The sequence below is a fragment of the Mucilaginibacter sp. P4_D1 genome (assembly GCF_056401935.1).
Genome location: NZ_JBFUIJ010000046.1, coordinates 1 through 51,197 on the forward strand (window position 1 = coordinate 1; position 51,197 = coordinate 51,197).

Annotated in this window: 47 protein-coding genes and 1 pseudogene; 31 read left to right on the forward strand and 17 right to left on the reverse strand. The window is 42.3% G+C overall.

Annotated features, from left to right (window positions below):
• Nucleotides 1–359: 359 nt before the first annotated feature.
• The 3 genes from rho (at nucleotide 360) to purS (ending at nucleotide 3,040) form a co-directional block, all read left to right on the forward strand.
• Complete coding sequence (gene rho, locus AC1DV1_RS26025) at nucleotides 360–1,991, forward strand: transcription termination factor Rho (RefSeq protein WP_477365803.1); 1,632 nt, start codon at nucleotides 360–362, stop codon at nucleotides 1,989–1,991.
• Nucleotides 1,992–2,082: 91 nt separating this feature from the next.
• On the forward strand, nucleotides 2,083–2,805 hold the full coding sequence (locus AC1DV1_RS26030; RefSeq protein WP_477365807.1) for a CDP-alcohol phosphatidyltransferase family protein: 723 nt from the start codon (nucleotides 2,083–2,085) through the stop codon (nucleotides 2,803–2,805).
• Complete coding sequence (gene purS, locus AC1DV1_RS26035) at nucleotides 2,786–3,040, forward strand: phosphoribosylformylglycinamidine synthase subunit PurS (RefSeq protein WP_090646069.1); 255 nt, start codon at nucleotides 2,786–2,788, stop codon at nucleotides 3,038–3,040. Before AC1DV1_RS26030 ends, purS begins: the two co-directional genes overlap by 20 nt.
• Nucleotides 3,041–3,206: 166 nt before the next feature.
• Here purS and AC1DV1_RS26040 read toward each other — a convergent pair whose 3' ends face one another.
• Complete coding sequence (locus AC1DV1_RS26040; protein ID WP_477365810.1) at nucleotides 3,207–3,584, reverse strand: Hpt domain-containing protein; 378 nt, start codon at nucleotides 3,582–3,584, stop codon at nucleotides 3,207–3,209.
• A 24-nt stretch (nucleotides 3,585–3,608) separates the two neighbouring features.
• Nucleotides 3,609–4,088: a 2-amino-4-hydroxy-6-hydroxymethyldihydropteridine diphosphokinase gene (gene folK / locus AC1DV1_RS26045; RefSeq protein WP_477365813.1), complete on the reverse strand. Its 480-nt coding sequence runs from the start codon at nucleotides 4,086–4,088 to the stop codon at nucleotides 3,609–3,611.
• An 87-nt stretch (nucleotides 4,089–4,175) separates the two neighbouring features.
• On the opposite strand from folK, the gene sppA reads away from it, so the two are divergent.
• On the forward strand, nucleotides 4,176–5,948 hold the full coding sequence (gene sppA, locus AC1DV1_RS26050; RefSeq protein WP_477365816.1) for a signal peptide peptidase SppA: 1,773 nt from the start codon (nucleotides 4,176–4,178) through the stop codon (nucleotides 5,946–5,948).
• Nucleotides 5,949–6,023: 75 nt separating this feature from the next.
• Nucleotides 6,024–6,482 carry a hypothetical protein gene (locus AC1DV1_RS26055; protein WP_477365819.1) on the forward strand — a complete coding sequence of 153 codons (459 nt, stop codon included), beginning with the start codon at nucleotides 6,024–6,026 and terminating at the stop codon, nucleotides 6,480–6,482.
• A gap of 133 nt (nucleotides 6,483–6,615) precedes the next feature.
• On the opposite strand, the gene AC1DV1_RS26060 is transcribed toward AC1DV1_RS26055, so the two are convergent.
• The 4 genes from AC1DV1_RS26060 to AC1DV1_RS26075 all read right to left on the reverse strand — a co-directional run bounded on the left by AC1DV1_RS26060 (nucleotide 6,616) and on the right by AC1DV1_RS26075 (nucleotide 10,011).
• A complete protein-coding gene (locus tag AC1DV1_RS26060) occupies nucleotides 6,616–7,548 on the reverse strand; it encodes a hypothetical protein (RefSeq protein WP_477365822.1) in 933 nt (310 codons plus the stop codon).
• A 259-nt stretch (nucleotides 7,549–7,807) separates the two neighbouring features.
• A complete protein-coding gene (locus AC1DV1_RS26065; RefSeq protein WP_477365825.1) occupies nucleotides 7,808–8,596 on the reverse strand; it encodes a carbon-nitrogen hydrolase family protein in 789 nt (262 codons plus the stop codon).
• A gap of 64 nt (nucleotides 8,597–8,660) precedes the next feature.
• A complete protein-coding gene (locus AC1DV1_RS26070; RefSeq protein ID WP_477365828.1) occupies nucleotides 8,661–9,410 on the reverse strand; it encodes an ankyrin repeat domain-containing protein in 750 nt (249 codons plus the stop codon).
• Nucleotides 9,411–9,429: 19 nt separating this feature from the next.
• Nucleotides 9,430–10,011: a hypothetical protein gene (locus AC1DV1_RS26075; RefSeq protein ID WP_477365831.1), complete on the reverse strand. Its 582-nt coding sequence runs from the start codon at nucleotides 10,009–10,011 to the stop codon at nucleotides 9,430–9,432.
• A gap of 245 nt (nucleotides 10,012–10,256) precedes the next feature.
• Between AC1DV1_RS26075 and AC1DV1_RS26080 the strand changes: the two genes are divergently transcribed.
• From AC1DV1_RS26080 to AC1DV1_RS26110, 7 genes are all read left to right on the forward strand, one after another.
• Entirely contained in the window at nucleotides 10,257–11,939 is a 1,683-nt protein-coding gene (locus tag AC1DV1_RS26080) for a helix-hairpin-helix domain-containing protein (RefSeq protein ID WP_477365834.1), read from the forward strand.
• Nucleotides 11,940–12,035: 96 nt separating this feature from the next.
• Nucleotides 12,036–13,055 (forward strand): D-glycero-beta-D-manno-heptose-7-phosphate kinase, encoded by a 1,020-nt coding sequence (gene rfaE1, locus AC1DV1_RS26085; RefSeq protein WP_477365837.1) that lies wholly within the window; start codon nucleotides 12,036–12,038, stop codon nucleotides 13,053–13,055.
• Between the two features lie 99 nt (nucleotides 13,056–13,154).
• The gene (locus AC1DV1_RS26090; RefSeq protein WP_477365840.1) at nucleotides 13,155–13,712 is read left to right on the forward strand and encodes a D-sedoheptulose 7-phosphate isomerase; all 558 of its coding nucleotides are present in this window, start codon (nucleotides 13,155–13,157) and stop codon (nucleotides 13,710–13,712) included.
• 91 nt (nucleotides 13,713–13,803) lie between these two features.
• Complete coding sequence (gene rfaE2 / locus AC1DV1_RS26095) at nucleotides 13,804–14,307, forward strand: D-glycero-beta-D-manno-heptose 1-phosphate adenylyltransferase (RefSeq protein ID WP_477365843.1); 504 nt, start codon at nucleotides 13,804–13,806, stop codon at nucleotides 14,305–14,307.
• Nucleotides 14,308–14,319: 12 nt separating this feature from the next.
• The gene (locus tag AC1DV1_RS26100; RefSeq protein ID WP_477365845.1) at nucleotides 14,320–15,285 is read left to right on the forward strand and encodes a glycosyltransferase family 9 protein; all 966 of its coding nucleotides are present in this window, start codon (nucleotides 14,320–14,322) and stop codon (nucleotides 15,283–15,285) included.
• Nucleotides 15,286–15,430: 145 nt separating this feature from the next.
• The gene (locus tag AC1DV1_RS26105; protein WP_477365847.1) at nucleotides 15,431–16,120 is read left to right on the forward strand and encodes a porin family protein; all 690 of its coding nucleotides are present in this window, start codon (nucleotides 15,431–15,433) and stop codon (nucleotides 16,118–16,120) included.
• A gap of 82 nt (nucleotides 16,121–16,202) precedes the next feature.
• A complete protein-coding gene (locus tag AC1DV1_RS26110; RefSeq protein WP_477365849.1) occupies nucleotides 16,203–16,679 on the forward strand; it encodes a SixA phosphatase family protein in 477 nt (158 codons plus the stop codon).
• Nucleotides 16,680–16,710: 31 nt separating this feature from the next.
• Here the strand turns inward: AC1DV1_RS26110 and AC1DV1_RS26115 are convergent, their stop codons facing one another.
• Together AC1DV1_RS26115 and dprA are read right to left on the reverse strand one after the other, a co-directional pair.
• Nucleotides 16,711–17,076 (reverse strand): DUF2200 domain-containing protein, encoded by a 366-nt coding sequence (locus tag AC1DV1_RS26115; protein ID WP_477365852.1) that lies wholly within the window; start codon nucleotides 17,074–17,076, stop codon nucleotides 16,711–16,713.
• Between the two features lie 169 nt (nucleotides 17,077–17,245).
• Nucleotides 17,246–18,343 (reverse strand): DNA-processing protein DprA, encoded by a 1,098-nt coding sequence (dprA, locus tag AC1DV1_RS26120; RefSeq protein ID WP_477365855.1) that lies wholly within the window; start codon nucleotides 18,341–18,343, stop codon nucleotides 17,246–17,248.
• Nucleotides 18,344–18,705: 362 nt separating this feature from the next.
• Between dprA and AC1DV1_RS26125 the strand changes: the two genes are divergently transcribed.
• The 4 genes from AC1DV1_RS26125 (at nucleotide 18,706) to AC1DV1_RS26140 (ending at nucleotide 23,211) form a co-directional block, all read left to right on the forward strand.
• A complete protein-coding gene (locus AC1DV1_RS26125; RefSeq protein ID WP_477365857.1) occupies nucleotides 18,706–19,086 on the forward strand; it encodes a BlaI/MecI/CopY family transcriptional regulator in 381 nt (126 codons plus the stop codon).
• Nucleotides 19,083–20,978, forward strand: coding sequence for a M56 family metallopeptidase (locus AC1DV1_RS26130; protein WP_477365860.1), 1,896 nt, complete (start codon nucleotides 19,083–19,085; stop codon nucleotides 20,976–20,978). The genes AC1DV1_RS26125 and AC1DV1_RS26130 overlap by 4 nt, the downstream gene beginning before the upstream one ends.
• A gap of 7 nt (nucleotides 20,979–20,985) precedes the next feature.
• Nucleotides 20,986–22,659, forward strand: a complete 1,674-nt coding sequence (locus tag AC1DV1_RS26135) for a M56 family metallopeptidase (protein WP_477365862.1) — start codon at nucleotides 20,986–20,988, stop codon at nucleotides 22,657–22,659.
• 309 nt (nucleotides 22,660–22,968) lie between these two features.
• Nucleotides 22,969–23,211, forward strand: coding sequence for a hypothetical protein (locus tag AC1DV1_RS26140; protein WP_477365866.1), 243 nt, complete (start codon nucleotides 22,969–22,971; stop codon nucleotides 23,209–23,211).
• A gap of 219 nt (nucleotides 23,212–23,430) precedes the next feature.
• Here the strand turns inward: AC1DV1_RS26140 and rsmG are convergent, their stop codons facing one another.
• The 3 genes from rsmG to AC1DV1_RS26155 are packed head-to-tail and all read right to left on the reverse strand — an operon-like array spanning nucleotide 23,431 to nucleotide 25,767.
• Complete coding sequence (gene rsmG, locus AC1DV1_RS26145) at nucleotides 23,431–24,063, reverse strand: 16S rRNA (guanine(527)-N(7))-methyltransferase RsmG (protein ID WP_477365869.1); 633 nt, start codon at nucleotides 24,061–24,063, stop codon at nucleotides 23,431–23,433.
• Nucleotides 24,053–24,658, reverse strand: a complete 606-nt coding sequence (locus AC1DV1_RS26150; protein ID WP_295713138.1) for an RNA polymerase sigma factor — start codon at nucleotides 24,656–24,658, stop codon at nucleotides 24,053–24,055. The genes rsmG and AC1DV1_RS26150 overlap by 11 nt, the downstream gene beginning before the upstream one ends.
• A complete protein-coding gene (locus tag AC1DV1_RS26155) occupies nucleotides 24,649–25,767 on the reverse strand; it encodes a glycosyltransferase (protein ID WP_477365872.1) in 1,119 nt (372 codons plus the stop codon). The genes AC1DV1_RS26150 and AC1DV1_RS26155 overlap by 10 nt, the downstream gene beginning before the upstream one ends.
• 243 nt (nucleotides 25,768–26,010) lie before the next feature.
• On the opposite strand from AC1DV1_RS26155, the pseudogene AC1DV1_RS26160 reads away from it, so the two are divergent.
• The 13 genes and pseudogenes from AC1DV1_RS26160 to AC1DV1_RS26220 all read left to right on the forward strand — a co-directional run bounded on the left by AC1DV1_RS26160 (nucleotide 26,011) and on the right by AC1DV1_RS26220 (nucleotide 41,373).
• Nucleotides 26,011–26,882: pseudogene (locus AC1DV1_RS26160) on the forward strand (Rpn family recombination-promoting nuclease/putative transposase).
• Between the two features lie 930 nt (nucleotides 26,883–27,812).
• Nucleotides 27,813–28,976: an alpha-xenorhabdolysin family binary toxin subunit A gene (locus AC1DV1_RS26165; protein ID WP_477365875.1), complete on the forward strand. Its 1,164-nt coding sequence runs from the start codon at nucleotides 27,813–27,815 to the stop codon at nucleotides 28,974–28,976.
• A gap of 88 nt (nucleotides 28,977–29,064) precedes the next feature.
• On the forward strand, nucleotides 29,065–31,425 hold the full coding sequence (locus AC1DV1_RS26170; protein WP_477365878.1) for a hypothetical protein: 2,361 nt from the start codon (nucleotides 29,065–29,067) through the stop codon (nucleotides 31,423–31,425).
• A gap of 4 nt (nucleotides 31,426–31,429) precedes the next feature.
• Nucleotides 31,430–32,119 (forward strand): hypothetical protein, encoded by a 690-nt coding sequence (locus AC1DV1_RS26175; protein WP_477365881.1) that lies wholly within the window; start codon nucleotides 31,430–31,432, stop codon nucleotides 32,117–32,119.
• A gap of 103 nt (nucleotides 32,120–32,222) precedes the next feature.
• Nucleotides 32,223–32,945 (forward strand): hypothetical protein, encoded by a 723-nt coding sequence (locus tag AC1DV1_RS26180; RefSeq protein WP_477365884.1) that lies wholly within the window; start codon nucleotides 32,223–32,225, stop codon nucleotides 32,943–32,945.
• Nucleotides 32,946–33,276: 331 nt separating this feature from the next.
• On the forward strand, nucleotides 33,277–34,164 hold the full coding sequence (locus AC1DV1_RS26185) for an Rpn family recombination-promoting nuclease/putative transposase (protein ID WP_477365887.1): 888 nt from the start codon (nucleotides 33,277–33,279) through the stop codon (nucleotides 34,162–34,164).
• A gap of 190 nt (nucleotides 34,165–34,354) precedes the next feature.
• Nucleotides 34,355–34,558, forward strand: a complete 204-nt coding sequence (locus AC1DV1_RS26190; protein ID WP_477365890.1) for a hypothetical protein — start codon at nucleotides 34,355–34,357, stop codon at nucleotides 34,556–34,558.
• Nucleotides 34,559–34,796: 238 nt separating this feature from the next.
• A complete protein-coding gene (gene tgt / locus AC1DV1_RS26195; protein ID WP_477365893.1) occupies nucleotides 34,797–35,927 on the forward strand; it encodes a tRNA guanosine(34) transglycosylase Tgt in 1,131 nt (376 codons plus the stop codon).
• A gap of 83 nt (nucleotides 35,928–36,010) precedes the next feature.
• Nucleotides 36,011–37,114 carry an LptF/LptG family permease gene (locus AC1DV1_RS26200; protein WP_477365896.1) on the forward strand — a complete coding sequence of 368 codons (1,104 nt, stop codon included), beginning with the start codon at nucleotides 36,011–36,013 and terminating at the stop codon, nucleotides 37,112–37,114.
• Nucleotides 37,115–37,177: 63 nt separating this feature from the next.
• Nucleotides 37,178–38,080, forward strand: a complete 903-nt coding sequence (locus tag AC1DV1_RS26205; RefSeq protein WP_477365899.1) for a DMT family transporter — start codon at nucleotides 37,178–37,180, stop codon at nucleotides 38,078–38,080.
• Nucleotides 38,081–39,143: 1,063 nt separating this feature from the next.
• Complete coding sequence (locus AC1DV1_RS26210) at nucleotides 39,144–39,422, forward strand: LapA family protein (RefSeq protein ID WP_477365902.1); 279 nt, start codon at nucleotides 39,144–39,146, stop codon at nucleotides 39,420–39,422.
• 4 nt (nucleotides 39,423–39,426) lie between these two features.
• The gene (locus AC1DV1_RS26215; protein ID WP_477365905.1) at nucleotides 39,427–40,314 is read left to right on the forward strand and encodes an NAD(P)-dependent oxidoreductase; all 888 of its coding nucleotides are present in this window, start codon (nucleotides 39,427–39,429) and stop codon (nucleotides 40,312–40,314) included.
• A 174-nt stretch (nucleotides 40,315–40,488) separates the two neighbouring features.
• Nucleotides 40,489–41,373 carry a polysaccharide deacetylase family protein gene (locus AC1DV1_RS26220; protein ID WP_477365908.1) on the forward strand — a complete coding sequence of 295 codons (885 nt, stop codon included), beginning with the start codon at nucleotides 40,489–40,491 and terminating at the stop codon, nucleotides 41,371–41,373.
• 267 nt (nucleotides 41,374–41,640) lie between these two features.
• On the opposite strand, the gene AC1DV1_RS26225 is transcribed toward AC1DV1_RS26220, so the two are convergent.
• The 4 genes from AC1DV1_RS26225 to AC1DV1_RS26240 form a co-directional block, all read right to left on the reverse strand.
• On the reverse strand, nucleotides 41,641–43,527 hold the full coding sequence (locus AC1DV1_RS26225) for a S9 family peptidase (RefSeq protein ID WP_477365911.1): 1,887 nt from the start codon (nucleotides 43,525–43,527) through the stop codon (nucleotides 41,641–41,643).
• A 361-nt stretch (nucleotides 43,528–43,888) separates the two neighbouring features.
• Entirely contained in the window at nucleotides 43,889–44,386 is a 498-nt protein-coding gene (locus AC1DV1_RS26230; protein WP_477365914.1) for an FKBP-type peptidyl-prolyl cis-trans isomerase, read from the reverse strand.
• A 25-nt stretch (nucleotides 44,387–44,411) separates the two neighbouring features.
• Complete coding sequence (locus AC1DV1_RS26235) at nucleotides 44,412–46,421, reverse strand: thioredoxin domain-containing protein (protein ID WP_477365917.1); 2,010 nt, start codon at nucleotides 46,419–46,421, stop codon at nucleotides 44,412–44,414.
• A 66-nt stretch (nucleotides 46,422–46,487) separates the two neighbouring features.
• Complete coding sequence (locus AC1DV1_RS26240; RefSeq protein WP_477365920.1) at nucleotides 46,488–47,471, reverse strand: DUF6438 domain-containing protein; 984 nt, start codon at nucleotides 47,469–47,471, stop codon at nucleotides 46,488–46,490.
• A 195-nt stretch (nucleotides 47,472–47,666) separates the two neighbouring features.
• On the opposite strand from AC1DV1_RS26240, the gene AC1DV1_RS26245 reads away from it, so the two are divergent.
• Both AC1DV1_RS26245 and AC1DV1_RS26250 read left to right on the forward strand, forming a co-directional pair.
• Nucleotides 47,667–49,628 (forward strand): M1 family metallopeptidase, encoded by a 1,962-nt coding sequence (locus tag AC1DV1_RS26245; protein WP_477365923.1) that lies wholly within the window; start codon nucleotides 47,667–47,669, stop codon nucleotides 49,626–49,628.
• A 210-nt stretch (nucleotides 49,629–49,838) separates the two neighbouring features.
• Nucleotides 49,839–50,249 (forward strand): response regulator, encoded by a 411-nt coding sequence (locus AC1DV1_RS26250; protein ID WP_477365926.1) that lies wholly within the window; start codon nucleotides 49,839–49,841, stop codon nucleotides 50,247–50,249.
• Between the two features lie 11 nt (nucleotides 50,250–50,260).
• Here the strand turns inward: AC1DV1_RS26250 and AC1DV1_RS26255 are convergent, their stop codons facing one another.
• Together AC1DV1_RS26255 and AC1DV1_RS26260 are read right to left on the reverse strand one after the other, a co-directional pair.
• Nucleotides 50,261–50,689 (reverse strand): DUF4348 domain-containing protein, encoded by a 429-nt coding sequence (locus AC1DV1_RS26255; protein WP_477365929.1) that lies wholly within the window; start codon nucleotides 50,687–50,689, stop codon nucleotides 50,261–50,263.
• Nucleotides 50,690–50,704: 15 nt separating this feature from the next.
• A partial coding sequence (locus AC1DV1_RS26260; RefSeq protein WP_477365932.1) for a T6SS immunity protein Tdi1 domain-containing protein occupies nucleotides 50,705–51,197 on the reverse strand: 493 nt, incomplete at its 5' end.

Sequence of the window (51,197 nt, forward strand, 5' to 3'; positions counted from 1 at the left end):
CGATATCATAGGGAGGGGTTAAATATTCGGATGGCAAAAAAACTAAAAATTTAGCTTAAACGTTATAACAGTGCAGATATTTATTTAATTAATTTGTTATTAAGAAATAATTGTTTAGAATTGCATCGTTTTCCTTTAAATTTTTTCTTGCACCAAAGAAACAATTTAAAACCCCACGATTTTTATTAACTAATGTTTTGAGTGGGTTTGGATGTTTATTTAATCAATGCTTCAAGATCAATTTCTTACTATAACGCCCCGTGTGTAACAACGTATAAGCCAAAATGCACATGGAAGTTTTATAACCGTTTGAAAACTATTTACGATATTAAAAATCCCTTTGAACTATAATTCATATCATGTCTGATAAAATCGAATTGAACGACAAACTCGTTTCAGAGTTGCGCGATATTGCAAAAAATTTAGGTATTGCTGAGGCCGACGAACTACGTAAAGCACAGCTAATTGCACGTATTATTGAACAACAACAATTAATTGAGGCCGCAAGGGTACAACAGAACATTGTTGAACAAAATTATGCACCGATTACAGCCGAGCCTGTAGCCGAAGAAGCCGGTGAAAAAACACGTAAGCGTACCCGCGTGTTAAAACCAAAAACTCAGCCCCGCGTTGAAGTACCCTTGGATGATACCAACAATTTTGAAGAGGAAGAGGACGACCAGAACAATGCCAGTCTTGTAAATGATACTACAACAACAGCGCCTGTAAGCGGCGAAATACCAGACAATCAACCTGGTGAATCGGCCCCAAAAGCAGAAGTACCATCTGCTGAGGTACGTCCGCAAAAATTTGACAGGCGCGCCAATGGCAACCCTAACCAGCAAAAAGCACAGGAGCCTGCTATTAACCTTGACTTTGATAATGTTATTGTTAACGAAGGAGTATTGGAGATTATGCCCGATGGTTACGGTTTCCTGCGATCATCTGATTACAACTACCTTACATCTCCCGATGATATTTACGTATCACAATCGCAAATAAAACTTTTTGGCTTAAAAACAGGTGATACCGTTCGCGGCAGCATCCGCCCGCCAAAAGAAGGCGAAAAATATTTCCCTTTGGTACGTGTGGAAGCCATTAATGGCCGTATCCCTGCCGAAGTTCGTGACCGCGTTCCGTTTGATCACTTAACCCCACTTTTCCCGTCTGAGAAACTGAGCTTGTTCACTGATGCAGGTAACTATTCAACCCGCATTATGGATTTGTTCTCGCCTATTGGTAAAGGTCAGCGTGGATTAATTGTGGCCCAGCCTAAAACAGGTAAAACTATGTTATTAAAGGATGTGGCTAATGCCATTGCAAAAAACCATCCTGAAGTGTACCTTATTATATTGCTGATTGACGAACGCCCTGAAGAGGTAACCGATATGGCCCGCAGCGTACGCGCCGAAGTGGTATCATCAACATTTGATGAGCCTGCTGAGCGCCACGTAAAAATAGCCAATATTGTTTTGGAGAAAGCAAAACGTATGGTAGAGTGCGGCCATGACGTGGTGATCCTTTTGGATTCAATTACCCGCCTGGCCCGTGCTTATAATACAGTTGCACCAGCATCCGGTAAAATACTATCGGGTGGTGTTGATGCCAACGCATTACACAAACCTAAACGCTTTTTTGGCGCGGCCCGTAACATCGAAGATGGCGGTTCATTAACCATCATCGCTACCGCCCTTACAGAAACCGGCTCAAAAATGGACGAGGTTATTTTTGAAGAGTTTAAAGGTACCGGTAACATGGAGTTACAGCTGGATCGTAAACTTTCAAACAAACGTATTTTCCCTGCTATTGATATCACTGCATCAAGTACCCGCCGCGACGATCTGTTGCTTGACCGCGAAACGCTGCAACGCATCTGGATATTGCGTAACCACCTGGCCGACATGAACTCGCAAGAATCAATGGAGTTTTTACAGGCCCAAATAAGGGGTACCAAAACCAACGAAGAGTTCCTGATTTCGATGAATTCTTAATATTTTAGTGGTAATGAAGTTATATTTAATGTAAATATTATTTGTAACTTCATTATTACTTAATAAAATCCTGATAACTTCGTAACACAAAATGAAGAGACGAGTTAGAAAACACCTGCCCAATACCATAACTTGCGCCAACCTGTTTAGCGGCTGTATAGGCATCGTGTTTGCCTTTCAGGGTAATTTATTAATCGCATCGTACGCCATTTTTCTGGCTGCCATTTTTGATTTTTTTGATGGCTTTGCATCCAGGGTACTCAACTCCTACTCGTTTATAGGCAAAGACCTTGATTCGCTGGCAGACATGGTAAGCTTTGGTTTTTTACCATCGGCTATATTATATGAACTGTTTTTAAAGGCCCCGCAAATTGCGCACATCAGCGAGTATTTGTGCTACCTGGCTTTTTTAATAACCGTATTTTCGGCTTTACGCCTGGCCAAATTCAATAATGATACCCGGCAGTCAGATAGCTTCATTGGCCTGCCAACACCTGCCAATGCTATATTTATAGCATCGCTGCCATTGATTATCGAACAGTACGAAGTTTTGGCCCGGTTTATCCTAAATCCGTATACATTAACGATACTTATAGTTATCATGTGTACCCTGCTGGTATCCGAATTGCCGCTGATGTCGCTTAAATTCAAGAACCGCGACTTCAATAAAAACATTTTCCGTTATTTACTGCTCATGTTTTCGGCAATACTGATTCTATTTTTTAAATTTGTGGCAGTTCCGGTGGTTATATTTATGTACATCACCTTATCTTTAATTCAAACAAGACTCACAAATGACAAAATTCCAGGCTGAAATTGACGTAATGCCCAAAAAAGAAATTCTTGACCCGCAAGGAAAAGCAGTAACCGGAAGCATGAAAAACCTCGGTTTAGCCGAAATTCAAAACGTACGTATTGGCAAACATATCACCCTTGAACTTGAAGCCGACAGCGCCGAAACAGCACACAGCAAAGTAGACGAAGCCTGCAAAAACTTATTGGCAAACCTTATTATGGAAAGCTATACTTTTAAGGTAGTAGAAGTTTAGTTTTTGAGGGAAAAGGTGAAAGGAAAAAGGCGAAAGGTTTGCTGGCAATCTAATCGAAAAAGTGACATTAAATATAAAGGGCGAATGATAGTTTTTATCATTCGCCCTTTTCATTTTCGGTTTCCGGTGAAAACCTTTTGCCTTTAACCTTTTACCTTTGGCCTAACTAAAGACTTGCTTCTTTTTCCGCTTTAATTTGCTGCAGGGTAATCAAATTAGCATTAACAGTGGCTTTTACCTGGTTAAATTTGGCAAAAATTTCTGCCGGGTTTTGACCGCCTCCTTTACAAGCCAATTCAACTTCCTGTATAGTAGCCTGGCTTATTGGCATTCCAAAAAAACCCAGGTTAGGTTTCAATTTATGCGATGCCTTCCCGGCCTCAGTCCAGTCGCCCGATTCAAGGGCAGCAGTTATAGCACCCAATAATTGTGGTGTTTGCTCCAGGAACATACCAATAGATTCAACAATAAATTCATCGCTGCCATYGGCAATTTCATATAGGAAAGAAAGATCAAAGTCTTGTTCTGGTGAAATATCTGACATATAAAGATTTATGAATATTCAAAATTATACTTTTTTTACGACCAAGTCATCAATAAGTTCACTTTTTAACTGTAAAATATTTTTTTTTATTCCGGGGTGCTCAAATTCGGGCGCCAACTCAGCCAAAGGCTCTAAAGTAAACCTCCGTTTATGCATTTCTGGGTGTGGTACCTTCAAATCCGGTTCATCAATAATGACATCGCCGTAAAACAAAATATCAATATCAATGGTCCGCGAGCCCCATTTTTCTTCGCGCCTGCGTCCCATTAACAGCTCAATTGCCAATATTTTTTCAAGTACTTCCCGCGCTGTAAAATCGGTTTGCAACAGTAGCACCTGGTTTAAATAGTCGGGCGCATCTGTTTTGCCCCATGATTGGGTTTCATAAACAGATGACGCCTTTAGTACGGGCGCCACATCTGCTTCAATGCGCTCAATTGCCTCATTCAGCAGCAATTTTCTGTCGCCAAGGTTACTGCCCAAAAGTAAAAAAACATCAATCATGTTGTAACAAATATTATAGAACAGGCTCTTACCACTATACGGTATTGAATTACTAAGTTTGCATAGTTAAACAGATTTATAACATTAATGAAACAATTCTTCAAATTCGTTTTTGCCACCATGCTGGGGTTAGTATTAACAACAGTGATACTGGTTTTTATAATTGTAGGTATAATAGTTGCCGCCAGCGGTGAAAAAGAGGTAGAAGTTGAGCCCGGTTCTGTGTTACACATGGCGTTTACCACGCCAATAACCGAGCGTACGCCAAACAACCCGCTTGCCGGGTTAAGCTTTTTAGGGTTAAACAGTGATAAATCAACCGGTTTAAACGATATTTTGGCCAACATTAAAAAAGCCAAGTCCGATAGCAACATCAAAGGTATCTTTTTGGACGAAAGTTACATGACATCGGGCCAGGCTACCACCGAAGAAATTCGTAATGCATTAATCGACTTTAAAAAATCGCACAAGTTTGTTATCGCCTACTCTGAAATTTACACCCAAGGCTTTTACTACCTGGCATCAGTTGCCGATAAAGTATACATGAACCCCAAAGGTATTTTTGAATTTACAGGTTTTAGCCAGCAAGTTACCTTCCTGAAAGGCGCACTTGATAAATTGGGCATCGAGGTACAAATTATTAAGGTAGGCACTTACAAAAGCGCAGTTGAGCCTTTATTCCTCACCAAAATGAGCGAACCTAACCGTTTGCAGGTTACCTCCTATTTAGGTTCGTTATATGACCATTTTTTAACAGGCATCAGCACAAGCCGGGGTATTAATAAAGATTCGTTGTTTAATTATGCCAATAGCGGTCGCGTTCAATTCCCCGAAGACGCGGTAAAACTAAAGCTGATAGATGGCCTGAAATATAAGGACGAACTATTAGATGAACTTAGGCAGCGCACAGGCAAGGGCAAAAAAGAAGATATTGCAAGCGTTGACCTTGATGAGTATACCAAAAGTAAAACCGACGATAATACTGACGACGATAATTCGTCAAAAAATCGCATAGCTATTGTTTATGCCAGCGGCGATATAACCGGCGGCCAGGGCGATGATAACAGCATCGGATCTGAAAGAATTTCAAAAGCTATCCGTAAAGTACGTTTAGACAACAAAGTAAAGGCCGTTGTATTACGGGTTAACTCGCCCGGTGGCAGTTCATTGGCATCTGATGTGATATGGCGCGAAGTTGCGCTTACCAAAAAAGTGAAACCCATTATTGTATCGATGGGCGATTACGCCGCGTCGGGTGGCTACTATATCAGTTGTGCGGCCGATTCGATATTTGCCGAACCTAATACTATAACGGGATCGATAGGCATTTTTGCTGTATTGCCCAACATGCAAAAACTGTTTAATGACAAGCTGGGCGTTACTTTTGATGGTGTAAAAACCGGAAAATATGCCGACTTGGGCGACGTGAGCCGGCCATTAACTCCAGAAGAAAGGGCGATATTGCAAAACAACGTGAACCATGGTTATGACGATTTTACAAAAGCCGTTGCAGCAGGCCGTGGCAAAACACAAGCCTACATCAACAGCATTGGCCAGGGCCGGGTTTGGACCGGCGCACAGGCTATAAAAATTGGCCTGGTTGATCGGTTGGGCAATATTAACGATGCTATTGCATCGGCTGCTAAGAAGGCTAAGCTTAAAAACTATAACCTGGTAAGCTACCCCGAGCAAAAAAGTTTCTTTAAACAGCTCGACAGCGATGTAACCGGCCAGATGAAAACCAAAATGATGAAATCGGAATTAGGCGATAATTACCGCGTGTACGAGCAATTAAAAGGCCTTACCCAAATAATGCGCACCCCACAGGCCAGGCTGCCCTATGAAATTGTGATCAAGTAAGTTTTATGTTATATTTTGAAAGAAGAGCTGCCCATTGGGTGGCTCTTCTTATTTTAGTAAAYAATTAAATCTATAATGGTCCATCATCTTAATTTCTATACATCGCATAATCAATTCTATATTTTTGACAAAGGTTCTGAGGGCGATACTGCATCTGATAATTTTCGGACAGCGGAAGCTTTTGATGATAGGCTTGCAATTGAAGATGGCGTGTTAGGGGTCGGTACCGAATGTTACGGACCAATAAAAGGCGAATTAGAATTAATAGATACCAAAAATACATCGTTAGATTTAAGTGACTTTGATCATGTTGTGGAAGGAGGCTTGGTAGTAAAATCGGGGATTATACAAATACTCGATTGCCCAACCTCTGCTGTTCTATTAGAAATCTGGGTGCACCCAGGTACTTATAGCGTAAGAGTATATTCGTCAAACCTTGAGTCGGTAGTTGGAGATGACGGCGATGATTTTTATAGGATAGAGATTTGGCCGGAAGACAAGATGCACAGAACTGTATTGAAGAGGTATTTTTAGTAATTTGATAAACATGTTAAAACCATTTGCCTTTTACCTTATGATCTTCCTTTTTTAAATGCAAAAAACAAACAATGCCTCAGTAATTATACCCGACATTGTTTGTTCAATATTATTTACAGCAGGCTAATAATTAATCTTGAATATGCAACGCCGCTTTCAATTCATTATAGTTTTTCAATTTGATGGCAGCTATGTGTACTCCGCCAGGTATAATCACATACCTGTAACTATGGGCATTTGAAATACTGCCATAAACGTTGTTGTTATTTTTCATGCTGATTTGCACATTACCCAATGTATAAAGGCCCGACCAGATATCAATTTCGGGGGTTGTACCGCTTAAGTAATTAACTACAACAGGCAATGGCGACACCTGGTCTGTTGGCCAGATCACGGGGTTGTAGCCATTCAATTTGGCATAAACCACCACAACGCCTTTATCTAATATATCCTGGGTTATTTTGGGTTCAACAACATTGTATGTAAAGGTGCTTGTGCTAAAAACGGTTGTTTTTACATACGATGGCGGTGTAAACCAATCAGAGTAAATAACATTTGCAGTACCGGGATCGCCCTTTGGCCCTTTCAGGTTAATTGGGGCCGGCCATGTACCGCCAATTTTGGGCCCGTAAAATAAGTAGGTAGCAGTGTTCAAATAATAGTCGCCATCGGCACCTACTGCTGCACCGGGTGCAACATTGCCGCTTTTAATGGTTGAACCATCGGCCCCGGCCGCACCGGCCGCACCAGTCGCGCCGGTTGCGCCTGTTGCTCCCTTTAAGCTAAAAGGCGAACCCCAGCCAGCGGCGGTTTTGGGACCATAAAAGCCACTTGTTGCGGTATTGATGTAAAAATCGCCATTGATACCGAGCGTTGCCGCAGGGGCAGTAGTGCCCGAGTAAATTTTGGTTCCATCGGCACCGGTTGCGCCTACTGCTCCGGCAGCACCGGTTGTACCTTGTGAACCGGCAGGCCCGGCAGGGCCTACTGCTCCGTCTTTACCGCAAGAAGTTATTGCCAATACAACAACCGCCAGTAACTGTAATAAATAGATCTTTTTCATTTGGATAGATTTTAGAGATTTTTAATAAATAAACTTATGCTGATTGAAACAAAATTTCTTTATTGTTTAATCAAGGGCTAAAGTCGGCAGGCGCCGAAAAAAATCTATCAGGAGATTCACGCAAACGCGAACGTATTATTACCTATTTTACATCGCGTATAAGTGCTTGCCTTTTTAGGTAGAATTACCAAAAGGCTTTTTGGGGCAACGAAAACACTATTGACCATAGTGCAATATTATATACCGGAAGACAGTATACTTAAATATATAGTTGTGGTTTAAACCTCCTGGCCAACAAGCCTGTAGCTAAGTCAGGATCAATGTCGGCAACAATCACCCCTATTTTACCATAAATTTCGTGAGCTACGCATGTACCATCCGGTGCAATAATACAGCTGGCCGAATCGGGATATTTAAACGCGTAGTTCGAACTGGCGAAATAGATGGTATTTTCCATTGCCCTTAGCATAATGGCCTTTTCATAATATGGATTGTCCTTGCTGCCCCATTCTGTAAGCTCAATGCCCTGGATATTACTGCCCGTACAATGCGGATGAAATACTATTTTAGCATCATTGCGGGCTGCCCACCGTACCGATTCGGGGTAGCGGAAACCTTCGTGACATATGGTAATACCAAATTTAACCCCATTTACTTCAAAAATATGGCGCTCGGTTCCGGGGATCCAGATGTTATCTTCAGTAGGATCTAACTGGTTTTTGGTTTGATAACCCAACACCTCGCCTGTTTTTGATATTACATGGGCTATGTTTAAAACACCGCCAATGGTATACCAATCCATGGGCATTATAATAGTTATTGAATTTGTTGCCGCCATGGCGCATACTTCTGCTAAAGCCAACCGCATTTTTTCGGGCGAACTTGTTTCTACCCCAAATTCTTCAGCAGGGTAACCGGGGATATAGGATTCGGGAAAACAGATGATCTCTGCCTGTTGATTTGCAGCTTCCTGGATCAAAAATTCGGCCTGTTGCAAACCCTCTTTAATAGATGCCGGCATTGGTGGCGAAGCTATAGCAATTTTCATCTTTCTAAATTATATCTTAAAATTAGCAAATCCAATAATGTGTACGTTATACCTTTAAGTAAGCCTATCCCCTTTTTAAATAAGCATTGGGTACATTATTTGGTAAGTAATCAATTCCGTACGCGTGTTTCAACAACAATCTTACTATTTCCATTACAGTCGCCTCTTTACGGTGAACCTGGGGTAACGAGCCCATCATGGCGTAGCTTACCGGATTAACAGCGGGCATCAAGGTTTCCCATTCGTACCCTTTACCCCAAATAAGCCCTTTAACAGTGATTGATAAATCGGCACCATTTTGCAGCAGGAAGTGGAGCATATCAATTGAACTATTGCCATTTTGATTTACCGTATGGAATATTGGTGTATGGCCGCCAAAACCGTATTGGTCAAGGGCACCTTTGGCATTAACATCGGCACCGTATTGCAACAGCACTTCGGCACAGGCAGGGCTATTATATTCGGCGCAGTAATGCATCAAAGTTGCGCCGGTAAGTGGCGTATAGGTATTGTGGTGTATCGCGTATGTTTTTGGTATAATTTGTGGATCATTAATAATGCACGATTTTAACTTTTCAACATCATGCGCCAGCACAGCCAAAAGTGCCTGGTCTTCAAACTCCAAACCGGCATCAATAAACGCCCGGATACAATCTTTAAATTTGGGGCTGCGGTAATACATCTCGACCATGGTGGTAAAAAGCGGCACGCCATCATGAACGTCGTTTGGGCTTCCTCCATCAATAAAATATTGCTTAATTCCTTCAACGGAATGCACTTCGGTGGCGTAAAGGATTTGGTTGTAATCGGGCATAATTCTTTGGTTTTAACGTTTACAATAACAATTTATCCCTGCCGTCTTTTATAAAATCATCAAGCCATACAACAGTAGATAGTGTATTAACTTCCGTTGCGGCCTTAACAAGCGGAACAAATTTTCGAGGTATCCACGCATACAATATTCGCCCCCAATTATTCCTGGCCATGTAAAACCAGGTATCAATGGGCGGACAATCGTGTTTATCTATTATGCCAAGTGATTCCTTCTCCGAAAATCCGTCGACTATTACACAATCTACCTCTGCAACTACTATTTCACCCTGATATACTTCATTTGAATTCAAAATGCTAGCGGCTTGCATTTTGCGCACCAATTGCAGTTGAAACAGTTTATCATAAATTATTTCATTCTCAGTTTGTGTGGGGTCTATATTCCAAATCACCCTTATCTCTTCTTCAGAAGCACCGAAAAACCTTACTCGCCTGAAAGAAAAAATAGCTTTTCCGTCAATTACCGGGTTAATACTTCTCAATATCTCACCTGCCGGTTTACCTTCGGTGTTGAGTTGCATATCACAATAAACCTGTGTAAGCAAGAGTTTTTTTTGAAATTCGTCCTGGTTTATGTGGATCATGGTATTGATTACTTTAGCAACTTACTATCAAATTTACGAAGTTTAAAAAACTTCATAAGTTTCGTTTTGATATTGTTCATTCTAAAAGTCTAATTCACACAAATTTGGATAAAGGCCCCAGAACTTTATTTTAACCTTCAATCATCTGCACATTTGAAATCTGAAATCTGCACTTCTGCAAAACAAACCATCACACAACACTGTCTTTACAATGGCTTTTTGTATTTTTGCCGCTCAATTTAATTATGGAAAATAAACCCATAGCCCGCAAGCTTCGATTACTATCGCAACTCATGGAATTGCATGAGGTTAATCCGTTTAAAATTAAGTCGATAGCTAATGCCGCTTTTAAGGTTGATAAGCTGCCCTTCCCTATTGCCGGTAAAACACTGGCCGAACTGGAAAAGGTTGACGGCGTTGGCAAAAGCATTGCCGGCAAAATCATCGAGCTCCTGGAAACCGGCACCATGGCCGAAATGGAAGAAATGCTTGCCCAAACACCCGAAGGCGTGGTAGAGATGATGCACATTAAAGGCATTGGCCCCAAAAAAGTGGCTATTATATGGAGGGAGCTTGGGATTGAAAACACAGGAGAACTTTTTTACGCCTGTAACGAAAACCGCCTGATTGAGGCCAAAGGTTTCGGACTGAAAACACAGGAAGAAATCCGTAAAGCAATCGAGTTTAGGATGGCCAGCAACGGCAAATTCCTGTTTGCCCAGGTCGAAAAAGAAGCTAACGAACTGATGGATGCGGTGAAAGCGGTATTCCCCGGCGCATTGAAACATTTTGCCGGTGAATTCAGGAGGCTGAATGATATCATTACCGAACTTGTAATTGTTATTGGCAGCATAGATCAGCAGATTGCTTACGATGCTTTTTTAGCATCGGAAATACTTCAAAATGTTGCGCAGAACGAAAACCATATTTCGGGCGAGCTGAAGAATGGCTTACTGGTTGATATTGTTTGTGTAGAAAAAGGTGATTATTATTTAGAGCTTTTTAAAAATACCGGCACTGATGATCATGTACAGGCCGTTTTAGACCGCATCAATACCCCGCTTCAGCAACCCGAGACTGAAGAACTCATATATACCAAAGCAGGCCTGGCCTGGATGCAGCCCGAACTGCGCGAAGGAACCATGTTTATTGAAAAGGCCGAAACAAACACGCTGCCAACACTTATAAACTGGCACGATTTAAAAGGCAGCCTGCATAACCACAGTACCTGGAGCGATGGCGTAAACACCGTGGAAGAAATGGCCCTTTACTGCCGGGATACCCTGAAGCTGGAATACCTGGGCATGTGCGACCACAGTAAAAGCGCTTTTTATGCAAAGGGGCTGACCATTGAACGCGTGCTGCAACAACAGGAAGAAATTGACCACCTGAACAAAAAGCTGGATGGCTTTCATATATTTAAAGGTATCGAATCGGACATTTTGTACGATGGCGCATTGGATTACCCGGATGAGATCTTGAAAAAATTCGATTTCATTGTAGCATCGGTACACTCTATATTAAAAATGGACGAGGCCAAAGCTACGTCAAGGCTGATAACCGCCATTGAAAACCCTTACACCACCATACTGGGCCACCCTACAGGCAGGTTGCTGTTAAGCCGTAAAGGTTACCCTATTGATTATAAAAAAGTAATTGACGCCTGTGCCGCCAACAATGTGATAATTGAAATAAATGCCAACCCGCTAAGGCTTGATCTTGACTGGCGCTGGCACCAATACGCGCTGCAAAAAGGTGTTGTGCTATCCATAAACCCCGATGCCCACCGCCTGGAAGGCCACCTGGACATGCATTATGGTATTTTAGCAGCCCGCAAAGGAGGCCTGTATAAGGAAATGTGCTTAAACGCGTTATCATTACCAGAGATTACCAAGGTATTTGAAAAGAAGAGAAATGGTGAAAGGTAAATGTGGACGGCGTAAGGTAAGAGGTAAAACGCCAATTGACAGCGCAGCGAAATGACTAATGACAGCGCAGCGAATGACCAATGACAGCGAAACGAAATGATCAGCGCAGCAAAATGGACTAATGAACAAATGAACCAACTAAAAGATAAAGTACACGCTATACAATCATCAGGTGCAAAACCACAAATACTCGTTATAGGAGATTTGATGGTTGACCATTATATAATAGGTGGTGCCACAAGGCTTTCGCCAGAGGCTCCGGTGCCTATTGTAAATGTTAAAAAAGAAACCTACACCCTTGGCGGTGCAGGCAATGTAGTGCAAAACCTGGTATCCCTTGGCGCGGGCGTTTCTGTGGCAGGTGTAATTGGCGATGATACGGCAGCTACACAGGTATTTGATATCCTGGCTAACGAAGGCGTACAAACCCTTGGTATTATCAAGGATAGCAGCCGCCCTACTACGGTTAAAACCAGGGTATTGGCGGGCAGTCACCAATTGGTGAGGGTAGATAGGGAAGTAACGGATACCGTTTCTGCAGCTATTGAAGATGAGCTGATTGATAAATTAGGCAGTTATATTGAACAGGCGGATATGGTAATATTGTCCGATTACAACAAAGGTCTTTTTTCACCATCATTAACTCAGCGGGTTATCATCCAGGCCACCAAATACGGTAAAAAAGTAGTAATTGACCCCAAGGGGCTCAATTACGAAAAGTATAAAGGTGCATTTATTATCAAACCAAACCGCAAGGAACTGGCCGAAGCGGCTAAAGTAGAAAAGATAAATTCTATCGAAAGCCTGCAAGAAGCATCAAATGTTATCTTTGACCAAACAGGCACCGAGTATATAGTAGTTACCTTATCCGAAGAAGGAATGGTAATACTAAGCCAATCAAAGTATACAGCGTTGCCTGTAAAAGCAACCGAAGTGTTTGACGTAACCGGTGCAGGCGATACGGTTTTAGCAACCATGGCTTATTTTATTGCCTCGGGCCTGTCTGTTGAAGAAGCTTGTGAATTAGCAAACCATGCGGCAGCAATAGTGATACGCCACGTAGGCAGCGCCACAACAACCATCGACGAGATTATTAAAGACATGGAAAGAAGCTGAAGGCTTAAAGCTATAAGCAGAAAGCTAAAAGCGAAAGGATTTTTTAGAACCAAATAAGAATATCCGAAAACTAAAAAATTAACAATTCAAAACTATAAAATGGTTTTAAAAGAACTTATAGATCATCAAAACACGATAAAACTGGTTATTGATACACTGCAAAGCGATATTGAAACTGCCTGTGAGATGATTACCACGACTGTCAAAAACGGCAATAAAGTTTTATTTGCAGGTAATGGCGGCAGCGCGGCAGATGCACAACACCTGGCAGCCGAATTAACCGGTCGTTTTGTAAAGGAACGGAAAGCATTACCAGGGATAGCTTTAACAGTAGATACATCAGCAATGACGGCCATTGCCAATGATTACCATTACGATAGGGTATTTGCGCGCCAGGTTGAAGCCTTTGCCAAGCCCGGCGATTTGTTTATAGGCATATCTACCAGTGGCAACAGCCAGGGAATTTTAAACGCATTTGAAACGGCTGCTCAATATGGCTGCAAAAGTTTAGGATTATCTGGCCGGGACGGCGGTAAAATGAACGGAGCCTGCGATTTGAACATCGTGGTACCATCAAACACTACAGCCCGCATCCAGGAAATGCATATCCTGATAGGTCATATTATGTGCCAGGCGGTTGATAACTTGTTTGATTAAAAAATGTAGAGATGCATATTTACGTCTCCTGCCAAACATTCATATTTGCATACGGAGACACAAATACGTGTCTCTACCCCAAAGTAACATCATGAGAATCGACCTCGAAAAAACACTTACCGGCAAAATTAATGACCTGACATCGCTTAAAAGCCAGGTACAAAGCTGGCAAAGTGAAGGACAAAAGGTGGTATTTACCAATGGCGTGTTCGATTTACTGCATATTGGCCACATCACCTACCTGGCCAAAGCTGCCGAACTGGGCGATAAACTGATTATCGGGCTTAATGCCGATAGCTCGGTAAGGCGCATCAAGGGCGAAAGCAGGCCGGTTAACGACCAGAATAGCCGTGCAGCGATATTAGCAGCTTTGTTTTTTGTAGATGCGATAGTAGTTTTTGAAGAGGATACACCGCTAAATTTAATCAGCACCCTGCTGCCCGACTATTTGGTAAAAGGTGCCGATTATTCGGTAGAGAATATAGTTGGGGCCAAAGAGGTGATAGCCAACGGCGGCGAGGTTAAAACCATTAATTTTGTGGAAGGCTATTCCTCAACTTCGATAATCAACAAAATCAGGAGCCAAATTTCCTGATAAGGCAGCAACATGAAGATACTGGTAATCCGCTTTAGTTCGATGGGTGATGTTATATATACAACACCCGTTGTACGTTGTATTAAAAAGCAGGTGCCCGATGCCGAAGTGCATTTTTTAACCAAAACAGGGTTTAAGTATATTTATGACAATAACCCTTATGTTGATAAATTACTGCTGCTAAAGCCTTCCCTTTCAGATACCATCAGCGAGATTAAGGCCGAAAAGTACGATCACATTGTAGATTTACACAACAACCTGCGCACCGCCATTATTAAACTGCGCACGGGTATAAAAGCCACCACCTACAAAAAGCAACCTATAAGGAAATGGCTCAGCTTAAAGTTTAAACTAAAGCTAATCGCCCCTACCCACCTGGTTGACAGGTACCTGGAAGCCGCAAAGCCCCTGGGCGTTACCAACGACGGAAAGCCTATTGACTACTACATAAAAGCCGAGCATCAGCTAAGCAAAATACTCCCTCCATCTCATCAAAACGGCTATATCGCCTTTGTAATAGGTGCCACGCATTTCACCAAGCGGATGCCTAATGAAAAAATAATCAGTATTTGCAGTCGGCTTAAATTGCCGGTTGTGCTATTGGGCGGTAACGATGTTAAAGCCAATGGCGATATTATCGCCACAGCCATTGATACTCATATTTATAATGCCTGCGGGCTCACCTCGCTGGATGAATCGGTTTACCTGGTATCCAAGGCCGAAACCATCATAGGTTTTGATACCGGCCTTACCCACATTGCCGAAGCTTTTAACAAACCTATTGTATCTGTTTGGGGCGGCACCGTGCCCGAGCTACTGGGCGTGCAACCCTATATGGTTAAAGATGTGCTGGTTGCCGGCATCCGGCTCGATTGCCGCCCATGCTCAAAATTCGGGTTAGAGAAATGTCCGCTGGGGCATTTTAAATGCATGAATGATATGCCTGAGGATAACATTATCAGTTTTGTAAACAGATAAATTTTATTATCGGCTTCTGTAATTTCTGCGGGCTTCGTATTTTGATGGATTGAATGAAAATACGGCAGAAAAGCAACCACCTACCCCGCTTTTTTATTTGGTATTATTTATACATTTGTTTTAACCTGTAAACCATTGCCGCTACATGAAGAAAACCTTCCTTGCCCTGTTTTTATCTTGCTCGTCATTAGTCGCCTGTGCGCAGCTGCCATCAATCGRCATAAAGGGAGGCGTAAATTTTGCTACCATGAGCTCATCCGGTACTCCGGCAAATATGGTTGCAGGCTCTGATATTTACGCCCGGTCAAAAGCGGTTACATCTTTTAATGCCGGTGTTTTTGTGGATGTTAAACTTGGTCATTTTTCGTTACAGCCAGCTGTCAACTTTACCGGCAAAGGTGGTAAATTTGATGGCCCCACCGGTCAGCTTCCAAATGGTTCTGTAAGCCAGGTTGGTACAAAGTATAATTTATATTATGTGCAGGTGCCCGTTAATATAGTTTACCATGTACCTTTTGTGGTAGGCGAATTTTATATTGGCGCGGGCCCTTTTGTGGGTATGGGGGTTTACGGGCGCAAAAATCTATCGGCAGATAACAATAATAATGGAGTACATACAGCCATTTCCAGCAGCAATAAAATCACCTTTGGCGATAATGGCGATATCCGATCTGACGAGTATGGCGCCGGTGCCATCGCGGGCATCAAATTGAAAGGAGGGCTGCTCTTCAACCTCAATTACGACCTGGGCCTTTCAAACGTGGCACCAGACCAGGCTGGCAACAAATTCAAAAACCATGTTTTCGGTATCTCAATTGGTTTCGTTTTTTTATAATTTTCCGCAGCCAAACGTCAAACAAAAAACAACCTTAATACTTTAATAAATAAAAGTAGAAATCCAGTAAATTCGTTTTGTGATGAAAAAATTGTTGCTTATCCGCCATGCAAAAGCCACACATGAAAGTGGCTATGTTGATTTTGAACGACCATTAAAGCAAGTGGGTAAGGAGGATGCCGTACTCATGGCATCGATATTAAAAGGGCAATCCATTATACCGCAAATAATAGTGACCAGCCCGGCGCTCCGTACGCAAACCACAGCTGATATTTTTACAGCGCAAATGCAGCTACCCAATGCCGGTGCCGATAAAAGAATTTACGAAGCTAACGAATACACCTGGGTAAAAGTGATTAACGGCCTGCCCAATGAGTATGATTTTATTGCTGTTGTAGGTCATAACCCCGGCATCAGCCAGGTATTATATTACCTTACCGGCCAATACCGCGATTTGCCAACCTGTGCCGTAGCACTCATCACTTTTGATAACGACACCTGGGAATCCATCAGCGGCGAAGACGGCCATTTAACTTTTTTTGATTCGCCGAAGGGATGATCCGAGTGTATATTCGGTGGAAGTGAGAGCCTTAAGGGTTCCGGAATATCTTCTCCATCTTCCTTCCGTTCGCTAACTCATCCACCAGCTTATCTAAATATCTAACTTGCTGCGTCAAAGGATTCTCGATTTCCTCCACACGATACCCGCAGATTATTCCGGTAATGAGGTGTGCATTTGGATTTAGCGAAGCCACCTGAAAGAAGGCTTCAAAAGTCGCTTTTTTTTCAATCAGGTCTTTTAGTTTGTCGTTATTAAAGCCAGTTAGCCAAGCTATAACCTGATCTAATTCTTCCTTTGTTCTACCTTTCTTCTCCACCTTTGCCAAATACAAAGGGTAAACCGAGGCAAAGGTCATTTTTGCAATACGCTCATTGTGTATATCGATCTTGTTCATATCTTATATCAAGCGACTTATCTTCTTTATACCAAAAATATCCATAAACTTTTTTCTATTCGCCGAAATGATGAAGAAGTTTTACGTTTGAACGTTATAAGTTGTACGTTGATTTGTACTATAAATAAAAAACGTATAACGTATAACGTCCCACGTATAACCTAAACGCTCAATTCACCCTATAAGTCTTCCCCGGTAAACTGCGGATATAGCCCTGCATTTCCATGTTGAGCAGGTTCATGGCCAGCGAGCTCATGGGCATATTGGCCTTTATGGTAAGTTCGTCAATAGCCAACGGGGCTTTATGTTGTTGTAAAATATCAAATATCAGGCTCTCGTCTTTGGTTAAATCCAGCGGCAGCATAAACTGTTCGGTGGGTTTCAGATTTTCGTCTTTTTCCCAGCCAAGGCTAAAGGCCAGGTCGGCCACGCAGGTAAGCAGTGCGGCTTTATTGTTGCGGATCAAAAAGTTACACCCTTCGGAGTACACATCATCCAGCCTCCCGGGGAATGCAAAAACATCCCGGTTATAGGAGTTGGCAATTTCGGCGGTTATAAGTGCACCGCCCTTAAGGCCTGCCTCAATTACTACTGTGGCATCGGCCATGCCGGCAACAATCCGGTTTCGCTGCGGGAAGTTCTCCCTGTCGGGAATGGTGCCAGACGGGTATTCGGTAAGCAAGCCACCGTTCTCCAACATTTTATCGGCAGTTGCACGGTTTTGGCTGGGGTACATCCTATCGAGGCCGTGGCCCAACACTCCTACCGTTGGTACATTCAACCGCAGGCACTCTTTATGGGCAGCCACATCAATGCCGAGGGCAAGACCACTGGCTATCAAAACGTTGTATTGCTGTAATTCCTCTATCAGTTGCCTGCATAATTGTTTGCCATAATCTGTAGCGTTGCGGGTGCCAACTATACTGATCACTTTGGGCATGTTAAGTTCCATTTTACCCTTACTATATAATAGTATAGGCGAATCGCCACAATTTTTTAACCGTTTTGGATACCGGGCATCGGTATAAAATATCAGTTCGATGCCTTGTTTAGCGGCAAATTCCAGTTCCTTTTCGGCCAGGCGCAAAGCTTCATCAAAATCCCATTGGCTTGCCCGTTTTTCGCCAATACCGGGTATGGTAGCCATTTTTGAGGGCGATGTTTTAAAAACCTGATCGGCGCTGCCTAAATAAGCCATCAATGATTTAGCCGCAACAGGGCCTAAGTTTTTAACAAATGATAAAGCGGCGCCGTGCAATGTGGTCATTTATATGTGCAGATTAAGTACAGATGTGCAAATTTCAAATGTGCAGATATGCAAATTAAAACCCGCTATCGATACCACGAATATACAAATCCTAAAAATATTAGCAAATATTAATTTCAGATGTGCAGATTTCAGATTCCAAATGTGCAGATGTTGTCTGAACCTGAATTCACCGAATTAGTCGAATTTTCAGAATTTCAAAATTCGACTAATTCAATTAATTCTAAAAATTCAGGTTCAGACATCTGCACATCCGCTAATTCATTTTCAAATCTTCAAATTAAAAAATAAAAAAACTATAAAAATAGTTTGCAAACTATAAAAATAGTTATACCTTTATCTAACTATAAAAATAGTTTACTATGAATGTTAAAGAACTAACCAAAGCCGAGGAACAGATTATGCAGATTCTGTGGCAGTTAAAGGAAGCTATTGTAAAAGATATCATTGAGCAAATGCCCGATCCTAAGCCAGCTTACAATACCGTATCAACCGTGGTGCGTGTACTGGAAGGCAAAGGTTTTATCGACCATAAGGCCTATGGCAACTCGCACGTTTACTTCCCGCTTATCAGCGATGACCAGTATAAWAAGTTCACGTTTGATAAGATGATGAAAAACTATTTCAGCAATTCGTACCAAAGCCTGGTATCGTTTATTGTAGACGAAAAGAAGATCAGCGTAAAAGAACTGGACGAATTAACCTCACTGATTGATAACCTTAAAAGCAAAAAACAATCATGAACTGGCTACACTACCTACTGGAAGCAAACATATACCTGGCCGTTTTTTACGCCTTTTATTGCCTGTTTTTAAATAAAGAAACTCATTATACCCTTAACCGGGTATACTTGTTGCTAAGCTGCACTATGGCATTTATTTTACCATTGATACAGGTAAGCGCACTTAAACCCGCTGCCGAAAGTGCACAACAAACCTATATAACTATTGCCGCTAACAGCCACAATAACACGGCACCGGCCCTGGTAAGCTACCGGCCACCGGTAAGCCATTTTACCATTCAGGATGCCATTTTGTACCTGTATATAATAGGTATGGCCGTGATGGCCGTGATGCTGCTTATCAAAATTGGTAAGCTCATTAAAATGACCACCAGGGGTAACACCATACTGAATGATAAATACAAGTTGGTAGGTATCGAAAGTTCAAACACTGCTTTTTCATTTTTCAATTACTTGTTTATCGGCACAAAAATAAACGGCAGCGATACCATCATCCGGCACGAGCTGGTACATATCAAACAAAAACACTCGGCCGATATTATTTTCCTGGAAATCCTGAGGATCATCAACTGGTTTAACCCCATCATTTATTTGGTGCAGATAAGCCTTAAAACCGTTCACGAATATATTGCCGACGAGCAAACCGCCGCACATGAAACCGATGCCATCACCTACTCGTCGTTTTTGGTTGATAATGCTTATGGCATAAACGGCTCATCCATTACACATTCATTTTTCAATTATAATCTACTAAAAAAGAGAATCATTATGTTAAACCAAAAACGTTCGGGGAACTTAGCAATGCTAAAATACCTGGTGGCTGTGCCTATTTGCGCAGGGATGCTTTGTGCATCAACCCTTGCCTTCAGCAAAAATTACGCGCTGATTGACCTTGCGCCCGGGCACCATCAACCAGCTTTACCCACCCTGGCAGATAGTATACCCAAGGTAAAATTGCAACAAAACGACACGCGCCTGCAGCCTCCGCCTCCACCGATAGTTGTTAAGGATACTTACGTCGACCTTTTCAATTATCTGAATAAAACCATAGTTTATCCTAATGAGGCGTTAAAAAGCGGCAAAGCCGGATTGGTTGGTGTAAGCTTTAATGTTAAGGCCAATCATAAAATTACAGATATCAAAATCACCAAAAACGGCCCTGCCGAATTTAACAATGAAGTTTTACAGGCCCTGAACGCATATAATGGCGTGGTTAACGAAACAGCAGGCTCACATAAAATGATAGTTTATTTTTGCACCGACTATTACAAGTTTGTAAAAACGCCCGTTGCCGCAGAGCTAACAGCACCTGGGTACGATTTTAATATGATGGTTTTTGGGGCCAACAAATATCCTGTAATGGCACCATATAAAGCAGATAAAAAAGCTGCAAATCTGCCTGCTGCCCCGGTTGAAATTAAAGATGCCACCAAACTCCCCCCTCCACCGCCGCCTGCACCACCGGTTAGTATGCAGACCGATACATCAATCCGCACAACAACCGATGTTTTTTGCAAATATGTAGCCAGGAACGTCCGATATCCTGCTATCGACCGCGATAAGAAAATCGGCGGCAGGGTAATTGCAGCCTTTGATGTGGTTGATGGCAAAATCACCGATCCTGAAATTGTACGGGGTGTAGAACCCGTGATGGACGGGGAGCTTTTACGTGCTATTAAAGCATATGACGGTACACTTGATTTAAAAAACGGGCATTATTCAATCCCTACGTTATTTCAGGTGGTTGATTATAAAGGCAGCAATCAGGTGGTGGTTTCCCATTTACCAGAAGCGAATACCGCTGATAAACCTATCAAACAATCCGCGGGCTTTTCAACTGCGGTTAGTTTAAATGAAGTTGTGATAGTTGCTTATCCTTCACAAACTAAATAAAAGCACTATGAACTGGCTGCATTATCTCCTGGAGGCAAATATTTACCTGGCTGTATTTTATGGCGGCTACTGCCTGTTCCTGAAAAAGGAGACCCATTATACACTTAACCGGATATACTTGTTGCTAAGTTGTGTGCTGTCGTTCGTACTGCCTGTTATGCAGGTAGGTGCGTTAAAACCAGCAGAAAAGGTTCAGGAAATTACCTGGGTAAGCTCCCCTGCCGATTCGGCCACTGTGCCGCCAGATGCAGCTGATTACATTACCTGGGATAATGCTTTATGGGCTGTTTATATTGTTGGCATATCGGTGTTGGCTTTATTACTGGTTATCAAATTGTTTAAACTGGTAAACCTAACTACATCAGGTAAAAGGCTTGTTGATAATAAGTACAAGCTGATAGATATTGAAGATACAGATACAGCCTTTTCGTTTTTTAATTACCTCTTTATCGGCACAAAGACCAGCGCCAGCGACATTATTATCAGGCACGAGCTGGTACACATCCGCCAAAAACACTCGTTTGATATTATTTTTATCGAGGTTATTAAAATCGTAAACTGGTTTAATCCCATCATTTACCTGTTGCAAATAAGCCTTAAAACCGTACACGAGTATATTGCCGATGAGCAAACCGCAGCGCATGAAACAGATGCACTGGCCTACTCGTCGTTCCTGGTCAACAATGCTTACGGGCTCAATGGCTCGTCAATCACGCATTCATTTTTCAATTATAATTTGTTAAAAAAGAGGATCATTATGTTAAACCAACAACGTTCGGGCAATTTAGCAAGGCTAAAATACCTGGTGGCCGTACCCATATGTGCGGGGATGCTTTGCGCATCAACATTGGCGTTCAGTAAAAATTATGCTTTTATTGACCTGGCGCCAAAAACCGCAAAGCCAACCCTTACAGCGCCTAAAACAGCCACAGCCGATACATCTAACCGCAAGATGAGAACAAGGGCCACTACATCAAAAGGCTATGCTTATGATGAAACCGGTTACCTTATTAATAACAAAACCGATTTCAGGGTAATCATTACCGATAAAAACGGCGATCAAAAGGAGTTTTACAAAAGCAAGGCAAAACCAACAGAACTGGCCATGCTGAAGGAAAAATACGGTTATTCGTTTCCTAAAATGATGATCTACCCTAAACTTCCGCCACCGCCGCCCATGCCACCCGGCGCGCAGCCAGACATGGACAGAATGCCACCGCCGCCACCACCTGCACCACCAAAACATGGGGCTAAACACCTGCGCATGCCGCCCCCGCCGCCGCCCACCCCACCGGCTGGAGGAGCAGATGTAAACAGGACGCCACCTCCTCCCCCGCCTGCGCCTCCGGTTGTGTCACGAGATATCAACAAAATGCCGCCGCCACCACCGGTGCCTCCGGTTGGATCAGGAGATATAAACAGAATGCCGCCGCCGCCGCCAGTACCGCCTGTTTACTCAAAAGATACAGTTGGAATGCCTGTAGCGCCTCAGCCCGGCACACAGCCACTATCACCAAAACCTGCTAAAACTTTGAAGTTGAAACCGGTATCAACAAGCCTGAGCCCTAAAGTTACAGGGTTAAAGTTTGCTAAATTGAAGTTAAAACCAATGTCGGTAATCTTCTATCCGAAACCAACTCCAGCTGTGTCCCCCGCTGAGGCCACACCGGAGGCAAATTAGCCATCAGGAAACAAACTAATTACCCTCGAACCCAATAGGTCAAAAATTGCTGAACGGTAAAACCCGCTTCGGCATTTTTCTGTGTAAAGCACTTCTACTTTTTAGCAATCCCCCGCTGTATGATTTCCTGATTACAGAATAGCTAAAACCAACAATCAACTCCAGCGTATCCCTGCCTTTTACATCTGCTTAAATAATAATTAAATAAAGTATACACTTACCATTTAAACTTATTAAATTTGATATACTACTCAGTTGATATACAGTGCCTAAAATACCGATTGGGTATATCATTTAAATTTAATCATCATGAAAAAGTTTGGAATTATTGTAGCCATTTTGGGTATTGCGCTGTTTATTACCAGCAACTTTTTTTACAAAAAAACATCAAATGCTGTTGATAGCGGCGGCAGTAAAGAAATTGTTACCGGCCCCAATGGCAGCTGGACATTTAAACTACCAGTGTTTGCCGGCGGTGCGCTGTTTGTAATTGGTTTAATATTCTTCGCCGCATCGCGAACTGATAACCAACACCACGATCACTTGATTTAAAGTAGAACCAAGAGTTAAGAGTCAGGAATTAAGACTTTTAAACAAGTCGGCAAGCTCTTCGCCCACAGCTCGATTTTTGACTTTTAACTTCCAACTTAAGTATACGTTTCCCGCACCGGTAGAAGCACAGGCCGCGCTTTGCAGTAACGATCACTTGAGAGGTTAACGTAACAGCCACGCTAACCAGAAATTTTTACTTTTGAATTTTTACTTTTGACTTTAAAATTTCCCCTTCACATAAATCACCTGTTTAGTTTCAAAAAACTCTTGGGTAAAATAATCTTTAAGGTAATATTGCTGCACTTTAAGGCCCGATTCTTTGATCTCCTGGTCAAGGTCGCCGCCTTTTAAATACAGGATGCCGTTAGGCAGTTTATTGCCCGATTGCTTTTTAAATTTGCTACGTACCCAAGGGTAAAAATCTTTTAATTGCGTTACCGCGCGCGATACTACAAAGTCAAAATTCTCGTCAATTTCTTCGGCACGTGCATGGGTAGCCTTCACATTGGTAAGGCCCAATGCTTTGGCAACTTCCTGCACAACTTTTATTTTTTTGCCGATAGAATCAACCAAATGGAAAGAAGTTTGGGGGAATAATATAGCCAGCGGAATGCCCGGAAAACCACCGCCAGTGCCTACGTCAAGCACACTTTCGCCGGGCAAAAAAGGCATTACTTTGGCAATACCCATGGAGTGTAAAACATGTCGTTCAAACAGCAAATCAATATCCTTGCGGGATATCACGTTGATCTGGCTGTTCCAGGTGTTATATAATTCGGGCAGCTGCTCAACCTGGGCACGTTGCTGCGCTGTTAGTTCGGGAAAATATTTAAAAACGATATCAGATGTCATCCCTGTTAAAACGGTTGATGATGTTGCCAAGCAGGTACCTGGCCCTAAACAATTGCGCCTTTACCGTACCTAATGGCAAATCAAGCTGTTGTGCTATTTCTTCATAGGATAGCTCATCAAAATAACGCAGGGTAATGAGGTTACGGTAGCGCGGCGGCAGGCTTTCTATCAGCAATTTCAGTTCCTGGGTTTGCTGCTTTTTAATGGACGTTTCTTCCGGGTTTAATACATCGGCTTTAATTTGCAACGGCTTTTCGTCGCCATCCTCATCCGTCATGCCGTGGATAGATTGGGTATTGAGTTTCTTTTTACGGATAAAATCAATACAATTATTAGTTGCTACCCTAAAAAGCCAGGTGCTGAAAGCATAATCGGGCTGGTATTTTTCCAGCTTTTCAAATGCTTTGGCAAAGGTCTCTACGGTAAGGTCCATGGCGTCCTCTTTATTGTTCACCATTTTAAGTACCATAAAATAAATGGAATCCTTATAACGGTGCATCAGGTCGGCATACGCCTTTTGATCGCCCGTACGGGCCCTCACTACCAGGTGAAAATCATTCTTGGCGTTTTCGGTAAAATTTGCGTTTATTTCCATTGGGTGGTTTTTAAAAGTAGCCCAACTAATCCAAATCCAATTAAATACATATAATATATGATATCAAAAAATGGTAAATACCAAATCAGATCTTTGCCATCCAGCTTCTTGAAAACCTTATTATAGATTAATAATTGGATAATCAGTCTAAAAAGCAACAAACCTAATGCCAACAGAGGTTCGAATTTACAAACCAGGCATAATATAAGCAGCATATAAAACAAAAAGCCGCTAACGCCATCAAAAATAAGCATTTTACGGTGTCTTCTCTTATATAATTTACCTACGCCTGCATGCCTTTTTTTTTGCCTATACCATGAGGATAGCGTTGATTTTGCCGCAGTGTACATAAATGTATCCGGGTGTATTTCAATAGCGGTATTATGGGGCGTGGCGTGCTGGTTTACAAATAAATCGTCATCGCCGGATAGTACATGCATGTGCGACGCAAAGCCCTTTTCGCTAAAAAACAAAGTTTTGGTATAGGCCAGGTTGCGCCCAACACCCATATAAGCATCGCCGTTTAATGCACATGACRGGTAGTTTGTGGCCGCCTTTACCGACTCGTACCTGGTAAACCAATTTAAAAAACTCCTGGTTTTATAAAAGGGAGAGTAGCCTAAAACTATTTGAGCCCCGCCGCCAAAATTGGCTACCATGCGGGTTATCCAATTTACAGATACGGGTTTACAATCGGCATCGGTAAATAACAAATATTCGTTTTTTGAGGCCTTTATGCCCAGTGTAAGCGCGAACTTTTTGCCGGTTTTAAAGCGGTCATGCTCGGTAATGGTAACTACTTTAAGGTTGGGGTACCGGCGCTGCATATCCTCCAAAACCTCGTCAGATGCATCGTATGAGCAATCGTTTATTACCACAACTTCAAAATCGGGATAGTTTTGTTCCAGTATCGACGGCAGGTTTTCCTGCAGGTTTTGCGCCTCGTTACGGGCAGCAATAATTACCGAAACCGGTATTAACACCGTTGGCAACTCCTCATGGGGTTTGTAACCGGCAAGGCTAATATGGCTACTTACCAGGTAGTACAGCTGAACAATAAAACAGAGCTGAAAAAGTAGAAAAAGTACTATTTGTATATAAGTTTCCAATGAGCCAAAAATAATCAGGCAAAGTTGTTAAAATTACACGAATTACAAGGGCTTAATCGGGTTAAATTTGGTATCGGCACCCGATCGAACAAGCGGTAGTTTTCCACACTGTTTGGCTTAAAGGGATTTATGTTGATAAGTTGCCCCCGATAGCGTCATAGGGCTTTTATATCGCTTACTTTTGCCCGGCGCGGGCTATTTCCATCGTGGGTGTAGATAAGGAATAAACCTTTATATTTGACTATGCCAAACAATAAACCGCCTGTTACGGGTAAATACATCGACCTTTTAGTTGATTTCGCTTTTAAAAAAATATTCGGCAGTGAACCTAATAAAGACTGCTGACCGCTTTTTTAAATGAAGTATTCAGGGGGCGGAAGCATATTGTTGACCTGGTTTACAATAAAAACGAACACCCCGGCGATTTAAAAGACGAAGGATCGGCTATATTCGATCTGCTTTGCACGGGAGATAACGGTGAACGTTTTATAATTGAGGTGCAACGGGCAAAACAAGGGTATTTTAAAGAAAGGGCTTTATTTTATACTTCCCGACTCATCAGCGACCAGGCACCAAAAGGCAAACGAAACGCCTGGGGTTACAACATAGCCGAAGTATATTTAATAGCTTTGTTAGAAGATTTTACACTGCAAGATAGTCCGGAAAATAGCTACCTGCATGACATTTGCCTGTGCAACAGGGATACCGGTGAAATTTTTTACGATAAACTAGGTTATACGTACATAGAATTAGGTAAATTTGTAAAAGAGGATATCGATTTAGACACCGATTTGGATAGATGGCTTTACGTATTAAAAAACATGAGCCGGATGGAAAAAATTCCGGTTTATCTTCGGAAGCCCATATTTGAGAAATTGTTCAGTATTGCAGAATATACAAACCTGACAAAGGAGGAAAAAACAATGTATGATAGCAGCTTAAAATACAAATGGGATAATAAGAATGTGGTAGATTATGCCCGGCAGGAAGGTATTGAAAAAGGCGAGTATAAAAAGGCCCTGGATATTGCACGCGAAATGAAAAAGGATGGTCTGCCGCTTGCCCAAATCTCAAAGTTTACTAAACTTTCTGTTGAAGAAATAGAAAAGCTTTAGGCAAGCATCGGTCATCCTTTTTTAGATTATAAAAGGCAGAGCGTCTGTGAAACCCATATATTTTGAGAAACCCATAAAAGCCTGAAGAAACTTACTTAAATTACTTGTAAGCTATTGCAAATTAATTAATTAGCCAAAGATATAAGTATTTCTCTAAGATCCCGGGTGGGGATTGACACGTCTGCCCTTGCTTCACCTATTCCAGAAAATGTACTGGTTACCTTACCGATAGTTAAAAAGCTAAGAGTCCCACCAGCATCATTATCAAATTGCTGTCCTAAAAGACCTTCTCAACTTCAGGTAAAACATCCTAAATTAGCGTATTGATTACTCCAACTTAACATAATAAAATGCCATCTATTTTTTAGTTTCCATCTGCATAAATAATTCTTTTTTTATCGCCGACCCCTCTTCTTTGAAAAGGGCCTGGATAAGGCTTTTTTTTGCTGTTGCCCCCCACTCAAAATGCTAATTAAATTAACGGCACAAAATCCCCCTCAAAGATTGCACATAACATCGTGTAAAAAATGCCATTTATAAACAGAGCTTCTGTAAATCGGATAAAAGGATACGAGCTCTATCAGCTATCTTAATAAATCGCCCCAAAATGGCTGCCTCCCTATTGATGAGATCCCCCCTGAAATTTTCCCTTTAAGTACCCATTAAATATTCAGAAATACCGCCAGGTTCTATACTTTTTTGTAGCTAAAAATCCCCACACATAAAAGCTGTTTCGACCCTGCTTTCCTTTTATCAATTGCCTGAACTTGCGTAACGAAACGACTCCCGATATCGATGTTATAAACAAATAATTTAAAGGGTCCGGGCATTGCACGGTCTGTCAAGGTATGTTTTTAGCAACCGGTATCTGCTAACGTTTTAAACACAACAATTAACACCATCAATAAACCAAATTTAACTTACAATTTTATGTCAACAACAATCGATCTTACTCCGCGCGACCTGGCTAAAGGCACCACTTTCGCGCTATCATCCAATGAGTGGCTATCAATACAGGTATTTGTTACCGGTGCCATGCTATTGCCAACAACCACAGCGCTTTTGCAAAAAACGCTACCTGCCGTTCCGTCGGGCGGGATTGAACAGTTTCAACCCCTTGTTGACGGGTACAAAAATCTATATGATATTTGCCAAACTTTTGATTCCGTTACCAAACCCGACAGCGTAAAGTGCGCTTCAGATCTGATTGCTTACAATGTTTCAGTCCCGATATTTTACAGGGCTATTTTGGGGTTGCTGTTAAAAATTGAGGCCGACCCCACTGATACCGTATCAATTGATCACCTGAAACAAACGCTGCACGTAATGATCAACAAAGCGCAGGCTTTTTCAACCCATGCTACCAATGTTGCGGCAGCCATGCAAAAATTCTCTTTAGATACATCAGTTAATGAAGCTGCTGTCGGCACTTTGTTTAAAACTTATAGCGACAAGATATCAGGAACAAGCGGAACGATTAAAACAATGCAAGATCGGTTGGCCCAGGATAAGGCCGATCTATCTGACGCGGAAGACGAATACAAGCATGATATCATTGTAGCAGCCACATCAGCAAGCTACGCCTGGATTTGGCCATGTGGCTCAATCGCGGCAGGAATTGTGGCCGGAATTTATGGTAAAAAAGCAACCGATGCAAAAGCAAGGATAGACGCGCTTAGCGATCTGGTGAACAACCTTGAGGCTAAGATTGCTGCCGACGCCACACTTGTGCTTGATTTAACCCGCATTAATGCCGATATCACCGGCATTACTAAAAAAATAGATGGCGCTCTTCCGGCCATTCAGAAAATTCAAGGTATGTGGAGCGCGCTAAAGGATGACCTTTCCAGCATCCTGACCACTATTAGTGGCGAAATTGTAGATATGCCATCATTTATTGCAGGGCTAGGAATTGAGGAGGCTATTGTATTATGGCAAAAAGTAGCCGATGAGGCTGATAATTATCGCATTAACGCTTATATTACTGTTGTACCCAACCCAACTGTGGCTTTCTATGCTGCAAAGGATCTTAAAAGGTTGCTGACCCGCAAAAACAGGGTGAGCATACACCAGTCAGAGGATGCAGTAGCATAAAAAAACAGGATATTTTTATAAACACAGGCCAGATGAAACATCTGGCCTGTAAATGTTAACCTATATTTTACTTTTCAATTCCTTCAAAATGGCAATTTCAGTAAATGACAAAAAAGACTGGGCCGATTATTATAAAAACGCCCAGGCATTAAATAAAATACCTTGCACAACTGCTACCATCCCCTTTAACGGTCAGCTTATTTTTCGTGATCTGGTTGTGGATATGGACGAAGTACTGGCAACCGCCGATAAGCACAAATCGGTTATTGTATACATCATTGCAGATATTGTAAAGATGCCGGCTGCAAATATCCAGCTTTTTAACCGCGGTATATTTATCATCAGCCGCAGGCTGGTTTGCAATTCATCCTCCGTTGTTACCATGGATTTCAGCTCAAACAATGCAGCAACTTTTATGCTGTTTGCAACAGAAATTAGCGGCGAACTAAAAATAAACACCCTGGGCCCAAAGGCCGATGAAAACAAGAATTTTGCCCTCACCGATTTTCCGGGCTTAGGCATTCATGTTAAACACGCGAATTATAAAACCCAAATTGTCGACCTATACTCAAAAGACCTTAAACTCATTACAGATAATCCGGCACATCCACTGCCTGGTACCGAGTTGCAGCTCACCCTATCCTCTCTTTACCAGTTTAGTACGCGCCTGATAGATGCTGAACCAGGTGCTGCAAGGGCTATACTTGCGTGGGTTAAGGCTGCTTCTCAAAATAATATTCCCCTTGCCGATCTTTACTATCAAAGTTCGGCGCTGCTGGGCGAGCTTACCCTTGAAGCAAGTAATTTAAATTTTGTGCCGCTGCTTAGCGCCGATATTTACGAAACACTTGCCGGGGCCTATCTGGCATCTGTTGCCAATTATGAAACCCAGTACAACCTGGTAACCCAGGATGCGGTAAGTAAAGCCGATCAGATCAGGGCCGGGAATCAAATGCTTACTTATTTTAGCAATACAGATACATTTACCGACAGTTTAATAAAACAAGCCGTATCTAACCTTGATGCAGTAAAAAACGCTTATGACCAGGCACAAGCCAACATGACATCGGCAAATTTAGCCAGTATGCGGGCTGCTGCCGACTTTCAGGCAGGCATCGCGATATGGAAGCAGGACCAAACATTAAAAGCTGCTTTTGATATCTGTATGGCTGTTGGCACTTTTGCTGCATCTATAGGGGCAATGTGTGTTGGCGATGTAGCCGCTGCAGGCGCCACTGCAGGTGCGGTGGCCGAGGCAGGAAAAGCCGCCGCCGCCGCGGCAGATTCGGCAAAAACCGTATCAAAATTTGCAACAGCTATTGGTAACCTGTCCAAAGCCATGTCAAAACTCGAAAACATAGCCAAGATGCTGCAGAACACCTTTAAATTCATGAATGATTTAAGAGAAGTTGCAAAAAAAATGGATTATACCAAAGCGGTTACCGACTTTGAGATACCTGATGCTGCTGACATTTCAAGCCAGGCCGAGTGGGATATTTTTCGGCTACAGGTAGATGATATGATGAGGGGCGCCGAAGATGCAAGCATTGCCGGCGCTGCAGAATACCGCCAGCAACTGGATATCCTTTCTATATACGGAAAGGCGCAATCAGCCGCTCAGGCAGCCATGGTACAGGTTACCCAGGAATTGGCCAGGCTATACATGCAAAAAAAGGTAAGCGCAAATATGATAGAATCATATAAAAATTACCTTAAAGCGCTTGAAGGTGATATCGCGACAGATAAAAATACCCTGCATAACGTTTATGTTTTGCAGATGAATATGAAAACCTATATGTACCTGGCCATCAGGAATTATACCCGGGCTTATAAATACTGGGCCTTACAGGACTCCTCGGTTACCCCATCAATTTTAAAAACAGCTGCTGTACTTACAACAGATGTGGCCAATATGAAAAAAGACCGTGCTGAAGCCCTGGAGAAATTTAAGCCGAAGCCGTCGGATTTTAAAGCATCAGAAGAAGGTTATAGTGTACATATAACAAACGACGATGCAATTGCGGCATTTATAAAAGATGGTCAAATTACCATAGCTGTTGGAATGGATACCGAAGTATTTGAGAACATGCACCGGGTTAGGTTAAATAAAGTACAGGCATGGCTACATGGCATTAAGGCAACTAAGATGATTACGGTAACCATTTGCAGTTCTGGCATATATGCCGACCGGTTTAATAACGAGAAATTCAGTTTTAGCAGCACCCCTGCAGAGCTGACATTTGCCTACCATGAAGAGAATGGCGAAATTTTCATCGATACCCCTGGAGCCATCAGTAAGGAATTACAAGCAGCCTACTTTCAACCCACCCCCTTTACAGAATGGACTATCTCGGTAAATAAAAAGATGCCCCGGAGCCAGGTGAACAAAATAACGCTGTCATTCGCCGGAACTTCAATACATACTAAATCCGCGAAAAGAATCGCATAAAGACATGGCAATTACAGAACGATCACTAACGGCGTTTAATATGGGGGCGCTGTTTACCATACCCAAAACGGATATGGATGCCATTAAAGCACGTGTAAAAACCTGCAAACAGGGCGCGGCTATTAAGGATACCATTACGCAGCACCTTCCTCATTTTCCGGATGCGCTTGCTGCCGCCTACCTGTGGGACACTGACATTGCCCCGCAAATGAAGACTCAGTGTAATTTGCTGATGGCATATGCAACAAAAGCCAAAGCTGATTTTTCGGCGCTGAATATTGCGGTGCAGCAATTAGTTACCAGTGAGCAGGATATGACACCCGCGGTACAGCAACAGGCGGCAACAGCGGTAGCTGCTTTATATGAATCAACCAAGGCCCTTTCTGCTTCTTTTATCAATATTGTGAATCAGGTTTTTACCTTCAACAAGGCCAACAATAACCTTGATAGTGATATTGCCGGTACAGAATTTGGTTTTATGAAAGAAATAACCGCAAGCATAGCCGTGCTTGACCATGCCACCGGAAGTATCCGGGGGGCATGGTCGGCACTTGCCGATGACCTGGAAGCCATTGCAAAAACAAGCCAGGTTGATTTTTCAATTCCTTTTATAGCGGGCCTAAGCCTCTCTGTGGCAATAACAGCATGGGATCAGCTTCAAACAGAGTGTGATGCATTTTTGAAGTCGCAATAAACGGGCACGGTATTTTGAAAAGGCCGCATGCGGCTGATAACGAAACAATTTTATTTATTACAAGCACATTTTACTTTCATAAACCAATTTAACCTAAAAAACCATGCCCCCTATTAACTACGCTAACCCCATGCAGGGAAAACTATTTTCGCTGGCACAAGACAAAGGGAGTGTAAGCGGCGCTTTTCAGGATGTTGTTATCATTTACCCAATGCCTAAGCCTGGTTATCCACCAATCCCGCCTCCGGCACCCATAGATCTCGGGATAGATAGAATTACAGATATTATGAGTAATAATATAATTGACCATTGTATACAATGGTCATTCATCAGCCTCACTGATAACAAATTTATGCTCACCTGCAATAGCCCGCGAACAAGAAAAACCCATGTAATGACCTGTAGCGAGTACCCCAATATTTGCAAAACAGTTAAAGTAAATAATTTTGACCTTCCTGCTAATACAGAAAATGTAAACCGGGATAACCAGTTCACTTTAACCTATGTTGAACAGAGCCCCTGTTTCTTTTATTTAAAAAATGCTGATAATTTGTACCTGGCCACAACCACAGAATCTGTACAGATATGGGGACTAACCATCGGGATATTAACTTTTTTTACCGAAGAACAAAAAAACAACCCGGCTATCAATGCTAATTGCGTTTGGTTCATCGATACCGTCGTCGACAAGCTCCGCAAGGTAGCCGACGATATTGTATTAGTTGACGAGGGCGATATTAAACGGCCTGTTTCATTTGCCGATATCTCAAAAAAAGTGAACAAAACCATTGATATAGCTTATCTTAATAAGTTGATGGGAAGATGAGTTGACATAGATCTGCCGGGTGGGTATCCGGCCAAAGCGCTGCTATATACCGCACTTTTTTGATCCCTTCAATCAATCGTCCCGGTTGTCATCGATTGGACGGGAGGGCGGAATGGGCAGGGGAAATCTTCGGTAATATGCCATGCAACGATGCTTGGTTAACACCCTTCGCATAAGATTTTCGCCACGCTCGAAAGATAGTTTTCCCCTCCTTTCCGCCGAAAACTCTTTTTTAAATTCAGGATAGTTAAGCCAGCCCGATTTTCTTAAAACCGGCGAACTTGTTCAAGCAAATAGATATATTTACTGTTTAGGCCTTAATAACAAACCCATGAATAAACAACCCCGGTATATTGACCCCATGACCGACTTTGCCTTTAAACGGCTTTTCGGCAGCGACCCCAATAAAGACCTGCTCATTGCTTTTTTAAATGAGGTATTCCGTGGGCGAAAACTCATTGCCGATTTGGTTTACAATAAAAATGAGCACCCTGGTGAAACAAAACATGAAGGTGGGGCAATATTCGACCTGCTTTGTACCGGTACCGACGGAGAGCAATTTATTATTGAGGTACAACGCGGCAAGCAAGAAAAGTTTAAACAACGAGCATTGTTTTATACTAGTCGTCTTATTAGCGAACAAGCGCCCAAGGGTAAGCGAAGTGAATGGGCTTACAATATAAGTGGTGTTTATTTAATTGCATTATTGGAAGATTTTGTTTTGGATGATAGCCCCGCTGCTGAGTATCTGCATGATATTTGCCTGTGTAACAGAGATACAGGTAAAATATTTTACGATGAATTAGGCTACACCTATATTGAATTGCGTAACTTTGTAAAATTGGATAGTGAACTGGAAACAGATCTTGACCGATGGCTTTTTGTGCTGAACAATATGAGCAGCATGGACAAGTTACCAGCTTATTTGAGAAAGCCGGTTTTTGAAAAACTATTTAATATAGCAGAATATAGCAACCTGACAAAGGAGGAAAAAATGTTGTACGATAGCAGCTTAAAACAAAAATGGGATAACAAGAATGTGCTTGACTACGCGGTAAAAGAGGCCAGGCAAGAGGCTGAGAAAATTACCCGCGAGCAGGAACGCGGGGCATTTGTTAAAAGTCTTATCCAAAATACTAATTTTGATGACCAGAAAATAGCCTTATTAGCTTCGGTTGAGTTAGCTTTTGTTGAAAACGCCCGTCGAGGTTTAAAGTAATATTAATTTCTAATCTTAACATCTCAATGTGTGATGCTATATAAAGGCATTTATATCATATGAGCATTTACTTCTAACTATCTTATCTGTGCCTGATAAATCGCAAATTACCATTGAATATTTTTCATAAGCGGCAAACATCTAATTTAATTTTCAGGATTTCATCTGKCTATTTGGAAATGAATCATTAATGAAAAAACCGCTCTGTAACGTATTATTACTACTATTTTTTGCAGGCAACAGCTACGGGCAAAGGCAAGACATTATACAGCAAATAAACAAAATTGATACCTATGTTGGCAGTATCGATTATAACTTAGCTTTGTTAAAAACCATATGGTATGTAAACACACTATGCGTAACGGTTATAATGAAGAAACCTACAATGAATTAATTGTCGGTTTTTTGAACAAAATAAACAGTTACGTATATAGATAAAGACCGCCATTCTGCCGGGGCGAATGCGCTATACCCCTACTTAAAGCAATTGAATAATTGATATTTTCGGGCCAACATGTTAGCCCGAGGTGCTATTCCCTTAGCTACCATGCTTCTAAATAAATCTTTTTTAACTCCCTCTCCTTTGGAGAGGGCCGGGGTGAGGCTTTTTTTGCTAATTTTACACCCTCAAAATGAAATTTAAATTAGCAGCACAAGACCCACTTTCAAAGGCCCGCGCCGGTGAAATTACCACCGACCATGGTACTATTGAAACCCCCATATTTATGCCCGTTGGCACAGCCGGCACCGTAAAAGCGGTGCACCAGCGCGAGCTTAAAACGGATATAGAAGCACAAATTATTTTAGGAAACACCTATCATTTATACCTGCGACCAGGACTAAATACCTTGGAAAGCGCCGGCGGCCTGCATAAGTTTAACGGCTGGGACGGCCCCATTTTAACCGATAGCGGCGGTTACCAGGTGTATTCGCTTACCGAAGTACGTAAGATTAAGGAGGAAGGCGTAACCTTCCGTTCGCATATTGATGGGTCAAAACACCTGTTTACACCCGAAAATGTGATGGATATCCAGCGTGTTATTGGTGCCGATATCATCATGGCTTTTGACGAATGCACCCCCTACCCCTGCGAGTATGGCTATGCCCGGCGGTCGATAGAAATGACGCATCGCTGGCTCAAAAGATGCTGCGACAGGTTTGATAGTACGGAGCCAAAATACGGGTACAGCCAAACACTTTTCCCGATTGTACAAGGCTCGGTTTATAAAGATTTAAGGATAAAATCGGCCGAGGTTATCGCTTCATTTGAGCGCGAAGGGAATGCCATAGGCGGCCTTTCGGTAGGCGAACCAGCCGAAGAAATGTACGCGATGACCGAAATTGTATGCAATATTTTGCCCGAACACAAGCCACGTTACCTGATGGGCGTAGGCACTCCCATCAATTTATTAGAAAATATCGCCCTTGGAATTGATATGTTTGACTGCGTTATGCCTACCCGCAATGCCCGAAACGGCATGCTTTTTACCAAAAACGGCATCATAAATATCAAGAATGAGAAATGGAAAAACGACTTTAGCGCGATAGAAGACGATAGCGATTTATTTGCCGATAAGGAATACAGCAAAGCTTATTTACGCCATTTGATCCATTCGGGCGAGATGCTTGGGGCACAAATTGCCACACTGCACAACCTCCATTTTTACCTTTGGCTGGTTAAAGAAGCGCGTAAAAAGATCATTAGCGGCGAATTTTATGGCTGGAAAAACATGATGGTTGGCCGCCTTGGCCAGCGATTATAATTGCAGGTTAATCAAATAATGCACCATAAAAAGCGTTGCTTACATAATATAAACCATGGCTTTAAAAAACATTTAATCTGCCGATGAGGACTTTTATACACCGGTACCTGATGGTTATCGACAGGTTTATTATCAAAAAATACCTGGGCACATTTGTGTTTACGATGGCCATTTTCGCGGCTATTTCGGTAGTGTTCGACATCTCCGAGAAGCTGGATAACTTCACCAGCAGGCATGCGACGCTGCACGATATTGTATTTAAATACTACGCCGGTTTTGTGCCTTTTTACCTGAATTTACTATCGCCGCTGATTAACTTTTTGGCGGTAATTTTCTTTACCGCCAAGATGGCAAACCAAACAGAAATCGTTCCGATACTGAGTGGCAAGGCCAGTTTTAACCGCTTTTTAAGGCCCTATTTTATAGCTGCATCGCTCATATTTGTGGTATCGTTTTTTGCCAATGTGTACCTTATCCCGTATACAAACCACCTCAAAAACGATTTTGAAAACGCCAACGGCATCACCGATAACGACCCCACCAAGAGCGAGGTGCACATGCAAATTGATAAACACACCTATGTTTACCTGGCCAATTATGACCCAACAGTGCACACCGGATACACCTTTATTATGGAGAAATTTAACGGTGATACCCTTCGCGAAAAGCTGATTGCCCAGCAGGTAACCTACGATTCTGTAAAAAGGATCTGGGCTTTAAAAAACTACGACGTTAGATATATTAAAGGGTTAAAGGAACAATTTATCCACAATCCGGGCCAAAAAGATACCGTACTGGACATGCACCCAACCGACTTTATTGTGTACGATAACGTATACGCGGCGATGTCATTAAGCGAACTGAACAAGAATATCGACAAAGAAAAACTACGCCGGCCCGAGGTTTTAAACAACCTTTATTACGAAAAATACCACCGCTTTGTGTACCCATTATCGGCATATGTTTTAACCGTTTTAGGGGTCGCGCTGTCGTCCCGCAAGGTGCGTGGCGGCGTAGGATTACCACTTGGGATTGGGATTTTGTTGTGTTTCACCTACATCATTATTGAGAAATTCTCGATCGTATTTTCGATAAAAGGCGGTGTCCCGCCAATTTTTACGGTGCTAATTCCTAATACATTATTTGGTATATTAKGCTATTACGTGTTGTTAAAAGCACCTAAATAGTGTTAAAAAGTATTGAAAAAGTATTGAAAAAGTATTAAAAAATTGAAATAAATTGTCAAAAAATTGGATAAAAATACCCCAAAAGCGCTCAATAAGAACCTGATTATACTCCATTTTACAGTTTTTATCTGGGGTTTTACCGGTATTTTGGGTCAATTAATCACCATTTCGGCAGTACAATTGGTGTGGTACCGGGTGTTAATAGCCTTTGTTTCGTTGTTTTTATACTTCAAATTCAGCAAAACAGACTTCAAAGTAGAGCGAAAAACCATGCTAAAAATGGTTTTTACGGGCGCTTTGGTGGGCGGCCATTGGATACTTTTCTTCGCTTCTATCAAGCTTTCTACCGTTCCGGTGTCGTTAGTTTGCCTCTCCAGCATCACTTTATTTACCGCCATTTTTGAGCCGCTGATTAACAAAACCAGGATCTCCAAACTGGAAATTATGGCGGGTTTATTAATCATTACTGGCATCGTATTAATTTTCAAATTCGAAACTCAATACACTAAGGGAATAATAGCCGGGCTGGCAAGTGCGGTTTGCGCGGCCCTTTTTTCTATCATCAACTCCCGGTTTGTTAAAAAAAGCGAAGCACCTATCATTGCATTTTATGAACTGACAGGAGCATTTTTTTGGATCTCGGTTTATCTTTTTGCAACCAACGGATACAACCAAAAACTACTTTTAAAGCCGGCAGATATTGGCTACCTGGTACTGCTTGGCACAGTGTGCACRTCCCTTGCTTACGTTGCCGGGGTATCCGTTATGCGCGAACTTTCGGCGTTCCGGGTAGCGCTTATCACCAACCTCGAGCCGGTATATGGTATCATCATGGCGTTTATTTTCTTCGGCGATATGAATAAAATGTCCATCGGTTTCTGGGCAGGATCGGTGCTTATTCTATCTACCATCTTCTTGTACCCGGTTGCTCAGTCGCAAATTGCCAGGCGCAAAAATCGGGGTTAAGCTTTCCATATTCTTCGTGTTGTTCTATTTACCTTAATCGGTTGCCCCAGGTTAGTTTTATATTCTACCCACAATCCTGCGTCAAAAAAGTTGTCGCTCATCCAAGTATTTCCCGCCCCAAAAGTGGCTGAATAGGGGATAAATCCGCATGCCATAAAACGCCATTTTTAAGCCCTGTGAGCGATTGTAATTTTTCGGCACGTTCCTGCCTGTTTAAATCAACGCGCGTCGATTAGCCGCAAAATCCGGTTTTTAGTTAGTGTATTTAAATTTAAAAATGGAAAACTTTATCAGAAGCGCAAAAGGGAGATTTACGCCTAACAATTTCGTTAATAAAAATTAAAAAATGAGTTTTATAATTGATTTTAGTTAATTAAAAATCAATAACTTATATAATTTATCAGAAGTAAAAATTAAACAAAAGAAGACTAAGTCAAATTGCAAAAAACTAAAAAAATTAGTAAGCAAAAACATACACCAATTAATATACATTTACCAATCAATAAATGAGATACTTAATCAACCTTATTTAATTAAAAAGTACAGATTTGAATTTGAGAGATTGCCAAACAACAAAGTGTACTGAATGAAAAAATGAGAATTCTAATTAAATGAGAGCAGACATCTGTTTTGTATACTGGACTGAAAAATGAGCAGGAAAAATTTACTTCTCATCAAAGAAAACAGTGAGTGAATCTGGTTTTAAAAAACCGCGAAATATTAAAGTTAAGGCCGTTCATTGTCATTAACCACGTCGATCAAAATTGGCCGGCCATTGGTAACTGACCGACCACTTCCCCACCAAAAAATCTATCGTTAATAACAAGCATTTTTTTTCGTGACGGAATTTAACTCCAAAATTTTCAGGGTAAAAAAGACAGGTATAGACAAAAAAATCAGATCGGAGATAATCACAAATTTGGAACATCAAACCACCGGCCGTCTCATGTCTCAAATCTCACATCTAATATCTCAAATCTCTCTCCTATTTAAAACACCCTTTTATTTCAACATTAAAAACTGCATCTTGTATTAACTGTTAACTTTAACAAATCAAAACATCATGAGCATAAAAACCATCACCATAGTTATCATCACTATTTTGCTTACGGCCGCGCTTGCCCAAAATACCGACAATGTAACTTTCGCATTCTTGTTCATGAGTTTCAGGGTCTCCAAACTGGCCATCATGATCACCATGACCCTTGTAGGGTTTGTCCTGGGCTTTATGGTTGGCCGCCCCAAAAAAGCCAAATATGACATTGAAGGTTATCATGACAACATCCACCAAAAAGACGATAAAAATACACTAAGTGACGAAGACAGGGAATACATTAACTAAAACTATGAAAAATAAAATCGGATTTATCGGCCTTGGCAACATGGGCATCCACATGGCCAAAAACCTCATCGACGCCGGCTACCATCTACAAGTCCATAACCGCACCCTCAGCAAAGCCGACGAGCTTGACCAGGCCGGCATCACCAAATGCCAAACACCAGCCGAAGCCGCCGCCGGTGTACCTATCGTGATCACGATGTTATCAGAAGATGATGTGTTGCGAGAATCGGTTACAGGCCCCGACGGAATTTTAAAAACGCTACAGCCAAATGCTGTGCACATATCCATGAGCACCATATCGCCCGAAACGGCCGTTGAGCTGGCAAAAGCCCATGAGCAGTTGGGCAGCTATTACCTGGCTTCACCCGTTTTCGGAAGGCCTGAGGCAGCAGCAGCAAAAAAACTTTTCATCTGCGTTTCCGGCCCTCAGCAGGTAAAAGATGTTGCCAAACCAGTGCTCGACTGCCTGGGCCAGGCCATACATGATTTTGGCGAAGAAGTTGGCGGCGCCAACGTGGTGAAGATAGCCGGCAACTTCATGATCATGGCATCAATGGAGATGATGGCCGAAGCTTATACGCTTGCCGAGAAGAACGGCCTTGACCGTGCGCAGGTGGCCAACTTTTTTGGATCAACGCTATTCAACGCCCCCATTTACCAAAACTATGGAAGGCTAATTGCAAACAAGCAATATGAACCCGTAGGATTCAAAGCCAAATTAGGCTATAAAGACGCCCGCCTTGCCTTTAAACTATCGCAGGCGAGCTACACACCCATGCCACTTGTAAACGCCGTGCACAGCCGCTTATTAAGCGCCGTAGCAAAAGGACTCGGCGACAGGGACTGGGTAGAGGGTTTTGGCCGAGGTGTAAGCGAAGATGCAGGACTTTAGAATTTCGGAATTGGGATTTCGATTTCGGATTTATTTCGATTATAAATTTGAATTGAGATTTTGACTTAGAGTTTAGGCCTTAGAAATTTCCGTCTTGATTCTTAAGTCTAAGAAAATCTCAATAAAATCCTAATTTCGCCGTTGTTGAATTAATTAAAAAATTATCTTCTATTTATGATAAAGAAAACTTTTGTATGGATGGCAGTTTGTGCATTGGGCGCAACCATGTCATGCCAGGGAAAACCAACCGATAAATCGGCCAGTACGTCCGCCACAAGCCCTACGCCTACCGCAGCAGCCTCAGTAGATAACAAAGCTGTGATGGCCCGTAAGCAGGTGCCCATTGTTTGCTATCACCAGATACGCGATTGGAAGCCTACCGATTCAAAAGGCGCCAAAGATTACATTGTTCAGGTTGCGGCGTTTAAGGAGCATATAAAAATGCTGGCCGATAGTGGTTACCACACCATCCTGCCCGATCAGTTATACGCCTACCTGACAACCGGCGCTGCCCTGCCAAAAAAACCCATCATGCTTACGTTTGATGATACCGACCTTGACCAATTTACCATTGCCAACCCTACGCTTAAAAAGTACGGTTTTAAGGCAGTTTATTTTGTGATGACAGTATCATTAGGCCGCCCGCATTATATGACGGCAGACATGGTTAAAAAGCTATCAGACGAGGGCAACGTAATTGCCAGCCATACCTGGGACCACCACCGGGTTGATAAGTACTCGCATAACTCAGAAATTAAGATAAAAGGCAAAAACGGCAAAATAACCATCAGGCCTGTTGATGACTGGGTTACACAGATTGACAAGCCTACCAAGAAATTGGAAGAAATAACCGGCAAAAAAATCGACTACTTTGCCTACCCTTTCGGTGTATGGAAAAAACCGGTATTGCCCGAGATTCAAAAGAAGGGTTTCAAAATAGCATTCCAGCTTGCCGACAAACGCGACCCCGATTATCCGCTGATGACCGTACGCCGTATTTTAGATAGTGGCTACTGGACAACAAAGACTTTTAGCAACAGCGTAAGAAATAGTTTCTAAGCCCCCTAACCCCTTGAAGGGGGAATGTAAAACGGCCTGTCTTTTTTTAAGAGAGGCCGTTTTTGTTTATGATCGTCTCAACTTCAACGCATTTGGCTATTTTCTTTAATACGATAAGGCATTGAAAGCCATTTTACAGTTGGTCATTGCGTGGAACGAAGCAATCTCGTAGCCAACGCATAACCGACATGCAAATTCGACATGTATTGGCTAAAAGATTGCCACGCCACCGCTCGCAATGATATCAATGTTGTAAACTTATTAGTCCTACTTTTTCCCAGCCAAATATTTATCTAAAAACGCCAGCGTTTTGTTGGCTGTAGTTATCTGGTCTTCTTTTTTGGTAAAGCCATGGCCTTCGTTAGGATAGGTGATGTATTCTACCGGCACGCCATTCTTTTTTACACCATCCACAATTTCCTTGCTTTCAATAGGCAGCACCCGAACATCATTCATCCCCTGGAAAACAATTAGCGGCTTGTTGATGGTTTGGTAATGGAACAAAGGCGAAATCTTTTTCAGGTGTACACTATCCGCCGTGTACGGGTCGCCCAGTTCCTCGTAAAGGGCCTTGCGCTGCGCCTCCCAGTACGGTGGGATACTTTTGAGTGTCCGCATCCAGTTCGCTACCCCAAACAGGTCTACACCCACTTTAAATTCGTTAGGATGAAAGGCAAGGGCACCCAGTACCATGCAGCCGCCGTAACTACCACCCAGTATGCCTATTTTGGCGGTATCGATATAAGCTTGTTGCTGTAACCATTTTTTACCCCAGATGCAGTCCTTTAAATCGCCGTTGCTGTGGTCTTTGTTATCCAGTTTGTAAAAAGTTTTACCATAACCGCTGCTACCCCGGTTGTTAACAGCCAGCACCGCGTAGCCATGGTTAACTAAAAATTGTATTTGGTTACTAAAGCTGGTTGTGGTTTGGCCGCCCGGCCCGCCGTGTATCCAAAGGATAGCGGGTACCGGTTTATCTTTGCCGGCATTTTTAGGTTTGTAATAAATCGCGGGAATCTCCAGCCCGTCAAAAGATTTAAAATGGACAACTTCTGCACTTACCAAATCATCACTGGTTACCGCCGGGTTTAGTGTGCGGGTTATCGGTTTTAATTCCTTCGTGTCAAAATTGTAAACGTACAGGTTATTCGGGCTTGTGCTGCTACCTACCGTAAGCATTATGTTTTTCTCGCTTGGCGAAAACACTGCCGACTTAGCCTCGCCATCTTTAATTTCCGGAAAATCCATTTGCTTACCGGTACTATTATCAAACAGCAAAACTTTGGTTTTGCCATCGGCATTTACGTACACGGTGTAATATTTTTCCAGGTCGCTTAGTTCCATGCCAACAACGTCCCAGTTGGTGCTGTAAACTTTGGCGGTTGCCCCGGTTGCCAGATTATATTTTACCAGGTAACTAAACTCGCTTCCGTCGTTGGTAATATAGTAAAGACTCGAATCGCCTTTGGTGAAAGCCGCCGGGTACCAGGTTGCATCTTTATCGTTACTTAATTTTTTGGTCGCTTTTGTCGTCCTGTCATAAAGGTACAACTCATTTTTATCGGTAGTAATAGATTTGGTTAAGGTAATATACCGTTCGGATTTTGAAACAGGGCCGGGCGAATAGCCTTCGTTGTTTTGATATAGCAGCTCATCTTTCCAGTTTTCTACATCAAGTTTATAAACGTCAAAAAACTTAGGGTCGCGCTTGTTACTTACAACGTAAAGGTACTTTTTATCGGCACTCCAGCCGTTTGTACTATTGGTGGTATTTGCCCATGGTGTAAGATCCTTCACCGGCGAGCCATCTGCTTTTTGCAGGTAGATGTGACTATTTTCGTTACCACCCTGATCGGCGCTGTATAAAAAATCGTTGGTGCCCGGCACGTAGCCTATAGAAAAATAGGAATCTTTGGTTGAATGGGTGAGCTGTTTTGATGAGGTATCGGCCAAATTAATGGCATAGATATTAAATATCCCGGTGCTGTTATCTTCAATCAGCACCTTGGTTTCGTCGGCATTAAAGCCCGCCCCGCCAATTGATTTATTATTATACAATTGCTCAATGGTGTATGATTTTACAACCGTAGGCTTGTCTGTGTTTTTGCACGCGCTGAACATTACAGCCACGGCCAGTAAGGATAAATATTTCATTTTAGGTTTAATTTTCAGCAAGTTATGGCAAATAATCTGCAAAAACAAAAGAGCCTCACCCTGCTATTTCAAAGAAAGACGGCTTTTAGTTTGCAACCTGATTTTATTAATCCGGGCGTTGCCTGCGGCCGCGCTTTACGCTTATACTGCACAGGCATTAAGCGCGGGGCCGGTATCCGCTGCAATCGCTAACGTGAATTGTCTGAACCAGAATTTCCAGAATTAAAGGATTAACAGAATAAAAAAACAGTTGCGTTACACAACATTCATAACTACAGGCCACAAAAAAAGCCCGCTATTCACATAACGGACTAAAATATTAAAAAGTCTCCCCCTTCAGGGGGAGATTTAGAGGGGGCTATTAATGAGCGTGGTGACCATCCGGACCATGCGCGTGGCCGTGCGATAATTCTTCTTCGGTAGCCGGGCGTACGTTCAGGATGCTGCCTTTAAAGTGTAGTTCCTGACCAGCCATAGGATGGTTAAGATCAACAATTACCGAATCTTCGGCTATTGATACTACCTGAGCCTGGAAACGGTTGCCATTATTATCCTGTAATGGTAAAATACTGCCAATTTCAGGAAGTTCTGCACCCTGGAACATTTCCTTCGGCAGGTTGGCTACAGCTTCTTCATCGTATTCGCCATAAGCATCGCCTGCAGCCAGGCGAAATTCATAAGTATCCCCTGTTGAAAGGCTGCTTAAGTTTTCTTCAAATTTGGGCAGCATCTGGCCGGCACCAAACAAAAAGGTTAAAGGTTGTTCTTGTGTGGCACTTTCTGTTAAAGTTTCGGTACCATCCTGGTCAACATACAAATCGTAAGTTAATGACACTACGTGCTGTGGTTCAATCTTCATTGTTACTGTTTTTATAAATAAGCAATCAGGCCTGCATTTGTTTTAGTGCGTCGGCCGTGTTATTAGCAGGTAATCCGCAGGTTTTATCTATACAAACAAATATTTGTGTTGATTTACCAAACTTATCCTGTAACAAAGGTAAACTTCCTTTTGTACCTCCCAATATAATTTTATTGGGTATGTAATTATTTTCAAGTTCCTTTCTTACAGTTTCGGCTTCGGGCCCCGTTACGGCAACTTCATAAATACCATACACTTCATCAAGCAATAACATAATCCAGTTTGAATAAGCTGTACCATACTTTGCAAGCTGCGGCATAATGTTGCGTAACAGCTGTGCCGAAACCGCTGCATAGCTTTCGTTATCAAAAAGCAGGCCCAATTTTTTAAGGTTGCGCGCCATTGCCGAATTACTGGCCGGCGTAACCCCATCCATAATTTCCGATTTCCGGGCTATCAGCTGTTCATCATCATCGGCAGTATAAAAGAAAATACCGTTACTTTCGTCGTAATAATGGGCCATAGCAGTATCTGTAAGGGCTTTTGCCTGCTGCAGCCAAGTTTCATTGAAGGTAACTTCATACAAAGCGATGAGGCCATCTATGATATTGGCATAATCATCCAAAAACGCAACAGGGATACTATCAATCACCGGGCTGCCGTACACACGTGAGAGCCTGCCATTTTGACCTACCAGGTTATGCAGAATAAAATCAGCGCTCCTCAAAGCCAGTTTCAGGTACCTCGGTTCATCAAAAGCCCGGTAGGCTTCGCACAGTCCTTTTAACATTAAGCCGTTCCATGATGCCAGTATCTTGTTATCCAAACCGGGCCTGATACGGTGGCCACGGGCTTCGAACACTTTTTTGCGGGATGCTTTTACTTGCGTGAGCAAATCATCCACCCCTAAGCCCAGTTTTTCCGCCAGTTGCCCGTCCGTTTCTTTTTTGAAGAGCACGTTGGAGTGTTCTTCTTCCCAGTTGCCATCTTCGGTAATATGGTAGTAAATGCAAAACAGGTCGGTATCGTCACCTAAAATCGCTTCAATCTCGGTTTTAGTAAAAATGTAAAATTTACCCTCTACCCCCTCGCTATCGGCATCAAGGGCCGAGTAAAAGCCCATATCCGGCGATGCCAATTCAGTTGTGGCAAAATGGATGATCTCATCAACCACTGTTTGATACAATTCATCGGGCTGCCAGGTGTAGGCTTCGGAGTACAAGGTTATGAGCTGGGCGTTATCATACAGCATTTTTTCAAAATGCGGCACATGCCAGCGGCCATCAACCGAGTAGCGGGCAAAGCCGCCACCTACATGATCGTAGATACCACCGAAGGCCATTTTATGCAACGTTAACTTTACCTGCCTGGCAATTTCATCATCGTTGGTTAAATGCGCGTACCGCATCAGCAATTGCCAGTTATTGGGCATCGGAAATTTTGGCGCATTGCCGGTCCCCCCCTCGTGCCTGTCAAAATATCGTTTCCAGTTATCGCCAATAACTTTCAGGTCGTCCTTTGTATAATCCGGCTGATCGGCTATAAATTGGATCGATTCATATTTTTGGATCCCGTCTGTCAGGCGAACAGCGTATTCCTCCGCTTCTTCCGGTTTTTGCTTATAAAAATCGGCCAGGTTAAACAGCAGCGATGTCCAGTCGTTTTTACGAAAATAGGTGCCGCCATAAATTGGCCGCTGATCGGGCAGGCAAATGCAGTTTAGCGGCCAGCCGCCACGACCGCTCATCAATTGCACGGCGCTCATGTAAATCTGGTCTACATCAGGCCGCTCTTCCCTATCTACCTTAATGCAAACAAAAAATTCGTTCATTACTGCAGCCACGGCTTCGTCCTCAAAGCTCTCGTGCTCCATTACGTGGCACCAATGGCAGGCCGAGTAGCCAATGCTCACCAATATCAGTTTATTCTCGGCTTTGGCCTTATCCAAAGCTTCTTTACCCCAGGGGTACCAGTTTACAGGATTATTAGCGTGCTGCAATAAATAGGGAGAAGTGGAATTTGCGAGTTTATTCATGGCAGATGGTATTGCGTTATCAATGCAAGGTGCGAATATAATTGTACCTGTAGTTTAAAGCGGGATTTAATGGGAAAGTTTTACAGGCGGGATGTTAAATTTGTAAGTATTAGTTGGCGTCCACCTCTCGGTATTCCTCAAATCAAAAAGCAGACTGTACAAGTTACTTAATCCAAAGGTGCCTATCATGCCATAATCGTTCACCGCTTTAACGCTCCCATCGCTAAATTCAATCTTTATATAAGCGGTTTGATCATCGCTCCAACTTACCTCGTAATCATCTTTTAGTTTCTTTATATCAATATAGTTAACCAATGAAAATAGTTGAGAAACTTTGTCACCTGATATAATTCCTTTAAAATTTCCAGCTTTAGGGTTATATTGGTCTGCGTTGTATACCGCATTTCCATCAGCGAAAACAGTAAGTTGAAATATCGGACATGTACCATAACAGCCCGTAGTTTTTATAAAAATAGATTTAATATTATAGTTTGCTGGTTCGGGACTAAATTCTATAAAGTCATCGTATAAATATATAAGTGTATCTATTTGCTCAACCTTTTTCGTAAAGTCAAACCTATTTCCATCAAACCTGATTTTTTGCGAATAAAAAAGAAGCATTTGTTTGTTGTCGATAACAATGGGCTTTGCCATCTGGCAATCGCCAGAGAACCCTTGCGACAAACGAAGYAGCTTTAGCGCGCCATGGCCATTATCAATTATGGCGTATACATAAGCCGATTCGCCATTTTTTACGGTTACCAGTAAATCGGTTAAGCTATCCATATTGAAATCAACCTTTTCCCAGGTTTTAATATCCCATTGCCGGGCTACATCACCACATTTCAGGGTAGGTATTAACTTATTGGTCGGTAAAATTTCTATATTTGGTTTTCCATGGCTTAAAAAATTAGTATCAAGTTTTACCAACAAATTTAAGACGTTGCTATCCGTTTTCAGATCGTCGATAGCGTTAGCCGCAACAATTTGCGCAGACAACAAAAAAAGTAAAATCAATGGCAGATATTTTATTGGCTTAGGTTGACGCATCAGGGTTACTAGTTATTAAATATTACTATAAAGGTATAAATAAACCTACCAGAAGTAGCTTTGATTAACTTGCTAAAAGAACAAAGCATGAATAAAATATGAATATCTCCACATTTATAGCCACTTTAAACCAGCCTGTTACCAACTTCACAATTTAATTCCCTTTATTTGCGGTTTTTATTATTGACTGACAAAATGCGCTATTTAAAACTGATCAACATTTTATGCGTTGGTGGCTTATTTGCTATGGCAAACACGGCATCGGCACAAACCGACTCCATTAAGTACAATCACCAGGAATCATTTGGCCCTATTACCTGGCCGGTAACCGGGCAGGGCACACGCTCAAACGCCGGCAAACCATCGCCAACTTATTGGCAAAACCGCGCCGACTACCAGATTAAAGCCGCCCTGAACGAAGGCAAAGACACCACCATCACCGGCGAAGTTACCATCACCTATACCAACAACAGCCCCGACCAACTGGATTACCTTTGGCTGCAACTTGACCAAAACTTATTTAAACCCGACTCGCGCGGCGCGGCCGTAACCCCCTACACCGGCGACCGCTTTGATGTGCGTGGCTTTAGTCGTGGCGGTTATCACATCGGTTCGGTTGAGGTTACCTACAAAGGCGAAACCTATAAAGTTGCCCCGATTATTACCGACGCCCGGATGCAACTGCGCCTGAATGCCCCGATGGACGGTAAAGGCGAAAAAATAAGCGTGAAGATCAAATATGATTTTGCCATCCCATTTTATGGTGCCGACCGTATGGGCCGCAAAAAATTTAAACAGGGTTACGTTTACGAAATTGCCCAATGGTACCCACGCATGTGCGTTTATGACGATGTAGAAGGCTGGAACACCCTGCCCTACATGGGCCTTGGCGAATTTTACTGCGAATACGGCGATTTTGACTACTACATAACCGCCCCTGCCAATATGGTGGTTGTAGGATCGGGCGACTTACAAAACCCCGAGGAGGTATTATCACCAGCGCAGCTTAGCCGCATGACGGAAGCTAAAAGCAGCGATAAAACAGTCATGCTGATTAAGCAGAGCGAAGTTGGCAAATCGTCAACCCGTCCGTTTAAGGGAAGCCTTACCTGGCACTATAAAATGCTAAACAGCCGCGATGTTGCCTTTGGCGCATCGGATGCTTTTATCTGGGATGCTGCGAGGGTTAATTTCCCATCGGGCCGTAAGGGTATCGCTATGTCGGCATACCCTATTGAGAGCGCCGGTATAGATAGCTGGGGCCGGTCAACCGAGTACCTGAAAAACAGCATGGAGATTTACTCTAAAGCTTATTTCGAGTATCCGTGGAACTCGGCTGTGAACGTATCTGGCGTTGCCCTGGGCATGGAGTACCCTGGTGCTATATTTTGCCTTGGCGGCCTTAAAAAAGGGCAGTTATGGGGAGATGTTACTCATGAAATTGGTCACAACTGGTTCCCGATGATTGTAGGCTCAAACGAGCGCAAATACATGTGGATGGATGAAGGCTTCAACACTTTTATTAATGAATATGCCTCGCAACAATTTAACAAAGGCGAGTATAACGATACCACCAAACAGGCGCAGCGCATTTTAGGCCAGTACCGCAACAGTAAAGACCCATTGATGACCGCGCCCGAAGCCATCGGCCTTAACGACTATGGCCAGTACTATGTTAAAACCGCTTTAGGTATGGATATTTTGCGCAACGTGGTTTTAGGCCCCGAGCGCTTCGACTATGCATTTCACGAATACATTAAAAATTGGGCATTTAAACACCCGTTGCCTTATGATTTATTTCGTGCGATGAACGATGCCAGCGGCGAAGACCTGAACTGGTTTTGGAAAGGCTGGTTTACCACTACCTGGAAAATCGACCAATCGATCACCGGCGTTAAATATGTAGACGATAACGCCGCAAATGGCGCCCTGATCACCATTACCAACAACGAAAAGATGGCAATGCCTGTCGACCTGAAAATTACCCAGGCCAATGGCAAGGTTGAAACCCTACACCTGCCCGTAAATGTGTGGCAGCGCGGCGGAGTATGGACGTTTAAATATCCATCAACATCAAAAATAAAATTGATGGTGATTGACCCTGAACACGAACTACCGGATGTTGATTTAAAAAACAACGTGTATTACGGGGAATAAGTTTAATTACTGAATTATTGATTTAGTGATTTATAAGAATTTTGAATGGCGATGGCTGGTTTAGCTTATCGCCATTTTTTATATGTATGGCAACAAATACACTGTGGCCGAAGAGAACTGACTTGTTTTAATTAAAAATGCAACAAAATCAATTCTATGTCGTATTAGATTATTTTATAACATTAATGTTGTTTAATAGTTTATCGGCCAATGGGTATTATTGATTCAGGTGTCAGCATTCTTGTCATTGATGACGAGGAATTGGATTGTGTCATCGTGAAAGCCTTGATAAAAAAATACTTAATGAATCCCCAAATTGACTCTTGCCAAAACGGCAAGAGCGCAATAGACCATCTTAGCAAAATCAATGACAGCAATCCCGAGCATCTTCCGGATTATATTTTTCTGGACCTGGCTATGCCGGTAATGAACGGATGGCAATTTTTGGTCGAATTTGACCGGTTGAAGATCGATTCGTTAAGAAAAAGCAAAATTTATATACTCACCTCTTCTGTAAGCATCGACGATTTAACCAGGTCGAAACAAAGCCCGCTTGTAACCGACTTTATAAATAAGCCCTTAACTTTTGAAAAAATAAAAAACATTTTTGCCGATTTCTGAATTTAAAACCTCTAAAAACCAACGGTTTCGTAATATACCAGGAACCATTTGCCATTTATTTTTTTGAATCGACTTTTTTGAATAACAGTTGGATCAATGGGCGTTGTTATTCTTTCGTTGGCTTCATCATCTGATTTTGTGGTTTCAATACGCGATAGGCTTTTATCCAACATTAAATTTAGTTCCCATTGCCCTTTTTGCAGGTAATCGGGTTTTACATTCTGTCCGTCATCTGTCTCTCGGTAAACTTTTGGTAGCGGAAACTTAATCCGGCTTAACTGAAAAGCGCTATCTGTATAAAACTTATTGCGAAAATCGTCAAAGGTTTCTCCAGAGTCCACAACCTTACCTGGCGCATTAACCGAAGACACTTTAACCTTGGATGAAAAATTGCAGGAGGACAAAACTGCAAGCGTTATAACGATAAATATAATTCTCACTATGACAGGTATAAATTAATCAACAGGCTTAATCTGCACTTTTGTCCCATCAGGTAAATCTTTAATTTGTTCGTGAATTATACCTGTTAATGTAAAATGAACACTGATATCAGTAGCAGCTATATTATCTACCGAATATTCGCCGCCAATGATAGGAAATTCTTTGAAGCTATAAACTTCATTTTTGCCCAAATACTTATTTGCAGTTAACAACTTGCCAACCAGCGACGGCAAAAACCAGTTATCTATATTGGCTTCATCCGCCAACATTTGCTCAAACCCGGCTTTGCTATCTGCTATTTTAGTCAACGATCCGTTATCGGTAGACAGCCAATATACGCGACCGTTATTCGCTAATAAAAACATATCGCCCATTTTGGAGATCAGCAATGTTTGTTTAAAATCGGATATCAACCAAAGCCAATTCTCTACCAATTTGCTTTGGTTAATATTTGAAATATTTATGGTAAGGTCGTCTAAAAGGAGATTCATAGGAAGGTTTCTGTTC

Coding starts and splice junctions, on each gene's coding strand:
- rho (WP_477365803.1), top strand. CDS start 360: ATGTCTGATAAAATCGAATTGAACGACAAACTCGTTTCAGAGTTGCGC.
- AC1DV1_RS26030 (WP_477365807.1), top strand. CDS start 2,083: ATGAAGAGACGAGTTAGAAAACACCTGCCCAATACCATAACTTGCGCC.
- purS (WP_090646069.1), top strand. CDS start 2,786: ATGACAAAATTCCAGGCTGAAATTGACGTAATGCCCAAAAAAGAAATT.
- folK (WP_477365813.1), bottom strand. CDS start 4,088: ATGATTGATGTTTTTTTACTTTTGGGCAGTAACCTTGGCGACAGAAAA.
- sppA (WP_477365816.1), top strand. CDS start 4,176: ATGAAACAATTCTTCAAATTCGTTTTTGCCACCATGCTGGGGTTAGTA.
- AC1DV1_RS26055 (WP_477365819.1), top strand. CDS start 6,024: ATGGTCCATCATCTTAATTTCTATACATCGCATAATCAATTCTATATT.
- AC1DV1_RS26060 (WP_477365822.1), bottom strand. CDS start 7,548: ATGAAAAAGATCTATTTATTACAGTTACTGGCGGTTGTTGTATTGGCA.
- AC1DV1_RS26065 (WP_477365825.1), bottom strand. CDS start 8,596: ATGAAAATTGCTATAGCTTCGCCACCAATGCCGGCATCTATTAAAGAG.
- AC1DV1_RS26070 (WP_477365828.1), bottom strand. CDS start 9,410: ATGCCCGATTACAACCAAATCCTTTACGCCACCGAAGTGCATTCCGTT.
- AC1DV1_RS26075 (WP_477365831.1), bottom strand. CDS start 10,011: ATGATCCACATAAACCAGGACGAATTTCAAAAAAAACTCTTGCTTACA.
- AC1DV1_RS26080 (WP_477365834.1), top strand. CDS start 10,257: ATGGAAAATAAACCCATAGCCCGCAAGCTTCGATTACTATCGCAACTC.
- rfaE1 (WP_477365837.1), top strand. CDS start 12,036: ATGATCAGCGCAGCAAAATGGACTAATGAACAAATGAACCAACTAAAA.
- AC1DV1_RS26090 (WP_477365840.1), top strand. CDS start 13,155: ATGGTTTTAAAAGAACTTATAGATCATCAAAACACGATAAAACTGGTT.
- rfaE2 (WP_477365843.1), top strand. CDS start 13,804: ATGAGAATCGACCTCGAAAAAACACTTACCGGCAAAATTAATGACCTG.
- AC1DV1_RS26100 (WP_477365845.1), top strand. CDS start 14,320: ATGAAGATACTGGTAATCCGCTTTAGTTCGATGGGTGATGTTATATAT.
- AC1DV1_RS26110 (WP_477365849.1), top strand. CDS start 16,203: ATGAAAAAATTGTTGCTTATCCGCCATGCAAAAGCCACACATGAAAGT.
- AC1DV1_RS26115 (WP_477365852.1), bottom strand. CDS start 17,076: ATGAACAAGATCGATATACACAATGAGCGTATTGCAAAAATGACCTTT.
- dprA (WP_477365855.1), bottom strand. CDS start 18,343: ATGACCACATTGCACGGCGCCGCTTTATCATTTGTTAAAAACTTAGGC.
- AC1DV1_RS26130 (WP_477365860.1), top strand. CDS start 19,083: ATGAACTGGCTACACTACCTACTGGAAGCAAACATATACCTGGCCGTT.
- AC1DV1_RS26135 (WP_477365862.1), top strand. CDS start 20,986: ATGAACTGGCTGCATTATCTCCTGGAGGCAAATATTTACCTGGCTGTA.
- AC1DV1_RS26140 (WP_477365866.1), top strand. CDS start 22,969: ATGAAAAAGTTTGGAATTATTGTAGCCATTTTGGGTATTGCGCTGTTT.
- rsmG (WP_477365869.1), bottom strand. CDS start 24,063: ATGACATCTGATATCGTTTTTAAATATTTTCCCGAACTAACAGCGCAG.
- AC1DV1_RS26150 (WP_295713138.1), bottom strand. CDS start 24,658: ATGGAAATAAACGCAAATTTTACCGAAAACGCCAAGAATGATTTTCAC.
- AC1DV1_RS26165 (WP_477365875.1), top strand. CDS start 27,813: ATGTCAACAACAATCGATCTTACTCCGCGCGACCTGGCTAAAGGCACC.
- AC1DV1_RS26170 (WP_477365878.1), top strand. CDS start 29,065: ATGGCAATTTCAGTAAATGACAAAAAAGACTGGGCCGATTATTATAAA.
- AC1DV1_RS26175 (WP_477365881.1), top strand. CDS start 31,430: ATGGCAATTACAGAACGATCACTAACGGCGTTTAATATGGGGGCGCTG.
- AC1DV1_RS26180 (WP_477365884.1), top strand. CDS start 32,223: ATGCCCCCTATTAACTACGCTAACCCCATGCAGGGAAAACTATTTTCG.
- AC1DV1_RS26185 (WP_477365887.1), top strand. CDS start 33,277: ATGAATAAACAACCCCGGTATATTGACCCCATGACCGACTTTGCCTTT.
- AC1DV1_RS26190 (WP_477365890.1), top strand. CDS start 34,355: ATGAAAAAACCGCTCTGTAACGTATTATTACTACTATTTTTTGCAGGC.
- tgt (WP_477365893.1), top strand. CDS start 34,797: ATGAAATTTAAATTAGCAGCACAAGACCCACTTTCAAAGGCCCGCGCC.
- AC1DV1_RS26210 (WP_477365902.1), top strand. CDS start 39,144: ATGAGCATAAAAACCATCACCATAGTTATCATCACTATTTTGCTTACG.
- AC1DV1_RS26215 (WP_477365905.1), top strand. CDS start 39,427: ATGAAAAATAAAATCGGATTTATCGGCCTTGGCAACATGGGCATCCAC.
- AC1DV1_RS26220 (WP_477365908.1), top strand. CDS start 40,489: ATGATAAAGAAAACTTTTGTATGGATGGCAGTTTGTGCATTGGGCGCA.
- AC1DV1_RS26225 (WP_477365911.1), bottom strand. CDS start 43,527: ATGAAATATTTATCCTTACTGGCCGTGGCTGTAATGTTCAGCGCGTGC.
- AC1DV1_RS26230 (WP_477365914.1), bottom strand. CDS start 44,386: ATGAAGATTGAACCACAGCACGTAGTGTCATTAACTTACGATTTGTAT.
- AC1DV1_RS26235 (WP_477365917.1), bottom strand. CDS start 46,421: ATGAATAAACTCGCAAATTCCACTTCTCCCTATTTATTGCAGCACGCT.
- AC1DV1_RS26245 (WP_477365923.1), top strand. CDS start 47,667: ATGCGCTATTTAAAACTGATCAACATTTTATGCGTTGGTGGCTTATTT.
- AC1DV1_RS26250 (WP_477365926.1), top strand. CDS start 49,839: ATGGGTATTATTGATTCAGGTGTCAGCATTCTTGTCATTGATGACGAG.